Source organism: Dehalococcoidia bacterium (assembly GCA_030018455.1).
GTDB lineage: Bacteria > Chloroflexota > Dehalococcoidia > DSTF01 > JALHUB01 > JASEFU01.
In genome coordinates this window covers 225,903-268,529 of the sequence record JASEFU010000003.1, presented here as the reverse complement: position 1 = coordinate 268,529, position 42,627 = coordinate 225,903, and the positions used below count along the sequence as shown (strand labels likewise).

General features: G+C 65.7%; 43 protein-coding genes (1 of these 43 cut by a window edge). 22 read left to right on the top strand and 21 right to left on the bottom strand.

The genetic code is table 11. The features are described 5' to 3' along the window. Nucleotides 1-112 precede the first annotated feature (112 nt). The 9 genes from QME71_06510 to QME71_06470 all read right to left on the bottom strand — a co-directional run bounded on the left by QME71_06510 (nucleotide 113) and on the right by QME71_06470 (nucleotide 9,771). Nucleotides 113-847, bottom strand: coding sequence for a glycosyltransferase family 2 protein (locus tag QME71_06510; protein MDI6857950.1), 735 nt, complete (start codon nucleotides 845-847; stop codon nucleotides 113-115). Between the two features lie 15 nt (nucleotides 848-862). Beyond that, nucleotides 863-1,981, bottom strand: a complete 1,119-nt coding sequence (locus QME71_06505) for a hypothetical protein (protein MDI6857949.1) — start codon at nucleotides 1,979-1,981, stop codon at nucleotides 863-865. A gap of 2 nt (nucleotides 1,982-1,983) precedes the next feature. After that, nucleotides 1,984-3,513, bottom strand: coding sequence for a bifunctional phosphoribosylaminoimidazolecarboxamide formyltransferase/IMP cyclohydrolase (gene purH, locus QME71_06500; protein ID MDI6857948.1), 1,530 nt, complete (start codon nucleotides 3,511-3,513; stop codon nucleotides 1,984-1,986). 13 nt (nucleotides 3,514-3,526) lie between these two features. After that, nucleotides 3,527-4,276 (bottom strand): PmeII family type II restriction endonuclease, encoded by a 750-nt coding sequence (locus QME71_06495; protein MDI6857947.1) that lies wholly within the window; start codon nucleotides 4,274-4,276, stop codon nucleotides 3,527-3,529. Further along, nucleotides 4,257-5,186, bottom strand: coding sequence for a site-specific DNA-methyltransferase (locus QME71_06490; protein ID MDI6857946.1), 930 nt, complete (start codon nucleotides 5,184-5,186; stop codon nucleotides 4,257-4,259). Before QME71_06490 ends, QME71_06495 begins: the two co-directional genes overlap by 20 nt. 70 nt (nucleotides 5,187-5,256) lie before the next feature. Next, the gene (purM, locus tag QME71_06485) at nucleotides 5,257-6,303 is read right to left on the bottom strand and encodes a phosphoribosylformylglycinamidine cyclo-ligase (GenBank protein ID MDI6857945.1); all 1,047 of its coding nucleotides are present in this window, start codon (nucleotides 6,301-6,303) and stop codon (nucleotides 5,257-5,259) included. Between the two features lie 48 nt (nucleotides 6,304-6,351). Further along, nucleotides 6,352-7,809 carry an amidophosphoribosyltransferase gene (gene purF, locus QME71_06480; protein ID MDI6857944.1) on the bottom strand — a complete coding sequence of 486 codons (1,458 nt, stop codon included), beginning with the start codon at nucleotides 7,807-7,809 and terminating at the stop codon, nucleotides 6,352-6,354. 243 nt (nucleotides 7,810-8,052) lie between these two features. Beyond that, the gene (locus QME71_06475; protein MDI6857943.1) at nucleotides 8,053-9,003 is read right to left on the bottom strand and encodes a cation diffusion facilitator family transporter; all 951 of its coding nucleotides are present in this window, start codon (nucleotides 9,001-9,003) and stop codon (nucleotides 8,053-8,055) included. A 3-nt stretch (nucleotides 9,004-9,006) separates the two neighbouring features. Beyond that, nucleotides 9,007-9,771, bottom strand: coding sequence for a glycosyltransferase family 2 protein (locus tag QME71_06470; protein ID MDI6857942.1), 765 nt, complete (start codon nucleotides 9,769-9,771; stop codon nucleotides 9,007-9,009). Nucleotides 9,772-9,934: 163 nt separating this feature from the next. On the opposite strand from QME71_06470, the gene QME71_06465 reads away from it, so the two are divergent. Continuing rightward, entirely contained in the window at nucleotides 9,935-10,114 is a 180-nt protein-coding gene (locus QME71_06465) for a hypothetical protein (GenBank protein MDI6857941.1), read from the top strand. On the opposite strand, the gene QME71_06460 is transcribed toward QME71_06465, so the two are convergent. Next, complete coding sequence (locus QME71_06460) at nucleotides 10,111-10,596, bottom strand: 6-carboxytetrahydropterin synthase (protein ID MDI6857940.1); 486 nt, start codon at nucleotides 10,594-10,596, stop codon at nucleotides 10,111-10,113. The genes QME71_06465 and QME71_06460 overlap by 4 nt on opposite strands. 49 nt (nucleotides 10,597-10,645) lie before the next feature. Beyond that, nucleotides 10,646-11,872 carry an MFS transporter gene (locus tag QME71_06455; protein MDI6857939.1) on the bottom strand — a complete coding sequence of 409 codons (1,227 nt, stop codon included), beginning with the start codon at nucleotides 11,870-11,872 and terminating at the stop codon, nucleotides 10,646-10,648. A gap of 278 nt (nucleotides 11,873-12,150) precedes the next feature. Between QME71_06455 and folP the strand changes: the two genes are divergently transcribed. After that, nucleotides 12,151-12,984 carry a dihydropteroate synthase gene (folP, locus tag QME71_06450; protein MDI6857938.1) on the top strand — a complete coding sequence of 278 codons (834 nt, stop codon included), beginning with the start codon at nucleotides 12,151-12,153 and terminating at the stop codon, nucleotides 12,982-12,984. Then, the gene (gene folK, locus QME71_06445; GenBank protein MDI6857937.1) at nucleotides 12,981-13,520 is read left to right on the top strand and encodes a 2-amino-4-hydroxy-6-hydroxymethyldihydropteridine diphosphokinase; all 540 of its coding nucleotides are present in this window, start codon (nucleotides 12,981-12,983) and stop codon (nucleotides 13,518-13,520) included. Before folP ends, folK begins: the two co-directional genes overlap by 4 nt. Before the next feature lie 45 nt (nucleotides 13,521-13,565). Here the strand turns inward: folK and QME71_06440 are convergent, their stop codons facing one another. Both QME71_06440 and QME71_06435 read right to left on the bottom strand, forming a co-directional pair. After that, entirely contained in the window at nucleotides 13,566-13,796 is a 231-nt protein-coding gene (locus QME71_06440) for a hypothetical protein (protein MDI6857936.1), read from the bottom strand. Between the two features lie 59 nt (nucleotides 13,797-13,855). Beyond that, nucleotides 13,856-14,050 carry a methytransferase partner Trm112 gene (locus tag QME71_06435; GenBank protein MDI6857935.1) on the bottom strand — a complete coding sequence of 65 codons (195 nt, stop codon included), beginning with the start codon at nucleotides 14,048-14,050 and terminating at the stop codon, nucleotides 13,856-13,858. A gap of 334 nt (nucleotides 14,051-14,384) precedes the next feature. Here QME71_06435 and QME71_06430 point away from each other — a divergent pair, with 334 nt between their 5' ends. From QME71_06430 to QME71_06400, 7 genes are all read left to right on the top strand, one after another. After that, nucleotides 14,385-15,626, top strand: a complete 1,242-nt coding sequence (locus tag QME71_06430; protein MDI6857934.1) for a threonine synthase — start codon at nucleotides 14,385-14,387, stop codon at nucleotides 15,624-15,626. Between the two features lie 50 nt (nucleotides 15,627-15,676). Further along, nucleotides 15,677-15,919 (top strand): NIL domain-containing protein, encoded by a 243-nt coding sequence (locus QME71_06425; GenBank protein ID MDI6857933.1) that lies wholly within the window; start codon nucleotides 15,677-15,679, stop codon nucleotides 15,917-15,919. Nucleotides 15,920-15,995: 76 nt separating this feature from the next. Beyond that, on the top strand, nucleotides 15,996-16,271 hold the full coding sequence (locus tag QME71_06420; GenBank protein MDI6857932.1) for a MoaD/ThiS family protein: 276 nt from the start codon (nucleotides 15,996-15,998) through the stop codon (nucleotides 16,269-16,271). Nucleotides 16,272-16,347: 76 nt separating this feature from the next. Continuing rightward, on the top strand, nucleotides 16,348-17,439 hold the full coding sequence (locus tag QME71_06415; protein MDI6857931.1) for a ThiF family adenylyltransferase: 1,092 nt from the start codon (nucleotides 16,348-16,350) through the stop codon (nucleotides 17,437-17,439). Nucleotides 17,440-17,443: 4 nt separating this feature from the next. Further along, a complete protein-coding gene (locus QME71_06410) occupies nucleotides 17,444-18,349 on the top strand; it encodes a cysteine synthase family protein (protein ID MDI6857930.1) in 906 nt (301 codons plus the stop codon). A gap of 1 nt (nucleotide 18,350) precedes the next feature. Then, nucleotides 18,351-18,782, top strand: a complete 432-nt coding sequence (locus QME71_06405) for a M67 family metallopeptidase (GenBank protein ID MDI6857929.1) — start codon at nucleotides 18,351-18,353, stop codon at nucleotides 18,780-18,782. A gap of 95 nt (nucleotides 18,783-18,877) precedes the next feature. Further along, nucleotides 18,878-22,612 (top strand): GAF domain-containing protein, encoded by a 3,735-nt coding sequence (locus QME71_06400; GenBank protein ID MDI6857928.1) that lies wholly within the window; start codon nucleotides 18,878-18,880, stop codon nucleotides 22,610-22,612. Nucleotides 22,613-22,655: 43 nt separating this feature from the next. On the opposite strand, the gene QME71_06395 is transcribed toward QME71_06400, so the two are convergent. The 6 genes from QME71_06395 to QME71_06370 form a co-directional block, all read right to left on the bottom strand. After that, entirely contained in the window at nucleotides 22,656-23,501 is an 846-nt protein-coding gene (locus QME71_06395) for a patatin-like phospholipase family protein (protein MDI6857927.1), read from the bottom strand. Between the two features lie 45 nt (nucleotides 23,502-23,546). Beyond that, a complete protein-coding gene (locus QME71_06390) occupies nucleotides 23,547-24,452 on the bottom strand; it encodes a DMT family transporter (protein ID MDI6857926.1) in 906 nt (301 codons plus the stop codon). A gap of 73 nt (nucleotides 24,453-24,525) precedes the next feature. Further along, nucleotides 24,526-25,350, bottom strand: coding sequence for a prolipoprotein diacylglyceryl transferase (locus QME71_06385; protein ID MDI6857925.1), 825 nt, complete (start codon nucleotides 25,348-25,350; stop codon nucleotides 24,526-24,528). Nucleotides 25,351-25,378: 28 nt separating this feature from the next. Continuing rightward, complete coding sequence (locus tag QME71_06380) at nucleotides 25,379-26,059, bottom strand: M23 family metallopeptidase (GenBank protein MDI6857924.1); 681 nt, start codon at nucleotides 26,057-26,059, stop codon at nucleotides 25,379-25,381. Nucleotides 26,060-26,442: 383 nt separating this feature from the next. After that, nucleotides 26,443-27,306 carry a PH domain-containing protein gene (locus QME71_06375; protein ID MDI6857923.1) on the bottom strand — a complete coding sequence of 288 codons (864 nt, stop codon included), beginning with the start codon at nucleotides 27,304-27,306 and terminating at the stop codon, nucleotides 26,443-26,445. Between the two features lie 37 nt (nucleotides 27,307-27,343). Continuing rightward, complete coding sequence (locus QME71_06370) at nucleotides 27,344-28,258, bottom strand: branched-chain amino acid transaminase (GenBank protein MDI6857922.1); 915 nt, start codon at nucleotides 28,256-28,258, stop codon at nucleotides 27,344-27,346. Between the two features lie 199 nt (nucleotides 28,259-28,457). Between QME71_06370 and QME71_06365 the strand changes: the two genes are divergently transcribed. The 8 genes from QME71_06365 (at nucleotide 28,458) to QME71_06330 (ending at nucleotide 37,684) form a co-directional block, all read left to right on the top strand. Continuing rightward, a complete protein-coding gene (locus QME71_06365; protein MDI6857921.1) occupies nucleotides 28,458-29,306 on the top strand; it encodes an MBL fold metallo-hydrolase in 849 nt (282 codons plus the stop codon). 9 nt (nucleotides 29,307-29,315) lie between these two features. Next, nucleotides 29,316-30,419, top strand: coding sequence for a glycine cleavage system aminomethyltransferase GcvT (gcvT, locus tag QME71_06360; protein ID MDI6857920.1), 1,104 nt, complete (start codon nucleotides 29,316-29,318; stop codon nucleotides 30,417-30,419). 258 nt (nucleotides 30,420-30,677) lie between these two features. After that, entirely contained in the window at nucleotides 30,678-31,073 is a 396-nt protein-coding gene (gcvH, locus tag QME71_06355) for a glycine cleavage system protein GcvH (protein MDI6857919.1), read from the top strand. A gap of 6 nt (nucleotides 31,074-31,079) precedes the next feature. Then, nucleotides 31,080-32,393 carry an aminomethyl-transferring glycine dehydrogenase subunit GcvPA gene (gene gcvPA, locus QME71_06350; GenBank protein MDI6857918.1) on the top strand — a complete coding sequence of 438 codons (1,314 nt, stop codon included), beginning with the start codon at nucleotides 31,080-31,082 and terminating at the stop codon, nucleotides 32,391-32,393. After that, complete coding sequence (gene gcvPB / locus QME71_06345) at nucleotides 32,390-33,865, top strand: aminomethyl-transferring glycine dehydrogenase subunit GcvPB (GenBank protein MDI6857917.1); 1,476 nt, start codon at nucleotides 32,390-32,392, stop codon at nucleotides 33,863-33,865. Before gcvPA ends, gcvPB begins: the two co-directional genes overlap by 4 nt. 326 nt (nucleotides 33,866-34,191) lie before the next feature. Next, entirely contained in the window at nucleotides 34,192-34,935 is a 744-nt protein-coding gene (locus QME71_06340; protein ID MDI6857916.1) for a hypothetical protein, read from the top strand. Between the two features lie 133 nt (nucleotides 34,936-35,068). Further along, the gene (locus QME71_06335; protein ID MDI6857915.1) at nucleotides 35,069-36,259 is read left to right on the top strand and encodes a hypothetical protein; all 1,191 of its coding nucleotides are present in this window, start codon (nucleotides 35,069-35,071) and stop codon (nucleotides 36,257-36,259) included. Between the two features lie 219 nt (nucleotides 36,260-36,478). Next, complete coding sequence (locus tag QME71_06330; protein ID MDI6857914.1) at nucleotides 36,479-37,684, top strand: hypothetical protein; 1,206 nt, start codon at nucleotides 36,479-36,481, stop codon at nucleotides 37,682-37,684. A gap of 8 nt (nucleotides 37,685-37,692) precedes the next feature. On the opposite strand, the gene larA is transcribed toward QME71_06330, so the two are convergent. After that, nucleotides 37,693-38,961, bottom strand: coding sequence for a nickel-dependent lactate racemase (larA, locus tag QME71_06325; protein MDI6857913.1), 1,269 nt, complete (start codon nucleotides 38,959-38,961; stop codon nucleotides 37,693-37,695). Between the two features lie 186 nt (nucleotides 38,962-39,147). On the opposite strand from larA, the gene QME71_06320 reads away from it, so the two are divergent. From QME71_06320 to QME71_06305, 4 genes are read left to right on the top strand one after another with little or no spacing between them, the layout of a single operon-like run. After that, complete coding sequence (locus tag QME71_06320; protein ID MDI6857912.1) at nucleotides 39,148-39,966, top strand: glucose 1-dehydrogenase; 819 nt, start codon at nucleotides 39,148-39,150, stop codon at nucleotides 39,964-39,966. Between the two features lie 12 nt (nucleotides 39,967-39,978). Next, entirely contained in the window at nucleotides 39,979-40,755 is a 777-nt protein-coding gene (locus QME71_06315) for an SDR family oxidoreductase (protein ID MDI6857911.1), read from the top strand. A gap of 26 nt (nucleotides 40,756-40,781) precedes the next feature. Next, on the top strand, nucleotides 40,782-41,594 hold the full coding sequence (locus QME71_06310) for an alpha/beta hydrolase (GenBank protein MDI6857910.1): 813 nt from the start codon (nucleotides 40,782-40,784) through the stop codon (nucleotides 41,592-41,594). A gap of 35 nt (nucleotides 41,595-41,629) precedes the next feature. Next, entirely contained in the window at nucleotides 41,630-42,544 is a 915-nt protein-coding gene (locus QME71_06305; protein ID MDI6857909.1) for a class I SAM-dependent methyltransferase, read from the top strand. Between the two features lie 22 nt (nucleotides 42,545-42,566). Here the strand turns inward: QME71_06305 and QME71_06300 are convergent, their stop codons facing one another. Beyond that, a protein-coding gene (locus QME71_06300; GenBank protein ID MDI6857908.1) for a CoA transferase crosses the window boundary here: on the bottom strand, nucleotides 42,567-42,627 show its 3' portion. Its footprint extends 962 nt past the window's final position; only the last 61 of its 1,023 coding nucleotides appear in the window; its start codon lies off the right edge, out of view — the gene reads right to left on this strand; its stop codon occupies nucleotides 42,567-42,569.

Sequence of the window (42,627 nt, the reverse complement as noted above, 5' to 3'; positions counted from 1 at the left end):
CGGCACGGCGGGCAAGATGCCCGCCCCACGGGGAAAGCTGTGGCCGCAAGCGACTTTCGTAGTGGCCCGACTTCGCGGCGGGCAAGCCTGTCTGCCGGTAGGCGGGGCCGCCCTATTGGACGTTGGACGGTGGCGGGCGTTTGGGGATGCGCTTGCGGCGCATGCGCGCGAGGCCCTTCAGGTCCTCCATCACCGTCTTGCGGATGTTCACCCGCGTATCCGGGTCCTCCACCCAGCGGACGGGTATTTCCTTCACCCGGTAGCCGCCCTTCTGAGCCAGCAGAAGCAGCTCCGTATCGAAGAACCACTCCTCGTTCTCGATAAGCGGCACCAGCTCCTGCGCCGCTTGTCGGGAGACGGCCTTGAAGCCGCACTGCGAATCGGAGACGCGGGTGAAGAAGAGCGCGCGGATGAGGAGATTATAGCCGCGGGAGATGAACTCGCGGCGGAGCGAGCGCGTCGTCTGCGCCCCCTTCGCCAGGCGGGAGCCGGTCGCCACGTCGTACCCCTCATCGGCGATGGCGGCGACAAGCGGCGGGAAGTAAGCCAGATCAGTCGAGAGATCGACGTCCATGTACGTGAGCACGTCGGCGTCGCTGCCCAGCCAGGCGGCGCGGAGGGCGCGGCCGCGTCCCTTCTGTGGGATGTGCAGCGGCGACACGTCGGGGTACTGTTCGGCGAGGCGCTGGGCGACGGCGAGGGTGCCGTCGGTCGAAGCGTTGTCGGCGATGACGATGCGCCACCTGTGGGGCAGGTTGGCGGCGAGGAACTCGCGCAGCGTCGTCACGCTCTTCTCAAGAACGTGTTCCTCGTTGTAGACCGGGACTACGACGTCGACTCTCGCCACGCTCTGCCTCCCGGGCTAGCCGGCGCCCAGAGTATCGCGCAGCAGGCGCGCCAGCAGCAAGGGGTCGCTTGCGATGACGCTCGCCGCGTACAGCTCCATCGCCCCGATATCGCTCGTCCGGCTGTTGAGGTCGCCGCGGTCGACGAGACGGATTATGATCGGAAAGTCACTCCAGTCTTCTTCTGCCGGCGCGAGCGGCGGCATGTGGACGGCGAGGTTGAACGAGGCGACGCCCAGGCGGTCGCGGTAGCAGGCGAGCACGTCGTAAAGGACGTCGACGAGCGCGGCGTCGAGTCGCGGGGCGATGAGAAGGACCTCGTTCTCCTTCGTCGGCGCCAGGTTTGCCAGTACGCGGGCTCCCGTTTTCTCGAACGCTGCTCCTACAGCCTGGTGCGCATGATAGAGGTCGTCGAAGTACTCGGCGTTGTGCCGTTCGCGGTACGCCAGCGCCGCCCGCCGCGCGCGCTCGACGGCTGGATAGTGCATGCCGCGTCCCAGCATCACCTGGGCGTGGCCGTGGGCCAGCGAAGCGCCGGCGCGCCAGAGGCAGTTCCACATGAAGAGGAAGTACTTCGCCTCCGGCTCCGTCTCGCGCGCCTTCTGGGCCCAGCGCAGCCCCGTGTCGACGTAGTCGTGCAGCATCTCGCGGGTGAAGCTCAGGGGGTTGCGTTCCTTAAAGATGACGAGGGCGTGGAAGCCGTCGAACTTTGCGACGTTGGAGCCGGTGACGCAGAAGCGTCCCTCCACCCTGCCGAACTCATCGGCGGGCGTCATCGAGTAGGGGTCTTCGAGCGGGTCTTCTGTTGCCGGGCCGAACTCAGCATCGAGATCGATGGCAGAGGCGTTGCGGTCGACGATGTGGGGGCGGCGGGAGCGCAGCGGGTTGAAGAGGGCGCCGTGGCCGGTCACGAGGTCCGTGACGTGAACGATCGTTTGCTCCAGCGTAGCCTCGACGCTGCCGAAATAGCGCTCGATCCAGGGCCGCATCTGTTCCGGCGGGACGATGCGCCCCTTCGTGACGTCGACGCGGAATATGCGCTCGAAGCGCTCCCTCTCGCTTGCAGGAAGTCGCCGGACCGTTTCGGGCAGTCCGGCGATTCCCTGATCGATGGGCCGGTTATGAGAAGGGGGCATTTCTAGTGTTTGAAGTGCCTGACGCCCGTGAACACCATTGCCATGTTGTTGGCGTCCGCGGCGGCGATGACCTCCTTGTCGCGTATCGAGCCGCCGGGTTCCATTGCCGCGGTGATCCCGGCGGCGGCAGCGGCCTCGATGCCGTCGGGGAAGGGGAAGAAGGCGTCGGAGGCAAGCACGGCGCCCTTCGCCTTGTCGCCGGCGGCGCGCGCCGCAAGGAAGACGCTGGTGACGCGGTTGGGCTGGCCGGCGCCCATGCCGACGAGCGCCTTGTCTTTCACGAATACGATGGCGTTCGACTTGATGTGCTTGACGACCCGCCAGCCGAAGCAGAGGTCGGACATCTCCTGCGAGGTGGGCTCTCGCTTCGTGACTACCTTCAGCTCCATCTGCTCGTCGGGGAGGGCGTCGCGCTCCTGGACCAGGAGCCCGCCGACGACTCGGTGCATGTTCAACGAGTCTGCCATCTTCGGCGGCTGAGCGCGCAAAATGCGCATGTCCCGCTTCTTCTTCAGCAGCTCGAGGGCGTCCTCGTCGTAGTCGGGGGCGATCATCACCTCGTAGAACGTGTCGCCGGTCTCTCTGGCGACGGCGAGCGTCACCTTGCGGTTGATGGCGACGATGCCGCCGAACGCGGAGACGGGGTCGCCGGCGAAGGCGCGCCTGTAGGCCTCGGCGAGGTCGCGGTTGCTGGCGAGGCCGCAGGTGTTCATGTGCTTGACGATGGCGATTGTCGGCTCGTCGAAGTCGCAGGCGGCGTTCCAGGCGGCGTCGCCGTCGAGGATGTTGTTATAGGAAAGCTCCTTGCCGTGAAGCTGGACAGCGGTGGCGAGGCCGCCCGGCTGCGGGTTGCGTATGTTCTCTTCGGCGTAGAAGGCGCCCTTCTGGTGGGGGTTCTCGCCGTAGCGGGTGTCGAAGAGCTTGCGCAGGCCGATGGTCATGTCGGTGGGAAGGATATCCGCGGGGTCGCGCAGGTACTGGGCGATTGCGGTGTCGTAGAGGGCGACGTGCTGGAACGCCTTTTGCGCGAGGCGCTGCCGCTGTTCCATGGAGACGCCGCCCTTTTCGAGCATCTCGAGGACGGGCGCGTAGTCCGCGGGGTCGACGACGACGATGACGTGGGGGAAGTTCTTGGCGGCGGCGCGGAGCATCGTCGGCCCGCCGATGTCGATGTTTTCGAGCGCGTCCTGGAGGGTGACGTTGGGCTTCGTGACTGTCTGAACGAATGGGTAGAGGTTGACGCAAACGAGGTCGATAGCGGTGATGCCTTGGCGCTGCAACTCCTCGACGTGCGCCGGAACGTCGCGGCGGGCGAGGATGCCGCCGTGGACGGCGGGGTGCAGCGTCTTGACGCGGCCGTCGAGGATGGCGGGGAAGCCGGTGATGTCGGAGACGGACTTAACGGTTATGCCGGCCTTTTCGATGGCGTCGTGGGTGCCGCCGGTGGAGTAGATATCGACGCCCAGGCGCGAGAGGCCGCGTGCGAAATCAATGAGTCCTGCCTTATCGGATACACTCAGTATTGCCCTCATAGGCTGCATCCTCCTATTGTTCTTGCCGTTTCTTCTTCTTGCCAGGGCTGCGCTCTTCGCTTACAAATCGCACCAACTCCTCCCAGTCGATGCGACCATCAGGAAAACAGAAGTCTTCCATGAATTCTCTTGTGAAACGGTTAGCCAGCATGTCCCACTCCGGCTGATACTTTTCTTTGTGCAGTTTTGGCGCGTCTTTCATCAGGCGGATGAGCTTCAGATAGAAATCAGGGTCACCCGTCATCTCTGCCCAAAAGGCCTGGCCAGACCGGTCGCGGTAAACGCGCTCTGTTGTCGGCTCCGTCTTGGCGCGGCCGTAACCGTGTCCGAGCAGCGCGTCAAATTGTTTGTGTAGCTTGTAGAGCCGGTTTCTGACCTCGGAAAACTCCTGGGACTGGCGTTTCTTTTGCGATGCGTTGAAGATATTTGGACCTGACTTGACGGCGACAGCCAAGATGCGATCCATGGTCTCTACCACGAAGTCAACTCCTGCGCCGTCCGAAGTCTTGCCTCCTGCCGCAATTCTGGCAATCGGCTCGAAAAACGCATCGCCGAACATCGTCTCGTCTGAAGCCCCGACATAAGCGACGAGAACTTGCTCCACAATATCGGCGGCCTTCTCAGTACCGAGCGCCTTGAAGAGATACGGGTTCTTCCTAGCGATTATGTGTCTCAGCCGCAACCGCTGGAGCCTTTGCAGACGGCGGGTATAGAAGTCCTCAAGGCAGTGTTCGATCAGTGCTTCAAGTTCGGCTGCGTCCATTTCCTCTTCTTATGTGCGTTACGAGCTTCCGCCGCGCATTAATCGCCTCATCGGCCAGTCGGCAATATTCCTCCTTCAACTCAATTCCTACGTAGTGCCTATCCAGTTCGATGCACGCCAACGCTGTCGTCCCTGAACCGATGAACGGGTCGAGCACCACGTCCCCGGGCTCCGTAAACAGCTTAATGAACCAGGACGGCAGGGAAATAGGGAAGGCGGCGCTATGATTTCGGTTAGAGCACTCCGTCGCCAGATGGAGCACATTCGTGGGGTATACAAGCTCTTTACCGACCCAATTGGAGACATTCTTTCCGAAACCGCTTAGCACCCGGGACTCGTCCCGGATTCGGTCCGTGTCGCTAAGGTTCTGCAGCCGCTTCTCAGCCCAGTCCCCCACGGGTACCATAACGGCCTCTTGGAACATCTTGAAGCGCTTTCGCTTGGTGAAGTGGAGACACCGCTCCCACGCATCGCGGAATCGGTTGGGCCATTTGCCAGGGTAACAGTTCTTCTTGTGCCAGATGTACTCCTCTGTCCACAGCCAGCCATGCTTTCGCATTGCCAGAATGAGTTCAAGCACGTACGTTTGGCGCTCGCCGTTCGCGACGCGCTCTTTGATGTTGAGGATGAAAGACCCATCAGGCTTCAAAACGCGTCTGAGTTCGGCAGAGATGGGCAGAAACCACTCGACATATTGCTTTATAGGTACGCCGCCATATGTTTTCCGCCGGTTATCTGCATACGGAGGCGAGGTGACGATCAGGTCGATGCACTCGCCGGGGAACGTCCGCAGAACGGCGAGGCACTCGCCGTGGATGATCTGATCCAGTGGAAAGGCTGACAGGCTCTTTGTCTCAACGGCCACAGGCGTCAACGGCTGTTGTCCCGCCAATACTCTGGCTCCCACCATAACAAGCCTCCAGCAAACATTTGTTCGTTGGAAGCTATTCTCTTACACGGAACCGGATAGAGTCAAGACGTCACACAAGGATTACTCGCTCGTCTTTCGCACGGATTACCTGGCCGACGAGCATGACCTCAGGCAGGAGGCTCTTCACCTCGTCGACATCGCCCGGGGCGCAGACCAGCACCATGCCCAGCCCCATATTGAAGACGCGGTACATCTCATCCTCAGCAACATTACCATTCCGCTGGATCAGGGTAAAGATGGGCGGCACGGGCCAGCTCCCGCGGCGGAACGACGCCGCCAGCCCTTCCGGCAGGATGCGCGGCACGTTGTCGATGAGGCCGCCGCCGGTGATGTGGGCGATTCCCCGCAGATATGGCAGCAGCGGCCTCACCTCGTGGTAGTACGAGCGGTGGGGGACGAGCAGCGCCTCCCCCAGCGTCAGGCCTAGCTCGGGGTAGGTGCGGTACAGCCGCTTGCGCTCCGTTTGGAGGTCGTCGCCCGTGCCGATGCGGAAAACGCGCCGGGCAAGCGAGTAGCCGTTCGTGTGCAGGCCGTTGGATGCGATGCCGAGGATGGCGTCGCCGTCTTTTATCCCCGCGCCGTTGATGACGCGGTCGCGCTCGACCACGCCAACGATGAAGCCGACAAGGTCGAACGCGTTCGGGCGGTAGACGTCCGGCATGTCGGCCGTCTCGCCGCCGATGAGGGCGCAGCCGGCGTCGCGGCAGGCGGCCGCCATCCCGCTGATAACTGCCACCTTCTCGTCTTCACCCAGGTCGGCGGCGGCGATGTAGTCGAGGAAGAAGAGGGGCTCGGCGCCGGCGGTAAGGATGTCGTTCACGCAGTGGTTCACGAGGTCGACGCCGACGGTGTCGTAGCGGCCGATGAGGGCGGCGAGGTTAAGCTTCGTGCCCACGCCGTCGGCGCTGGCGACGAGCACGGGGTCGCGGTAGCGGGCGAAGTGGAAGAGGGCGGCGAAGGGACCGACGCCGGAAAGGACCTCCGGCCTGGCTGTGGTGCGCGCCAGCTCAGCGATGCGGGCGGCGAGCGCCTTCCCCGCGTCGATGTCTACTCCGGCCTTAGAGTAGGTCCATTTTTCTTCGCGCTCTTCTGCCAAAGGGAAGAGAGTCCTTCAGTGAACTGGGCCGTGGCGCGCCGTGCGCCGCTAGGGCGACCCGGCGGTAATCGATTCGACCCACTCGAAGTCGTGGCGGTCGCGGGCGTCGGCGGGCGGCTCGAGCGCCAGCTTGTCCATCTGCATCGGCACGTCGAGTGGGTACGAGCCGGTGAAGCATGCGAGACAGAACGTGTCGCGCGGGAGGCCTACCGACTGCACAAGACCCTCGAGGCTGAGATAGCCGAGGGAGTCGGCGTCGATGTGCTCGCGGATTTCGGGCACCGTCTTCTGGGCGGCGATAAGCTCCCAGCGGGCCGCCATGTCCACACCGAAGAAGCAGGGGTGCGTGATCGGTGGCGCCGTGATGCGCATGTGGACTTCCCGCGCGCCCGCCTTGCGCAGCATCTGCACCACCCGCGGCGTCGTCGTGCCGCGCACGATGCTGTCGTCGACGACGACGACGCGCTTGCCCTTCAGTATCTCGGGCAGCGGGTTAAACTTGAGCTGGACGCCTATCTCGCGGATCCGCTGGTCGGGCATGATGAAGGTGCGGCCGACGTAGCGGTTCTTGACCACTCCTTCAACGAAGGGGATGCCTGACTCCTGCGAGTACCCGATGGCGGCGGCGATGGCGGAGTCCGGTATGCCCATGACGACGTCGGCATCGACGGGGTACTCGCGGGCAAGCTGGGCGCCCATTTCCATCCGCACGGGATAGAGGAGCTTGTCGCGTATCGTGCTGTCGGGGCGGGCGAAGTAGATGTACTCGAAAATGCAGAATGCGCTACCCCGCTCCTGGAGGGGGTGAAAGCTGGTGACGCCGTCGCCGTTGATGACGACGGCTTCCCCGGGCTCGATCTCCCTCAGGAAGGTGGCGCCCAGGTGGTCGAACGCGCAGCTTTCGGAGGCGACGGTCCAGCCGCCGTTGAATCGTCCGAGGCATAGGGGGCGCACGCCCAGCGGGTCGCGAACGGCGACGAGCTCCTCAGGGGTGAGCATAACGAGGCAATAAGCGCCCTGGATGCGCCGCATCATATGAGCGAGGCGCTCCTTCCAGGAGTGGCCGGGAGCATAGGCGATAACGCGGGCGATGACCTCGGAATCGGTTGCGGTAGCGAAGTCATGTCCTTCGTCCTCGAGATCGGAGCGGAGCAGGTCTGCGTTGACGAGGTTGCCGTTGTGAGCGAGGGCCATCTGGCCGCGGGGGCCTTGCATGCGGAACGGCTGGGCGTTCTTCAGGCGGCTGGAGCCGGTGGTGGAGTAGCGGTTGTGGCCGATAGCGAGGTGGCCCGGAAGATGTCGGAGGTCTTCCTCGTCGAACACCTGGGAGACAAGTCCCATCTCGACGTGGAGGTGAAGGTCGTGGCCGTCGGCGGTTGCTATGCCTGCGCTTTCCTGGCCCCTATGTTGCAGCGCATAGAGTCCGTAGAAGGCGACCCTTGCGACGTCCTCGCCGGGAGCGTACACACCGAAGACGCCGCAGGACTCCCGGGGACCAGACAGCACACGAACCTCCTGCGTTAAAGCGGTCGCATCCCCGTAAGGAAAACCATAAGCATAATAGTGCCGATAGTTAGGCGGCGCAAGGCGTTTTCCCCGGCAAAGCCGCAATAAAATTCTATCATCCGCGAAGAAAGGGGGTCAATCGGAACCGTCAACGGATGGGAACGGATAAACCGATGGCGCTCGGCTGAAGCGACGCCTGGCCGCAAGCGACCTTCGTGGTGGCTTGCGCGGCACCGGGGCTGCCTAGTCGTGTTCGTGGACGCTGGTCAGGCCGCGGGGCGAGAACGTGCAGTGAAGGGCGCTGGGGTCGCACTCCTCCGTTTCCATCTGGATCGTGCTGTGCTCGATAGCGAAGCGGCTGGAGAGAAGCTCGTTCACGCCTTCGAGGAGGAGGCACCCCTGGCTTATCGACTGGTTTTCCACCAGCAGGTGGCAGCTCAGGGCATGGATGCTGGGCGTTATCGACCACACGTGGAGGTCGTGGACGCCGAGCACCCCCGGTATCGCCTTCATCTCCCGCACCAGCTCGTCGACGTCGACGTGCGCAGGCGAAGCCTCGAGGAAGATTCCGGTCGCCTCGCGGAGTATCTGCACCGCGCCGACGAGGATGATCAGACCGATGAGGATGCTGACGGCGGGGTCTACCCAGAACCAGCCGAAGGCGACGATGGCTATGGCGGCGACGAGCACGCCCATGGAACCGAGGAGGTCGCCCAGAACGTGCAGGAAGGCGCTGCGCACGTTCAGACTGCGACGGCTTTCCTCGTGCAGAAGCCACGCAACGAGGAGGTTGACGGCGCCGCCGACAAGCGCCATCGAGAGGAGGAGGTTTCCCTGCACCTCCGGCGCCGCGCCTATGCGTCTCGCCGCCTCGATGAATATGAGCACGGCCACGACGACCACCGCCACCGCGTTCACCACCGCGACCAGTATGCCGACGCGGTGGTAGCCGAACGTCATGCGTCCGCTGGCGGCCCGCGCCGACTGGCGTACCGCGATCCAGCTCAGGCCGAGGGCGAACACGTCCATCAGCACGTGGCCGGCGTCGGAGAGGAGGGCGAGGCTGTTAGCGATGAAGCCGACAATCGTCTGGGCGGCGAGTATGACGACCGTAAGGAAAAGGGCAACCTGGAGGCTTCTCGCCGCCGGCGGGATTATGGGTACGTGCTCGGGGTTCATTATCGCGCCGCGCATGCGTCAGTCCTTTCGCAGACCGCGGTGCAGGAAACGGAGACGCAGGAGGTCCCAGAACACCTTTGCCGCCGTCTTGGGGTCCGCACGCAGGGTAGAGCCCTCCACGTGCTCCCAGCGCACCGGCACCTGTTTCGTCGTCATGCCGTAGCGCCGCGCCAGGTAGAGGACTTCAGTATCGAACACCCAGCCGGAGAGGCGCTGAGCGGAGAATATCTTCTGGGCGGCCTCATGGCGGAAGCCCTTCAGGGGGCACTGCGTGTCGTCGATATCGGGCAGGAGCAGCCGTTTGCGCAGGAAGGTAAACGCGCGTCCCAGCATGCGTCTCGAAAGGGGTTGTGAGCGGCGCATGTCATAGCCGCCGGGGTGGATGCGCGTGCCGATGGCGACATCCGCTTCCCGGAGGGCGTCGACTATCTTCTCGCAGTCCTCGAGGGGGCTGGCGAGATCGACGTCGGTGAAGATGACGTACTCTCCGCCGGCCGCCAGGCAGCCGGTCTTGACAGCGGCGCCCTTCCCCTGATTGTGGTGATGCGAGAGCAGGCGCAATCGCACGCTGTCGGGCATGGCGGCGGCCCAGCTCTGCGCCGTTTCGACCGTCGAGTCCGTGCTGCCGTCGTCGACGATGATGATCTCGCAGTCCTGGCCCTTCTCCAGAAGGAACTCAGACAGCTTGCGCAGCGAGGCTCCTAGCCGGCGCTCCTCGTTGTAGGCGGGCAACACAAGAGAAAGGTAGGGTCTGCCGGTCTCCCGCGCTTCTGCCTCCGTCATCTGGTCCTTCTTGGAAGGGCACATTTCCAATCGTGCCCTTCTATTTCAATTATAGGAATCATCGGCAGAGGGAGTCCACCCGGGCAACGTTGGGAAACCAGGCGCCACGAACAGTGACAGACTTCTCGCAATCTGCCGATTATGTCTCTGGAGGGAAGAAGTGGTGACGAAAACGAAAGTGTATGTCTACACCGAGGTGTATGACGAAGGCGAATGGCTGAGGGCCTTCTTCGAAGCGGCGCGGGCCGGGAACCAGTACGTGCCGGATACCGCCACCGTCGAAAGGATCCGCGAGAAGGTGTTCCGCTCTATCGCTCAGGAGTCGGTGCCCCTCGTCGCCTAGACGCCGCTGCCCTCCCGTCCGATCAGGCTCTCGGTGAACCACGCCGCCTGTCCCGGCGACTCCTCAACTCCCACGCTTATCGCCGCCAGATTCGTCGCCTTCAGCGCCAGCAGCCGCTCCTTTATCCTTCCGCAGAGCCACTCCGCCAGCCGCTCGGCTGTGCAATTGTCGATTGGCAGCGCAACAACGTCCGAATCGGGGAGGACATAGCGCCGGCCGCCGGTGCGAATCTCCCACTCCTGCCCCTGCTTCGACACCTGAAAGACGCTGCTCGGCTGCTGTAATATGAAACGGTGGTCCAGCTCGCGGCAGGCCTCGGCGACAAGCCGCCGTATCTCTCGGAAGTCGAACACCCACGATTCCGCCGAGAGGTCGCCTTCGAGAACGGCCGTGACGCGGTAATTGTGGCCGTGCAGGGGCTCCGCCTCGCCGCCCATCACCGTCATGTGGGACGCGGCAAAACGGAGATCGTCGCCTCTCACTTCGATTCTCCGTGTTGCGTTCATCTCTCAGCGCTCCCGGGCTCTGACTTCAGCCTGCCCCCATCGTATCGACGAGAACGGCCTGCCGCAAGCGCCGCCCGCGTGACAGCCGCCACAGCGCGACCGCAAGGAGAAGCGTCACGACGGCAAAGGCGGCGAGGGCGAGAAAGACCGACGACGTGCCCCAGCGGTCGGCGAGAAAGCCGGAGAACGTCGCGGCGGTGGAGCCCAGGCCGAAGCTGGCGAAGAAGGAGAGGCCGTAGCCGCGGCCGATCGCGCTGCCGGGGACGTACTCGGCGAGGAGCACGTTGTAGACCGGCTGGCTGCTGAAGTTGAAGAAGACGAAGAAGGCGCTCGCGGCAACAAGGAAGAGGCCGCCGGTGAAGCCCATCAGCAGGAGCGCGGGCACGAGGGTGAGCGCTATGAGGGGAGCCAGCCGCTCCAGCTCGACACGGTCGGAGAGGACGCCGCCGAGGAGCTGCCCGACGCCGCCGGTCAGCAGCGCCAGCGCCGTCAGGGAGCCGGCGATGGCGGCCTCGTCGATTCCGAGAAGGCGTATGTGGACCTCCTCCTCGATGAGGGTGGGCAAGAAGGTCATGCTGCCGCGGTAGATGAAGCCGTTGAGAAGGAAGGCGGCGAAGATGAGCGCCAGCGGCAAGAGCGGCACTTCCGCTGCCTTTGTCGAAGGCGGGGACGGCTCGGACTCGCCTTGGGCGCCCCGCCGGGGCAGCGGGAGGAACCGGATGAGGAATGCGACGGCCAGCGCGAGGATCGCGAGAAAGACGTAAGACCAGCGCCACCCGGCAGTGCTCGCGAAGGCGAGGGCCATCGCCGGCGCGACGGCGATGCCGACGTTCCCCGCCACGCCGTGATAGCCCAGCACGAGGCCGCGCCGCTCCGCCGCCTGCGCTATCAGGGACAGGGCGGCGGGATGATAGAGACCGATCGCCATCCCCAGGACGGCGACGAATATCCCAAGAACGAGCGGAGAGAAGGAGAAGGCAACCAGAAGCGAGGCCGCGGCGGCGCCCAGGAAGCAGATCCGCAGGACGCGCGGCGCGCCCAGCCGGTCGACGAGCAGGCCCGAGGGCAGCGCGCCTATGCCGAACGTGAGAGCGAGGGCGTTGGCAATGAGGCCGAGGACCAGCTTGTCGATGCCGAACTCGTCGCCGATTGTCAGCAGGAGGGCGGCGTAGGTCAGCTCGATCGCGTGCACGAGGGCGTGCGCGAGGGAGGTGACGGCGATGAGCGGGGCCTGGCGGCTATCGTTTCGCAAGCGCGTCCTCGCCGGAGAGATGCCTCAGTTTACCCGCTGAACGCCTGAATTCGCACGCCGACCCCGAGGGTTGTCCTCGTGCTCCCAAAGGGGCTCGCCCCTCTGCCGGGCCTGCCTGCCGGCAGGCAGGTGGGAAGATCGACGCTGATGTTGACGGCAGCGGCAGCGGCCGCCCCTGCGTGCCGCGGTCCGTCCTAGGTGGCGGGCCTGGGACCGACTGCTGGCGCCGATGTCCGGCGGACACTATCCTTATAATGAAGACGGCGGAAGGGGGTGCTATGGAGTTGCAGCCGCTCACCATCCGCGGGCGACGCTTCGAGTGGGGTAGCCGCACCTACCTTATGGCTATCCTCAACGTCACGCCCGATTCCTTCTCCGGCGACGGCATCGCCTATGACGTCGACGCCGCGCTCGCGCAGGCGAGACGCTTCGAGGAGGAAGGTGCGGACGTCATCGACGTGGGCGGCGAGTCGACGCGGCCCGGCTACGAGGGCGTAAGCGCCGACGAGGAGATGCGGCGCGTGCTCCCCGTCGTCGAGCGCGCGTCTGCGGCCGTCGCGCTTCCCATCAGCATCGACACCACGAAAGCGGCCGTGGCGGAGGCGGCGCTCGCGGCGGGCGCTCACCTCATCAACGATGTCTCCGGGCTTCAGGCCGACCCCGCGATGGCGGGGCTGGCCGCCCGCGCCGGCGTGCCTATCGTCATAATGCACAACCAGCGCGGCAAGCCGTTCCACGACGTCATCGGCGACATACTGGACGGCTTGAACGCGGGGATCGCGGTTGCTGAGGCGGCGGGCGTGCCGCGCGAGAAGATCATCATCGACCCCGGCTTCGGCTTCGGCTGGACGGTGGAGCAAAACCTGGAGATGCTCCGCCGCCTGCGCGAATTGAAGGCGCTGGGGCTGCCGCTGCTCGCCGGCACATCCCGTAAATCGACAATCGGCGCTGTGCTCGATTTGCCCGTCGAGGAGCGGCTGCTGGGCACCGCCGCCACCGTCGCGCTATCGATTGCGAACGGCGCCGACATGGTGCGCGTCCACGACGTGCGCGAGATGGTCCAGGTCTGCCGCATGACCGACGCCGTCGTGCGGGGATGGCAAGCGCCGTGAGCGGTTACACGGACGGCGGCGTGGAGGTACATCTGGGGCTGGGCTCGAATCTGGGGAACCGGGCCGCCAACCTGCGCATGGCGCTCGCTTTCGTCGAGCCGCTGGTGCGCATCGAGGCCGTATCGTCGCTCTACCGCGCGGCTCCCGTTGGGCCGATCGCGCAGCCCGATTTCTACAACGCAGTCTGCCGCGGACGCACCGGACTCGCTCCCGGGGCCTTGCTGCGATACCTGAAGAGCGTCGAGTTCGAGATCGGGCGTCGCTCCGCGTTGCGCTGGGGGCCGCGCGTCATCGACATCGATATCCTCCTCTACGGCGACCGGGCCGTCGAGTCGTCGGAGGTCGTCGTCCCGCACCCGGGGCTGGCCGAGCGGGCATTCGTGCTTGTGCCGCTGGCGGAGATATCGCCCGATGTCGTTCACCCCCTGCTCGGACGGTCGGCGGCGAAGCTGACGGCGGCGCTGAGCGAAGAGGCGCGGGCAACGGTGCGTCTGGTGGAAGGGCGGGGCTGGGAGCGGGCGGAGCGGCAGACGTAAGAAAGGGGCGCTCAGCGGCGCCCCCTCGAATCTCTCCGGTTGCGGCTACTCTTCCTCGACTTCCTGCTCGAGTTCTTCCATCTCCGGCGTCTCCGTCTCGGTCGTAAGCATGGTCCAGCCGACCCAGATCGTGAGGAGGTTCAGGGCGGCCATGGCGCCGAGGACAGGGAGGGCGAGCGCGAGATAGCTGCGCCGCGCGATCCCCCAGAGGAAGAGCATCATTTCGATGACGGAGACCGCGATTATGAGCAGGCCGAACGTCTGCGATCTTTCCATGATTGCCGTTACCTCCGAATCTGTGGTGATGGCAGGGAGCGATTGCCGGCGGAAGGGCGTTACTGGGCCTGCGCCCGTCTCAGCTCAGGGGGCAGCAGGTTCGGGATGCTTTCGTTGATCGGGTAAGTCTCGTCGCATTTAGCGCAGTGGAGGCTGCCCTCGATAACGTCGTCGCCCTCTTCCTTCTCGATGGTAAGGGTAAGGTCGCCCTTGCACATCGGGCAGGCCAGGATATCCATTAGGTCTTTGCGCACGCTTGTGCTCTCCTTGGGAGTAGGGCTAATTGTAAATTGGCCCCGCTTCTCCTGTCAACGAGTCGAATATGCGCCGGCGTTGCATTTGGCGGGAGAAAGGTGGCCCGATGGGAGGGCGCTCCGACTCCTCAGAGCCACCGGGTTGACTTGCGGCGGGGCTTCTGATAACATCATCGCAACCGATAATAAGGTCGAGGCTCAGGGATGGCGCGTTCAGACATGATGGCGATGGCCCGGCCCGAGCAAATCGGGCCTTAGACGGATCGTCGGACAGGTGCTGGCAGCCGGCAGATTCCAGCGCCGGCTGTTTTGTTTTAAAATGGGGATCGCCGTTATGTCATACGCAAAAGCCTTACGCTGCAAGGAATGCGGTCGCGAGTACGCCCTCGACCCTATTCACGTCTGCGATTTCTGCTTCGGACCCCTCGAAGTCCACTACGACGAGGAGGCCCAGCGCAAGATCGTCACCCGCCAGCGCATCGATAGCGGCCCGCCCACCCTCTGGCGCTACCGCGATTTCCTTCCCTGCGACGCCGACCGCGCCGTCGACCTGGGCGTCGGCATGACGCCCCTGCTGCGCGCGCGCAACCTCGGCGACGCCCTCGGGCTGCGCCACCTCTACCTGAAGAACGACTGCGTGAACCCAAGCTGGTCGTTCAAGGACCGCGTCGTCGCCGTGGCCAGCACGAAGGCGCTGGAGTTCGGCTTCGATACCATGGCCTGCGCCTCGACGGGCAACCTGGCGAACGCGGTGGCGGCCCATGCCGCGCGGGCGGGGATGAAGGCGTTCGTCTTCGTGCCCGCCGACCTGGAGTCGGGGAAGCTGCTCGGCTCGGCGATATACGGCGCAACGCTGGTCGCCGTCGACGGCACCTACGACGAGGTCAACCGCCTCTGCGCGGAACTGACCGACAGGTACAACTGGGCGTTCGTGAACATCAACGTCCGCCCGTACTACTCCGAGGGGAGCAAGACGCTGGCGTATGAGGTCGTCGAGCAGTTGGGGTGGCGCGTCCCCGATCACTGCGTCGTGCCGATGGCGAGCGGATCGCTCATCACGAAGATATGGAAGGGGCTGAACGAGATGGCGGGGCTCTGGCTCGTCGATAGCGTGCAGACCAAGGTGTCGGGGGCGCAGGCGGCGGGCTGCGCGCCCATCGTCGACGCCTGGGACGCGGGCACTCTCAACATTCGCCCCGTCAAGCCCAACACAATCGTCAGGTCGCTGGCGATCGGCAATCCCGCCGACGGCTATTACGCGCTGAAGGTGATGCATGAGAGCGGCGGCTCAGCGGTGTCGGCGACCGACGACGAGGTGGTCGACGCCATCAAGCTTCTCGCCGAGAGCGAAGGGATCTTCGCGGAGACGGCGGGCGGGACGACGGTCGCCGGGCTGAAAAAGCTGGCGGAATCGGGGCACATCGCGCCCGACGAGCTTGTCGTCGCCTTTATCACCGGCGCCGGCCTGAAGACGCAGGAAGCGGTCGTTGGTAAGATTGGGGAGACGGTGCACGTTCAGCCCAGCGTCGCCTCGTTTGAGCAGGCGGTGGGCGAGCGGGAGCAGCTCGTCACGTGAGGGAAGACGGCGGCTGGACGCCTTGCTGGCACAAGGTGAGGTGATTGAACATGGCCAAGCAGCGAGTTAAGTTCACTTTCCCCCAGGAGCTGATCACTCTCCCTATCATCTACGAACTGGGGAGGTGCTTTCCGCTCGTGACCAACATACGCCGCGCCGATGTTACGGAAGACCGCGGCTGGGTCATCCTCGAGCTGGAGGGCGAACTCGACCAGATCGAGCGCGGGCTGGAATGGGTCGCCTCCAGGGGGGTGCGCGTCGATCCCGTTCAGGGCGACGTGATCGAGGGCTAGGCGAGAGCGAGGCGCCGGCCGAGCTTCCGCCGTTCTCTTGTATACTAAGAGCAGAGGTTTGGGAGGAAGGAACGACGTGAGCGTCAACGTGAGGATACCTGTCTCTCTCAGGAGACTGACGAACAACGCAGACTCCGTTATCAGCGACGGCGGCACTATCGCCGAGTGCATTCAGTCCATCGACAGGCGGTTTCCGGGGCTCAAGGAGCGCCTGTGCGACGAGACGGGAGAGCTGCGTCGCTTTGTGAATGTATACGTCAACGGCGAAGATGTCCGCTTCCTTTCCGGCCTGCAAACGGCCCTGAAGGACGGGGACGAGGTGAGCATTGTGCCCGCGGTGGCGGGCGGCTGATGCTCGTTCGGACGAACAGATCGCGCCGCGCTGCAATCAGAGCGGTCGCTTCGCGTTTAACCTAGTAGGAGGAAGCATGGCGGTGGAGGTAAGCATACCCACGCCGTTCCGCAGGCTCACAGGCGGCAGGGCCCGCGTCCAGGGCGAGGGCGAGAACGTCGCGCAGCTTCTGGACGACCTCGAGCGGAGGTACCCCGGCTTCCGGGCCTGCATCTCGGACGCGGAAGGGCGGATGCCGCGCCACATCAAGATATATCTTAACGGACAGGAGATCGGCCCCGACGATGGCCTGCACACGCCTCTCCGCGACGGCGACACGCTCGCCATCATCCCCGCGACGGCCGGCGGTAGCGATGCGGGCCCGCTGCTGACTCCTGAGCAAAGGGAGCGGTACTCCCGCCACCTCGTGCTCCCGGACTGGGGCGAGGAAGGGCAGCGGAAATTAATGGAAGCGAAGGTGCTTGTGGTGGGGGCGGGCGGACTGGGCTCGCCCGTGCTGCTCTACCTCGCGGGCGCCGGCGTCGGCACCCTGGGCATCGTCGAGTTCGACGTCGTCGATGTCTCGAATCTGCCGCGCCAGATACTGCACCACACCCACGATGTCGGGCGCTCGAAGGCGACCTCGGCGAAAGAATCGATCGCCGACAACAACCCCGACGTCAAGACCCTCATTTACGAGACGCGCCTCACCTGCGAGAACGCGCTGGAGATCATCGCCGAGTACGACATCGTCGTCTCCGCTGTCGACAGCCTCGCCGTCCGTTACCTGATAAACGACGCTTGCGTGCTGCTATCGAAGCCGATGGTGGAGGCCAGCGTCCTCGCCTATGAGGGGCAGTGCACGGTGTTCCTCCCCGGCAAGGGATGCTATCGTTGTCTCTACCCGTCGCCTCCTCCCGCCGGCGTGATGCCCAGCCCGGCGGAAGCGGGCGTGCTCAACATACTGCCAGCGGTAATGGGCCCTATCCAGGCGATGGAAACGATAAAGCTGATACTCGGGACGGGCAGGCTGCTCAACGGCCGCCTTCTCCTGTTCGATGCCCTTTCGATGGAGTTCCGCGAGGTGCGCATCAGGCGCGACCCGCTCTGCGCCGTCTGCGGGGATGCGCCCACGATCAAGGAGCTCATCGATTACGACGAGTTCTGCGCCACCGCAGCCAAGAGGTAAGAAGTTGCGTCACTGCCGTCTTGTCGAGACTATAGGCAATACCCCTTTGGTTGAGCTGCCACGCCTGTCGCCGCGACCGGGCATCCGCTTCTTCGCCAAGCTGGAAGGCGTGAACCCCAGCGGCAGCCTGAAGGACCGCATTGCGCTGAAGATGATCGAGGAGGCGGAGAAGCGCGGCGAGCTCGTCCCCGGGAAGACGATAATCGAGGCGACGAGCGGCAACACCGGCATCTCCCTGGCGATGATCGCCCGCGTCAAGGGCTATCCTGTCAAAGTGATCATGCCCGACAACGTCAGCAAAGAGCGGACGCTGGTGATGAAAGCGTTCGGAGCGGAGGTCATCCTTACCGACGGCGCGAAGTACACCGACGGGGCGCTGGAACTGCTGGAAAAGCTCACCGCCGCGGACGGGTCCTACTTCTCCACAAGCCAGTTCAGCAACCCCGACAACCCGCTCGCCCACTACGAGACGACCGGCCCCGAGATCCTTCGCGATCTGCCGGAGGTCGACGTGTTCGTGGCCGGTACCGGCACCGGCGGCACCCTCGCCGGCGTCGGCCGCTTCCTGAAGGAAAGGCGTCCCCAGGCGAAGGTGATATGCGTCGAGCCGCCACCGGGCGACCTGGTGGAGGGGCTGCACTCCCTCGAAGGCTTCTTGCCCGAGGTGTTCGACATGGACGTGGTCGACCGGCGGGTGGTGATAGATTCCTCCACTGCCTTCGCTGCGGCCCGTGAGCTTGCCGAGACCGAAGGCATATTCGCCGGACCGTCATCGGGCGCGGTGCTGGCGGCGGCGCGCATCGTCGCCGACGAGTACGAGCGGGCGGACTTCGCGCTGCTTATGGGCGACGGTGGGTGGAAGTACCTTTCTACGGGGATGTGGGCGCCGCGTTTTCCCCAGGCGAAGTAGGGTGTTCAGGCTCAAGCGAAATCACGCGCGGCAGATCATCGCCCACGCCCGCGATGAGGCCCCCAACGAGTGCTGCGGCATCCTTGCGGGCAAAGACGGGCAGGTTCTGGAGCTGTACCGCGCCGTCAACGCCGAGAACAGCCCCTATCGCTACAGCATTGACCCCGGTGAGTTGTTCCGCATCTACACGGACGTGGAGTCGAAGGGATGGCAATTCCTCGCCATCTACCACTCGCACCCCGGCAGCGAGGCCTACCCCTCACGGACCGACATTGAGCTTGCGCAGTGGCGCGGCCCCGACGGCGCGGCGCCCCTCTGGCCCGACGTCTGTTACCTGATCGTCTCCCTCGCCGACCCGGCATCGCCCGTAATCCGCGCGTTCCACATCGAAGAGGGACGCGTTGTCGAAGACAGTATCCTACTGGAAGACTGACCCCGCGAAGTTTTCCTTGCCCACATAACTCTGCCCGCTAAAGGGTTCAACCCTCCCCGCCACCTGTCGATAATCCCTACGGAAGTTGACCTGAGGTGGCAGATGCCATTTTGAGCAGCGAGCTGTCCCCCAAGCCGAAGCCCCGTCGCGGACGGCGGCCGCGGAATTCGCGTCAGGACCTCGACCAGGTCCTCTCGTCGGCGGTCAGGCTTGCCCACACCCTTCTCAAGGGCGACATTGCCGCGGTAGCGCTCGCCGATGATGAGGGCTATCTCACTGTGCGCAGCCACGTGGGCCTGTCCCCGAAGTGTGTCGCGCGGTGGCGTGTTCACCGCAGCGTAGGACTGAACGCGAGAGCCTTCGCCAGCGGAAAGCCCTTCTTTTCCTCCGACACTCTCGCGGACGAGGCAAGAGACAGCGAGACCGTGCGCAACCTCCGCCTCCGCGGCCTCATGATGATGCCTCTCAAGTTGGAGAACGAGGTCGCGGGCTGGCTTGCGGTAGGCTTCCGCCACAAGCGTGAGTTTTCTGCCCAGGACATGGAACTCGTCGGTCTGCTGGCCGACCACGTTTCGCTTTCCATTCGCGCCACCGCCGTCGTTGAACGGGAACGCCGGCAGCGGAAGCGCTCCGACGCCCTGCTTCAGGTGACGTCGGCGCCGGCGCTCAGCCTCGACGTGAAACGAGTTCTCACAAAGCTGTGTCAGCTCGTTCTCAAGATGACGGTGGCCGAGCGTTGCGCCATCTGGGTCTTCAGCGAAGAAGAGCCCACGGTGGAAACGATTGTGGCAATGGGCGGCAAGAGCCCGGTGCTGTGGGAGCGATCGCAGGAGAACTATGATATCCCGATACCGAGAATTAACGGCGTTTCGTCCAGGCGGGTGCGCAAGCCCGTAATCGAAGAGCACGCTCCGGGCTCCGTCGCGGCGGAAGAGGGATGGGTCAACCTCTTCGACGTCAAGTCCATCGCGCAGTACCCTCTCTTCTATCGCGGCAGCACGATCGGGGTGCTGATTGCTTACACGTTCAGCGATTTTGTGCGCTTTCCGCAGGAGGAGATCGACACGCTTGCCGCTGTCGCCAGGCAGGCGGCGGTGATGATCGAAAACGCTCGCCTGTATGAGCAGGAGCAGCGGCAGCGAAAGCGCGCAGAGGCCCTGCTCGAGGTCGCGAGCTCGCCTTCCCTCAGTCTCAGCGTCCGCAAAGTCCTCATCAAGCTGTGCCAGTCGGTGCTCAACTTCACCGTCGCCGAGCGGTGCAGCATCTTCCTGTTCAACGAGGAGACTCATACTCTGGACCCCGTGATGTCGGCGGGCACGGAGGACCCGGACTTATGGGAGAAGTTCCGGGCCTCGGCCGGGCTCAAGATACCGGAGATCCGCGGCATCGGGGAGGCGATCTCGGCGCAGGAGCCCGTCATCGAAGAGCACGTCCCCGGCTCAGGCATTCTTCCCGATTTCTGGATCGATACCTTTGGTCTGAAATCGCTCGCGCTCTACCCCATCATCCATCGGGAAAAGACGGTCGGGATACTGGAAGTGGACTCATTCAGCAAGTTCGTGCGCTTTCCGCGCGCCGAGATCGAGACGCTGGCGGCCATCGCCAGGCAGGCGGCGATCATCATCGAGAACGCCCGCCTGTACGAGCAGGAGCAGCAGCAACGCCAGCGGACCGAGGCGCTGCTTGACGTGCTCAGCGCCGCTGCCTCTACCCTCAGCATGAAAAAGGTGCTGATCAAGGTGTGCCAGTCGGTGCTCAAGCTGACGGTCGCCGACCGGTGCAGCATACTTCTCACGGAAGAGGACGGCGTTACGCTGCGGCCCGTCATGTCCCTCGGCATTGAAGACCCGGAGATGTGGGAGAGATTCCGCAATCCTCCTCCGGGCGAGACGTCGCCCCTTTCGCCGGAGCACCGCCGTTTGCAGGAGGCCATCACCACCTGGGAGAAGCCGATCGTGCAGGAGGATGCGGCGGCCGCCGGTCTGCTATCGCGCTGGTGGGTCGAGACTTTCAACATAAAATCGCTGGCCCACTACCCGCTCCGTGTGAAAGACCGCACGATAGGGCTGCTGACCGTCGATTCGTTCCGTCAGTACGTGCATTTCCCGAAGGAAGAAATAGAGACGCTGGCGGCTATCGCCCGGCAGGTCGCGGTCATCATCGATAACGCGCGTCTGTATGAGCAGGAGCAGCAGCAGCGCAAGCGAGCGGAGACCCTGGTGGACGTTCTGGCGGCGGCGGCAGAGGACGCGAGCCTGAAGAGAGTGCTCGTCAAGATATGCCAGGCGGTCGTGAACCTGACCGTGGGCGACCGGTGCAGCATCTTCATCGTCGACAAAGAGGGGCGAAGGCTGCAACCGATGATGTCGCTCGGCATCGAAGACGCCGAGATGTGGGAGAAGTTCCGGAGCGCTTCCCCGGCGGCCTTGCGTCCACGTGAAGAGCAGCGAAGGGCGGAGGACATAGTCACCTGGGACAAGCCGTTCGTGGCCGAGAACGCGCTGGAGACTGCCGGCCTCAACCGCTGGTGGGTGGAGACCTTCAAAATCAAGTCGCTGGTGCGCTATCCGCTGCGCGTTAAGGACAGGACCATCGGCATGATGGTGGTCGACACCGTGCACGAGCACAAGTGCTTTCCTCGGGAGGAGATCGAGACCATCGCCGCCATCGCCAAGCAGGCCGCTATCATCATCGAGAACGCGCGTTTGCACGAGCAGTTGCAGGAGCAGGCAATAACGGACGCCTTGACCGGCCTTTACAACCACCGTCATATACATGAGCGGGTGGAGGAAGAGTTCGAGCGGGCGTCACGCAACAACCGGCCGTTCGCAGTGCTGATGATGGACCTGGACAACTTCAAGTTCTTCAACGATGCGCACGGCCATCAGACGGGCGACGAGGCGCTGAGATTCGCGGGGACGCAGATCAAGAACTCGCTGCGGGCCGCGGACATCGTGGGGCGCTACGGAGGGGACGAGTTCCTTGCCATTCTGCCCGAGACGAACCGGGCGGAGGCGGAGCAGGCGGCGGAGCGCATAATCTCCTCCCTGGCGGCAAACCCCTTTCCAGTCCCCAACTCGGTGGAACGGGTGCCGATGGACGTCAGCATCGGCATCGCCTGCTATCCTGTCGACGCCACCAACAGTCACGACCTGGTCGCGCTCGCTGACGCGGCGATGTACGAGGCGAAGCGCGTCGGCGGGGCGCGCGCCCTTCCCGCCTACGCCTACACCACTGAACCCGTTTCCCCGCACAGCGCCGGCTTTGAGCTGCTGCGCAATCTCCTCAGCGCGCTCGCGTACAAGGACCCCTACACCAAGCGACACTGCGAGGACAACGTGCGTTACACAGAGCGGCTGGCCGAGTACCTGAGCCTCGAACCCTCCGAAAGGGACTCCCTCAGGAAGGCCGCTCTCCTCCACGACGTGGGGAAGATCGCCGTGCCCGACAGCACCCTCCTGAAGCCGGGGCCGCTCAACGCGGAAGAATGGCAGGTCATGCGGCAGCACGTGGAGTTCGGCGAGACGATAGTGAAAGGAATCTCCCAGATCGCCGACGCCATCGAGCCCGTGGCCACGCACCACGAGCGGTACGATGGGACAGGTTATCCGCGCGGGCTGAAAGGAGAAGAGATACCGCTCCTCGGCCGCATCCTTGCGGTGGTCGATGCTTATTCGGCGATGACCCTTGACCGGCCCTACCGGAGGGCGCTGGACCACGAGCAGGCGCTGGCGGAGCTGAAGAAGGGCGCGGGAACGCAGTTCGACCCGCACATAGTCGAAGCCTTCCTCAGCGTCATCGAGGACATGAGGCAGGCGAGGGCGGCGTAGACCGCCCACAGTCCCGTACCTCCACGTTTATCGATGTGCCCTTTTAGAAGGCTGCACCCGTCAACGCTTTGATTTCGGGCAGGGCAGCGCGGGCCGCTTCTTCGCCCCGTCTCATGCACATCTGCAGGTGGAAGGGAGAGTTGGCGCTGATCCGGATGACGTCGGGCCTGATGGTAACGTCCGCTTTGTGCTCGCTGTGCGGCGGGTTAAGGAGGGTGAACAGCAGGAACACCGCGGCGGCAAAGTTTCCGGGCCCCATGCGCCGCGCCGCGCCGCTCAATTGCCGCAGCGCCGCCCGTCCGAAGGGGCGAAGCGGGGCCGGCAGATTGATCGACTCGCCGAGAACGACGTCGATGATGCGCGCCGCCCCCATTCCCGCGGCGACATCGACGGGCGCCTGTTCCCAGAACCCGCCGTCCACCAGGTAGCGGTCGCCCCAGCGCACAGGCTGTGCCATGAGGGGCACGGCGATGCTTGCCTGCACCGCCCGGAGCAGCGGCCCGCTCCTGATGACGACGCGCCGCCGCTCGAAGAGGTCGGAGGCGACGGCGGCAAAGGGAAGGCGAAGGTCGGAGAACGTGAGGTCTTTCAGCAGGCTGTGGAACCCGCGCCCGATAAGACTGGCCGCGTCCAACCGGAGGCGGTGGGCGAAAAAGGCCAAAACGTCGCGCGGCGTGGTGGCGAGAACGTCCTCCTCCATTCGCTCGATGGGGTAGCCGGCGAGCCAGGCGGCCCCGTAGGCCGCGCCGATGCTCGCGCCCGCCACGCAGTCGATGGGCACGCCGGCCTCCTGCAACACCTTCAAGACGCCGACGTGGGCCGTGCCCTTCGTCCCGCCGGCGCCGAGGGCCAGTCCTATGCTCGGCCTACCGTTCTGTCCGGATGTCACCGCTTACCCCCTGGTCTGCGGCCGCTTGCCTGGATGAGGCGCCGCTCAAGCCACCAGCCAGATGCCGAGTATGCAGAGCAGGGTCCCGAGGATGACCAGCAGATTGATCCTCTCGTGGAGGAAGATAACGGCGAGGGGGAGAGCGAAGAGCGGCAGCGTCGAGGTCAGGATCGCCGTCTTGCCCGCGCCCGCCTCCTGCACGGCGAACACGTAGGCAATGCTACCCAGGCCGATGCCGAGTATGCCGCCGGCCGCAGTCGCCGTTAACCCACGCCATCCGTATCCGTGCGGCAAGACCCCTTTTCTTAAATAATATGCTACGGGCATCAATGCCGCCGAGGTCGCGGCGACGCGGACGCCGGCGGCGGCTACGGGCCCCAGATCTCCGGAGCCTGCCCTTAGCCAAGTGGTGGAGATGGCCCAAGCCACGGAGGCGAGGAGTATCAGGAAAAGCCCTATCTGCCAACCCGGCCGACGGTGCGCAAAGGTGGGTTGGGTCTCCAAGAATTGTCTTTCCCGGGCCGATCCTCCACGAACGAGCAGTGAGACGCCGGCCACGATCAGCGCCGTGCCCAAGAGAACTCTCCAAGTTATCTCTTCGTCGAGCCAGAAGGCGGCGATGAGGAAAGTGAGGAGCGGGTAGACGCTTATAGAGATGGGCACGGCGAGGGCGGCGCCGATGATCGCGAGGCTGGCGAAGTAGAGGCTATCGCCGACGCCCATGGCGAGGACGCCCGAGCCCACCATGGCGATGGCCGTCGCGGCGTTCATGTCTCGCACTTCGTCCATGGCGCCGGTGGCAACAACGGCGGCGATAAGGAAGAGGGCGGCGAAGGCGCTGCGGAGGGCGTTCAGCCGGATGGCGCCGAGTTTTCGTGTCTCCGCCGTGAGCATGACGGTGCTCACGGCCCACAAAGCCGCCGCTGACAGGGCAGCGACTTCGCCCGGCACTACGGGCCCCGATCCAGGCGGCGATTTCCGCTCACAGGCGGCTCCCTCTCGAATGAGCGGCAGGGCGCTAGGGCTAGGCCACGAGCTCCGGCGTGGGAGCGGGCCGCCGTCGTTGCAGCAGGAAGACTGCCGCAAGCGCCACTACGGAGACGGCTATCACCGCAAGCGCGATGAGCTGGGCCATCACGAGGCCGAGGACTATCTCCTTGTCGAGGCGGAGGAAGCTGAGCCAGAACCGCATGAACGAGTAGAGGATGGCGTAAGTGAAGAAGAGAAGCCCCTCCCGCTTGAAGACGCGGAACTTCCAGAGGCCGAGCAGCAGGAGGAGTATGAGAAGATCACCGGCCACCTCGTACGCGGTGACGAAGTGCATCGGGCCGCGGAAGAAGCTCAGACTGTTGACGTGCGTGTATTCGACGGCGAAGGGCAGGCTGCTCGGTTCGGCGTAGATGTCGCCGGCGATGACGCAACCCACGCGGCCGATGGCCTGGCCGAGGATCATGCCGAAAGCGGCGGCATCCAGTCCTCGGAAGATGGGCATCTTCTTCCACAAGCCGTATATGAGGGCGGCGCCGACGCCGAAGACGAGCGACCCGTAAAGCGAGATGCCCCCCTCGTTGATGCGGAACACGTCGAGGGGGCTGTCCGAGAAATTGCTCCAGTTCTCGGCGACGTGCAGCACGCGGGCGCCAACAATGCCGGCGGGAACGGCGATGAGGGCGATGGTGTATGCGTCGTCCTCGCTGAAGCCGGCGCGGCGGCCGAACCAGACGCCCAGCCAGACGCCGAGGCCGATGCCGAGGGCGATGAAGACGCCGTGCCACGTCAGCAGCAGGCCCCCGAGCCTGCCGATCTCGGGGTCAAGACCGATTTTGATTGTCAGCAGCAGAAGGTCCATTCCTCCCGTGTCTCCTCACCTATTCAGTTTAGGGCGCGAACGCCTTTTCGTACAAGGCGCGGCATTCCTGCGGCGAAAGCCCCTTCCCGAGATAGTCCTCCCGTACCCGTATCTCGAAATGCAGGTGCATTTCGCTCATAGGGTTGTCGATCGACTCCGGGGTCCCGGAGTTGCCCACGTATCCTATCAGGTCGCCCGCCTTGACCGACACTCCGGTTCTGATGCCGTCCGCGATCCGCCCGAGATGGGCGTAGCGGGTGACGACGCCGCCGCCGTGGTCGATCCAGACCTGGCGCCCGCGGAAAACGTCCAGCGCCTCTTCGTCGCACTGCCCCTTAGCGGCGATGCGCTCGTCGATCTCGGCCAGCTCTTCCGCCGTCAGGTCGTGGTAGTTGAGGTCGGCCCTGATCACCTTGCCTTCCTTCGCCGCCAGCACCTCCGTATCCATCCCTATGAGGACGCAGTTATCGGAATCGTAGAAATCGATCCCTTCGTGGATTCCCTGGCGGTACTCGCGGGGCGCGTTCGGCATGAGGTTGTCGCTGCTCGGCAGGCAGGCGCCGGCGATGGGGTAGCTGAAGCCGGTGAGGTCGGGCGTGGGCGAGGGAGCAATCGTAACGCCGGCGATGGTTACCCGGCTGTTGGGAGAAGAGTTATCGTCGCCGCCGCAGGAGATGAGCGCCGAAGCGAGAAAGAGCCCCGCTATCATTATCAGCAGTGGGCGTGTCAGGGTGACTCCTCCGATAGGGAAAGCGGTTGATTCTGTTCAAGGATAGCGGCGGTGGGTGGGAAAGGCAACCCAAGGAGCGTCGTCGTCCCGCTTCCGAGCGAGAGCCAATGGGAGTGCAGAGGGCGCTGCCCTCTGCCGGGCCTGCCGGCCGGCAGCCGGGGGTTTCAGGGGGTGTCCCCCTGAAAGGACTTTTCGCGGGCGGGAGGGTGGGAAGATCGGCGCTGATGTTGCGCCGCCGGCGGCCCACGCTCGTGAGTGGCCGCCTTCCGTTTCGGTCTTGCGCCGTCACTTTGCGTCGGATATTCGTCGAGCAGGGGAAGGTTCTCGAGCTAGGCGGTGTCGAGGTGCAGAGAGCCAGCAGGCTAGCTGACAGCGATGGCGGCGCCCACCAGGAACACCGCCTGCACACCCACCAGCGCCACCAGCAGCAGGTGCGAAACTATCCGCTCCCAGGCGTGGAACGCGAAGGCGAGCACGAGGTTCACCGCAAGCACGCCGAGCGCCGTCGTCGGCAGCGACAGCAGCTCGCTCTTCGAGGCGACGCGCGTCACCTCCAGCGGCGGGAACGACATCGCCAGGCTGTCCGGCAGCCCGGGATAGCGCGCGAAGACGAGGCCCAGCGTCGCCGCCCACACGGCTATCCCGGCAAGGGCAAGGCCGTGCGCAGTCCGGTCACTCCAGATGGGCTGCCCCACGAGGAAGGACCGCCGCGGCCGCTGGCGCAGGGCGATCTTGGGGCCTTCTTTCCGTCGCGCTTCCACCTCGGCGACGAACTCCTGCCGCTCCGAAAGCGAGACCGCGTACGTCTGCTGCGCCGTGACAACGTAGACCAGCTCTTCAGGGTTGCGGTGCGTCGCGTAGAAAAGGATGTCGCCGAAGCGCTCTATGTGGCTTCGTCCCACCTGGTGTCCGGGCCATGCGAGCCCCTCAAGTTTGGGAACCGCTTCCGAGTACGCCGTTTCGAGCTTCTCGATCTTATCCAGGGGGACGATCTGGCGAATGAAACCCCACTTGATCGCGAGGCCGTTGCGGTCGAGTTCGTAGCGGAGGGTGGCGCAGGCGTACGTCCAGTAAGCGAAGAGGCAGCCGAGGGCGAAGAAGACAGTCGCGAGCAGGTGACAGCCGAACGCGGAAAGCGAGACCTCCTGGGTGAGGCCGCGCGACACGAGGAGTCCCGCGAGCGCGAACGACCACAGCGCCGCCATGGCGCCGAGAGCTATCCCCACGCCTCGCCGCGGGCGGAAAGTGACCGGCGGTCTCGGGTCAGACAGGGGTGCACCAGGCGGCGTACTTTGCGTTTTCGCCACGGATAACCTCGAAATACAGCTTCTGGAGACGGTGCGTGACGTCGCCGGTCTGGCCGTTTCCGATGGGCCGGCGGTCGATGTCGACGACGGCAGTCACGTGGGCGGCGGTGCCCGTCATGAAGCACTCGTCGGCGACGTACAGCTCGCTGCGGTCGATGGGCCGCTCGATGGTCTCGATGCCCAGCTCGTCGCGGGCGAGGCGGATGACGGTGTCGCGCGTGATGCCGACGAGTATGTTATCGGAGGGCGGCGGCGTGACGAGGGCGCCGTTCATGACCAGGAATATGTTCTCGCCGCTTCCTTCCGAGACGTGGCCGTCGCGGTTGAGCAGTATCGCCTCGTCGAAGCCGTTCTCCTGCGCCTCCGTCTTGGCGAGAGCGGAGTTCACGTAGAGGCCCGTCACCTTGGCGCGCGCCGGAATGGCCATGTCGTCCACGCGCACCCACGACGACGTCATGCAGCGTATCCCCTTCTCGACGTCGAGGTAGGGGCCGAAGGGCGCCACATACATCAGGAGGTCGTCTTCGAGGTTGTGCATGCGCACGCCGATGACCTCCGAGCACTTGTAGGCGATGACGCGGAGGTATATGTCTTCGGTGTAGCCGCACATGCCGACCAGCTTGACGGCGATGTCGGACAGGTCGTCTTCGTTCCCGTCGACGGCTATCTTGAGGATGCGGCTGCTCTTGAACAGGCGGGTGAAGTGGTCGCGGAGGCGGAAAAGGAATATCTTCTCGTGGGCCTCGTTCCAGTTGCCGCGGATCCCCTCGAAGCAGCCGGTGCCGTAGTTGAAGGCGTGGGTCATCACGCCCACCTTCGCGTCGGCGAGCGGCACGAACTGCTTTCGTATGTAGGCGTAGGGTGTGGGCATACCCGTAGGCTCCTTTCGAGGGACGGTAGGTGCCATTATAGGGCGCATTCCCTGCCCCAGCAACCCCAGGCGGCGCGCACCGCAAACGGGTCCTCCCCCTGTTCCGGCTGGTTCTACCGTTGCGCGATTGACGGGGCCGCTTGGCGCCGTTTATGCTTCTCTTAGCAGACGGACCTGGAAACGCCCTCCCTTGAGCCGATTGACGAACCGATACCGCGTCGGCAACATCGACCTCATCGTCCTCTCCGACGGCTCGTTCTACCTCGACGCCGGCGCTACCTTTGGCCTCGTGCCCCGCGAGCGCTGGGAGCCGCTCGCCGGCCCCCTCGACGACCACCACCGTCTCACGCTCGGCCTCAACTGCCTGCTGTTCGAGTCGCAGGGGAAAAAGCTGCTGGTCGAAACCGGCGTCGGCGATAAGGCGGGCGGCATGCGGGAGCAGTCGTCGCCCGTCGAAGAAGGCAACTTGCTGAGCGACCTGCAGGCGAACCTGGGCGGGCCGGAGGAGATCGACGTCGTCATCAACACGCACCTGCACGCCGACCACTGCGGCTGGAACACGCGCTACGTCGACGACCGGCTCGTCCCCACCTTCCCGCGCGCCGAGTACGCGGTTCGCGAGAAGGAGTGGGAAGCGGCGACGCACCCCAACGAGCGCACGCGCGCGACGTACCTACCGGAGAACCTAGAGCCGGTGGCGGAAAGCGGCCGCCTCCGCCTGATCGACGGCGAGACGCGGATCACCGACGAGGTGACGGTGATCGCCACGCCCGGCCACAGCGAGGGGCACGGCAGCGTCGTCATCACCTCCGGCCGCGAGATGGCGATATACATCGGCGACCTCGTGCAGACGGCGGTGCAACTGGAGCGGACTGCCTGGGTCTCGGCGTTCGACGTGCTGCCGCTGATGTCGATGGAGACGAAGAAGCGGGTGGTCGAGCAGGCGATAAGGGAGAAGGCGCTGCTCATATGCGTACACCTGCCCTTTCCCGGCGTCGGACGCATGACGGCGACGCCCGACGGCAGACGGAAGTGGGCGCCCGTCTAGCAGGACGATATGGGCGACGAGAAGGACCTGCGGAAGAGCCCCCTGGAGAACCTGCACCGTCGCATGGGCGCGCGCATGACCGTCTTCGCCGGCTGGGAGATGCCGCTGCAATTCAAGGGAATCGTTGAGGAGCACCGGGCGGTCCGCTGGGCGGCCGGCATCTTCGACGTCTCCCACCTCGGGCGTCTGTTCGTGACCGGGCCGGACGCGGAATCGCTGCTGCGTCGTGCGTTTACCTTCGATGTCGCCCGCCTCGGACATGGGCGCGGCCATTACGCGCTGCTCTGCCGCGAGGACGGCGGGATCATCGACGACCTGTTCGTCTTCCGGCTGGAGGAGGGACGATATTTGGTCGCCGGTAACGCGGCGAACGCGGACCGCGATCGCGATCAGATAGCGCGGCTCGTTGAAGCGGGGATGACGGTGCGTCTCGACGACCGTCAGGCGCAGACGGTGATGCTGGCCGTGCAGGGGCCGCAGGCGAGAGGCCGGCTTTCCGAGGCGCTGGGGCGCGACCTCATAGAGCGGTTGCCCCGTCGCGGCTGCACGGAGTTCGAGCTGCTGGGGACGAAGGCGTTCGTATCGCGGAGCGGCTACACGGGCGAGGACGGCTTCGAGCTGATAACGTCGGTCACGGCTGGCCGGGCGCTGTGGGAGGGGTTGGTCGCGGGGGGTATGCAGCCGTGCGGCCTGGGCGCCCGCGACACGCTGCGGCTGGAGGCGGCGCTGCTGCTGCACGGCGCCGATATCGACACGTCGACCGATCCTTTCGAGGCGGGCCTGGAGTGGGTGGTCGACCTCGGCGGCGACAGGTGGTTCGTGGGCAAGGAGGCGCTGCTTAGGCGACGCGAACGCGGCCCCGAGCGCCGCCTCGTCTGCCTGCGGGCGGCGACGGGAGGGATCATGCGGGCGGGCCACGCGATACTGCGGGACAGCGAGGTAGTGGGCGCGCTGACGAGCGGCGGCTTCTCGCCGACGCTGGGGGTGAGCATTGGGATGGGCTACGTGCCGGTCGCGCTGTCGGAAGAAGGGACGCGACTGGATGTCGACGTGCGGGGAAAGCGGCTGGCGGCGGAGGTGGTGGGGCGGCCGTTCTACAGGCGGCCACAATAGGGGGCAGGCAATCCCGATGTGGCTCTTGGGCCGAAAGGGATTTGCGTGGTTCGATGCTCGAAGGCCCTGCACTTCGTCTTCCGTTGTCGCCTGGGGTGGCCGCTGCCGCTGCTCTCAACATGAACGTTTATCTTCCCACCCGCCCACCCACAGGCGTATTCTCAGATCCAATATCAGGGGCGCATCCCCTGAGACCCCTGCCTGAGGGGGACGATCCCCCTCGGGACTCCCCTTTTCCGGGGAGGTGAGGAGGCCGGTATGACTGAGAGTCCGAAGGACCTGAAGTACACGCGGGAGCACGAGTGGGTGCGCCTGGAGGACGGCGCCGCCGTCGTCGGCATCACCGACTACGCGCAGGAGCAATTGGGCGACCTGGTCTATTTCGACCTGCCGGAGCCGGGGACCGAGCTGCGGCAGTTCGAGAAACTGGGCGAAGCGGAGTCGGTGAAGGCGGTATCCGACCTGTTCGCGCCCCTTAGCGGTGAGGTCATCGAGGTCAACGAGAGCGCGCGCGAGTCGCCGGAGATCGTCAACAGCGACCCCTATGGCGAAGGGTGGCTCGTCAGGATGAGCGTCGCCGACTTCTCAGAGTTGGAGAAGCTGCTCACCGCTGAGGAGTACGACGCGCTCATCGCCGCGGAAAGCGAGGAGTAGGCCGGGTTGTCGCGGAACCCGTACGTCCCCAACACCGAAGAAGACCGCCGGGCGATGCTGCGGGTCATCGGCGCGCGTTCGGTCGACGAATTGTTCGACGACATTCCCGCGCAGCACCGCGACCCGCCGCTCGACCTGCCGCCGCCGCTAAGCGAAATCGAGTTGCGCCGTGAGCTCTCGACGCTTGCGGCGCGAAACCGGCCCGCGGGCGAGATGCCGTGCTTCCTCGGCGCCGGCTCGTACCGTCACTTCATCCCCGCCGTCGTCAATCACATAATCAGCCGCGGCGAGTTCGCCACTCCCTACACGCCCTATCAGCCGGAGGTAAGCCAGGGGACGCTGCAGACTATCTTCGAGTTCCAGTCGCTGGTCTGTGAGTTGACGGGCATGGAAGTAGCGAACGCAGGGATGTACGACGGCGCGAGCGCGCTGGCCGAGGCCTGCCTGATGGCGGCGTCGATCGCAGGCCGCGACCGCATCGCCCTGCTTTCGACGGCGCACCCGCATTGCCAGGACGTCGTGCGGACGTACGCCGCCGGTCGGGGGCTGGGCGTGGACGTGATGGAGCCGGAAGCGGTGGCGCTGGAAGGCGGGCACGCCTGCCTGGCCGTGCAGCAGCCGAACTTCTTCGGCTACCTCGAAGATGCGCGCTCACTCGGCGAGGCGGCGCGGGCGAACGGCTCGCTGTACGTGGTTGCCGTCGACCCCATATCGTTGGGGCTGTTCCGTCCCCCGGGCGACTACGGGGCGGATATCGTCGTGGCCGAGGGGCAGCCGCTGGGCATACCGATGAGCTTCGGCGGGCCGTATGTGGGGTTGTTCGCGACGCGAGAGCGCTACCTGCGCAGGATGCCGGGCCGCATTGTCGGGCGAACGCGCGACTCCGAAGGCCGCACGGGGTATGTGCTGACGCTACAGGCGCGCGAGCAGCACATACGGCGCGAGCGTGCGACGTCGAACATCTCGTCGAACGAGCAGCTTGCGGCGCTGGCGGTGACGGTCTACCTGTGCGCGCTCGGGCCGCAGGGTCTGCGGAGGGTGGCCGAGCACTGCTATCGGAAGTCGCAGTTTGCGGCGGCCGCGATAGCGTCGCTGCCCGGCTACTCGCTGCCCCTGAGGGGGACGTTTTTCAAGGAATTTGTCGTCCGGTGCCCGCGGCCGCCGCAAACAATCAACGCCGCCCTCCTCGAACGCGGCATCATCGGCGGCCTCGACGTCTCCCATCGTATCGAAAACGGCATGCTCCTCTGCGTCACCGAGATGAACACCCGCGGCGAGATCGACTCGCTTGTCGCGGCGCTCGAGGAGATCGGGCGATGAACGGCGCCGCAAGCATCGGAGACCGGCTCAGCTTCGATCTCAGCCGTCCGGGCCGCACCGCGGTCACGCTGCCCGAGCTCGACGTGCCGGAAGCGCCCCTGCCGCCCTCCGCGCTCCTGCGCGACAAGCTCAACCTGCCCGAGCTGTCGCAACCCGGCCTCGTCCGCTACTTCACCGACCTCTCGCACCTCAACTTCTGCGTCGATTGCATCTTCTATCCCCTCGGCAGTTGCACGATGAAGTACAACCCCAAGGTGCACGAGGAGCTGGCGGGCCTGCCGGGTTTCGCGCAGCTTCACCCGCTCCAGCCGTCGGAGACGGCGCAGGGCGCGCTCGCCCTCATGTTCGAGCTGCAACGGCTGCTGGCGGAGATCACGGGCATGGACGCCGTCTCGCTCGCGCCGGCGGCGGGCGCGCACGGCGAGCTCGCCAGCATTCTGACGATAAAGGCGTACCTGCGGAGTCGAGGCGAGTCGCGGCGGCGCGTGCTCGTGCCCGACTCCGCCCACGGGACGAACCCCGCGACGGCAGCGATGGGCGGCTTCGAGGTCGTCTCCGTAGCGTCCGATTCGCAGGGGAATACGGACGTCCCCGCGCTCGCCGCTGCCCTGGGCGACGACGTGGCGGCCGTGATGCTGACGCAGCCCAACACGCTCGGCCTCTTCGACACGAACATCCTGCAGATCGCGGCGATGGTGCATGATCGGGGCGCGCTCCTCTACTGCGACGGCGCCAACCTCAACGCCCTCCTCGGCCGCGTGAAAGTGGGCGATCTCGGCTTCGACGTCGTCCACACGAACCTGCACAAGACGTTCAGCACCCCGCACGGCGGCGGCGGCCCCGGCTCCGGCCCCATCGCCGTGAAGGCGCCGCTCGCCCCGTTCCTGCCCGCGCCCCAGGTGACGCGCCGCGACGACAACAGCTTCGTACTGACGGAGCCGGAGCGCAGCATCGGCAGGATGGGGCTGTTCCACGGCAACTTCGGCGTCATGGTCAGGGCGTACGCCTACATCCGCAGCCTTGGCGCGGAAGGCCTGCGCGAGGTGAGCGAGAGCGCTGTCATCAACGCCAACTACCTGCTGGCCCGCCTTCGCAGCGCCTACCGCCTCCCCTGCGACCGCCGCTGCCTGCACGAGGTCGTCCTTTCGGCGTCGCGGCAGAAGGCGCACGGCGTGCGCGCCCACGACATCGCCAAGCGGCTCATCGACTACGGCTCCCACCCGCCGACGATGTACTTCCCGCTGATCGTTGACGAGGCGTTGATGATCGAGCCGACGGAGACGGAGAGTAAGGAGACGCTCGACGCCTTCTGCGAGGCGATGCTGGCGATCGCGCGCGAGGCGGAAGATGAGCCGTCGCTGCTGCGCGAGGCGCCGCACAACGCCCCCCTGCGCCGTCTCGATGAGGCGACGGCAGCGCGCCGGCCCGTGCTCCGCTGGCGAAAGGACGAGACGCCGCAGGACCAGCGCTAATCTCCAGGCGCCCACCGGTCACGATTCCCTTCTCACACAGCCTGTCAATGATCGTCAGGCGCCCCGGCGGCCGGCCGGCCTCGATTCTCGGTCCGCGTGTCGCGGCGTAAGGGAACCGCAGGGAAAGCGACGGCCGGGCGTCAAGCGTCTCGCTGCGCTCTCGGCTATCAATGAGATTGACGCGCCGTCTGTAATGATTCCGGCACGTTTGCGGTCAGTCGGAGCGTGGTGTCCGTAGCTATTATTCAAGAAGAAGACTGCGAGGCGGCAGCAGGGCGACGGCTGCTCCGTGACGCAAAGACTAACGACGAGGAGGGAATTGAGGGATGAGAGCCATCGCTGGAAGCGCTTTCTTCGTGGCCCGCGCTGTCGCGCTGGTCGTCCTGTTCTTGTTGTTCGCGGTGAGTTGCGGGGGAGCGGAGGACGAGGAGTCGACACCCTCACCGACGCCGCCCGCCGGCGCGACGGCGACGGCTCCACCCGAGGCGTCGCCCACGAGCGTCTCCGGCGAGCAGCCCCAGGACGCCGAATTCCGCGCCTTCGCGGCGGACCTGGATACAGCAATAAAGACGCAGCCGGTCGATTTCCTGCGCGAGAGGATGCGGACGAGGCACATCGTCTGCCGGCAGGAGGACGTGGAGCCGCGGGGCCCCGGCGGGCCGGCCTGCGAATCGGTCGGACAGGAGTTCGACGGCTTCGAGGTGTCGGCTTGGCGCTCCGAGGGGGCGACCGTGCCCGTCGAGACGGCGGTGCGCGGCCTCGACGCCTTCTTCAGCGGAACGCTGCCTGACGAAAGCGATGCGTTCGGCGGCGGCGAGCCCCAGGTGTACGCGCTGAACGTCGGCGGCGGCCGGTACGACGCCATCGTCACCGCCATCATCGAGCGCCCCACCGACATCGCCGGCGAGGGGCCGCTTCGCGTGGCCCTCAACACGTCCTGGGCCTTCGAGGAGGGACGCTGGCTGCTGACGGGCGTCATGTACGCGTACGTTCTGGCCGACGAGCTACTAACGCCGGCGCTGGAAGCGCGGGGACTGTTCCCCAACTGGGAGCGCTTTGGCGACGGATAACGGGTTTTCGCGGCGAGAAAGAGAAATGACGAAATGGGGGCGAAAAAGCTCTACACGCTCGTTAACTAATTTCGCTTTCGAGCGTTGTAGCAGGTGCGAAATCGGGAACGGGGTTCCAGCGGGAGGCGGCGTGATGGCAGCAAGAGCGGCCTGTTTGCTGACGGCAACGCTGGTCGCGCTCGTTCTTGGCACCGGCCCGCGGCTCATCATCGCTCAGACGCCGGAGGCGGCGACTCCAACGCCCGCCCCGGAAGCGACCGCCTCCGGCCTGAGGCTCGAGCATGAGTGCTCCCCCAACGTAATGCGGCCTAACGAGTGGACGGTGGTCGAGTGTGTTACGCGCTACATCAATGAGTCGGACGAGGCGCGGCCCGCCGGTCGGGTTGAAATCGTGCCCGCCACCGCCGGCCCGGCCGTCGAGACGTTCTTCATCGAAGTGCGGCGCAACGGAGAGCTGCTGCCGGTCGCGGCCTCGCCAACATCGTTCGAGGGGGAAGGGATCCCACCTCATCAGACGGTGGAATCGAGGGCCGTGCTGCTGATGAACATGCGGGCGGAAGGGGAATCGAGGTCGGAACTGCGGGTGGTTTCGCATGAGGGTGTAGTGGCGGCATCGACCCCGCTGGTCTTCGTCGGCGACCCGTCGGCCGCCGACCCGCCGAAAGAGCTTTCGACGTTCCGGCGGTTCTGGGGCGTCGGCCGGCAGGCCATTTACGTCGTAACCCTGAAGAACACATCGGCGTCCGAGGCGACGGGTCTCCTGCTGACTGTCCGCCACGACGGCCCGGTCGCCCTGACGGAGGCCGATCCGGCAGCCAGCAGCGTCGTCCCCGCCGCCGGCCTTGCCTCCTGGGACCTCTCCTCGTTTGGCGCCCTTGCCCCTGGCGAATCGATCGACGTCTTCAGGGCGTCTTACGGGCTCAAAGCAGATGCCGATTGCGGCAGCGTAACGGCGGCGGCAGTGGTGAAGGCGACGGTGGGCGGCGTCGAGAGGGCGTACGCGGTGGCGCCGATGAACAGCGGCTGGTTTGGCGAGTGCGGCCCGCCCGACGGTACCGGCGCGGGCGGGGACGAACAGCCGGGCGAGACCGGTGAGGGCTCGGTGACGCTGCCGGCGACAGGGCAGGCGGGCGAGGGCGGCGCAGGCGGCTCGAACGCAGAGGCAACGCTGCTGGCGGCGCTCGGCATCTCGCTGCTGGCGACGGGAATGGTTGTGCGGAAGTTGCTTGCGGCCAAACGCCGCATCGGCAGGGGGACGTATCTGGCCCGCCTGGCCGGCAGGCAGGCTTGCGCGCCGGCGGCGCATGAGCAGCGCCACCGGTAACCTTCCCGGCTGCACCATGAAATTCTGCAGCCAATCGGCGCCATGGGTTAACCGGCGTTTCGGGCAGAGTCGAGCGGCGTCCGCTTATCTGTTTACTGTCCGTTGACAGATCGCCCCAGCGAGCGTAGGGAAAGCGTAAGGAATCAGCAGGCGAGCCGTCCGGCAGATGGAAACTCGGCAACGGTACACTGGCGCAAAGGACACGGGGAGATGGGACCGATGAGGACAAGACGACCGTTTCCAGCCGCTCTTCTCTGCGCCGCGTCGCTCCTTCTGCTGCTGCCCGCCCTCGGTTCCGCGAACTGCGAGAGCCCGGCCGACACCATCGCGCCACAGCCGCCGGCCGCTAGCAACCTCGGGAAGGTGGCATACGAGCTCGACGGCGTAATCTACGTGAAGGACCTGCCCGACGGCGAGCCGCGCCGAGTGACTGTTGCCACGAAGCCGCGCTGGTCGCCGTCCGGCGAATCGTTGTCGTTCGAGAGGGACGGCGCTATGTGGGAGGTGCGTGAGGACGGCTCAGGCGAGCAGCTTCTGCCGCAAGAGACGCCGTCGCCGGAAGAGGACGAGCGCGTGAGTCCGGACGGGAAGCACCGCGCGTACGTCGAGGCCGTGGCTGACGAAAGCAGCCCGTTCCGCCGCTACCACAGGCTCATGCTGGAGGACATGAGCACAGGCGAGGTCATGACGCTCCACGAGTCGAAGTACAGCGGCATCGTGCTGGAGGGCTGGACCGCGGACAGCAAGTACGTCCTCTTCTGGGACGACATCCAGTTCTCGGCGTCGCTCATGGCCGACGGCACGAACCTCATGGCGGTCCCCGTCGCCGGAGGCGAGCCGCGTCCCCTCTACCTCGGCCTGACACGGCCGGGAATGGTGTCGCCGGCGCCCGGCGGGTCGATGTTGGCGGTGACGGAGGGCGTCGGCCGCGCAAGCTGGACCGACAAGCGGATCGCGCTGGTCAACGTCGAAACCGGGGAAGTGACGCCGCTCACCGCGGCCGACAAGGCGTCGCTGGAGCCGGCCTGGTCGCCGGACGGGCACCGCATCGCCTTCGTCTCGCAGCCCGAAAACACGGCGGGGCTTGCGTCCGGCCTGATCCCCGAGCTTACGCGCGACAGGCGAATATGGGTGATGAATAGCGACGGCAGCGATCAGCGCCCCCTGACCGGCGACCCCGCGTACCGCGATGAGCGGCCGCTGTGGTCGCGCGATGGCCAGTGGCTGCTGTTCCCGCGGCTGGACGAAGACATGCGGGCTTCGTTGTGGCTCGTCCCTTCCGATGGCGGTGAGCCGCAGCGCGTCGTCGATGAGCTGGGCCCCGCCGGGATACTGGACTACTACGGCCTCATCTTCTGGGACAGCATGTACGACTGGTGGCAACCGCCCGAACCGGAGCCGCAGTCGTGCGTGCTGCGGCGCTAAGGCGGGGTCTAACGCTGCAGACGGGGGACGGTAAGCTGGCCGTGGGGTAGGGCGGCGACGCTGGGCTTACGTCCCCCGTTCTTCGCCCTCAGAAGCGATCTAACGGTCTCGGTAACGTCCTCACTGTGACGCAGGTGCGCCTGCCCCTCGATAACATCTCGCGGTAGACAGGAGTGCACGTAGATGTCGGCCTTCTCCGCGACCATGGCGATGCACTGCACGCCCCACTGTTCGTCGGCCGCGAAGCCCGGCCGCCGTATCTTCTCCATCAGAGCGGGGAATGACCGCTCGCTCGTCAGCAGGCGCGAGAAGTCGTCGTTCCCCAGCCCTTCGGCGCACTCGGCGGCGAGGACGATGGCGCCGCCCGGCCGCACGGCCTGCGCCGCCACCGACATCGCTTTCATCGACTGGTAGAGGTTGATGTCGGCGGGCCAGCCCATGTTCGTCGCCACGACGACGTCGTACAGGTGCGGGATCGTGGTCAGCGCCTGCGCGGCGGCCTGCGCTATAGCTGCATCGTGCGCAGCAGCAAGCTCTCCCGCGAAGACGCCGGTTATCTCCTTCCGCTCGTTCAGCGTCACGTTGACGATGAAAGCGGGCGCGGTGGCGAGAGCGACGCGGCGGACCTGCTCGAAGATGGGGTTGCCCTCGGCGCAGCACCAGGTCGCGCGGGGGTGCGAGAGCATGTCGACGCCGTGGTTCTTCAGGACCGTCTCGGCGCCCGCGAGGCCGGGAAGCGCCGCCTTGCCGCCGCCGGAGTAGCCGGCGAAGATGTGCGGCTCCACGAAGCCGGTGAGCACCTTTACGCCCGCCTCCAGGTACTCGCGGTTGAGCCAGAAGTCCTCGCCGTCGACTTCGATGCGGCCGAGCGTCGAGGGGTCGCGGGCATCGTGGTTGACGATGCGGTATTCGCGCACGACGTCCTCGCCCAGCATCGACGCTAGCTCCTCGCGGGTATTGGCGCGGTGCATCCCCGTTCCGTTGATGACGACAACGCGCTCGCGGGGAACGCCGGCCGCGGCAATCGTCTCAAGGACGGGTGGCAGGAGAACCCGGTTGGGCACGGGGCGGGTGATGTCGCTGATGACGATTGCGACGCTGTTATGGGGCGAGAGCAGGTCGCGCAGAGGAGGCGAGTTCAGGGGCCGTCGCAGCGCCAGGCGCACCGCCTCTTCGGGCACGGCGAGAGCGGTCGACCGGGACGGCAGGAGGACATGGGTGTCGTCGGGCAGCTCGACACCCAGCACTCCTCGGCCGTAAGGAAGATCGAGTTTCAACGTGTCCCTTTCGTGGCGGGCTTTCGGCGATGGTAATCGTACGTTGGACGCCTTCTAGAATCAACGCGTTTGTGGCGTCCCGCCCGGGTGGACCGTCTCGTCTGGCCCCGAAGAGCCGCCGGTGCTATCATCTGTCCGGCTTGAAGCGGGTTAAGCGGCGAGCCGTCTGAAAGGGGTCGGGTGCGAATGACTCTGGAAAGCCTAGCGCTGAAAGACAAGGTGGCCGTGGTGACGGGCGCCGGACGCGGGCTGGGGAAGGAAATGGCGCTGGCGCTGGCGAAAGCGGGAGCGCACATCGTGGCGGCGGCGCGCACGCAGGCCCAGATCGACGGAACGGCGCACGACGTGAACGCCCTCGGAGCGGGGCAGCGGGCGATCGCCGTGAGGACGGACGTCCGCGACCCGGAGCAGGTGGAACGCCTGGTTGCCCGCGCGCGCGAGGAGTTCGGGCGCGTGGACATCATGCTCGCCAACGCCGGCATCGGCGAGGCGAGAGGGATGGGCAAGCCGGTCTGGGAGATTTCGGACGAGGACTGGCAGGACTCGCTGGCGGTGAACCTGTCGAGCGCGTTCTACTGCGCCCGCGCGGCGGCGAAGCTCATGGTCGAGCAGGGCGGCGGCGTAATCATCAACGTGTCGTCGGGGACGGCGCTGCGCGGCTTCCCGCAGGACATGGCGTACAGCGCGGCGAAAGCGGGCGTCATCTCATTCACAAAGTCGTTGGCGCTGATGCTCGTGCGCGAGAACGTGCGCGTCAACTGCATCATCCCCGGCTTCGTGTCGCAGGCGCCGCCGGCGAACGAGCAGGAGGCGGAGGCGCGGCGACAGCGGGGCCGCTTCATTCCGGTGCAGCGCCTCGGCGAGGCGTGGGAGCTGGGGCCGCTGGCGGTCTTCCTTGCCTCCGACGCTTCGAGCTATATTACCGGCCAGGGCTTTGTTGTCGACGGCGGCGGGCTGGCGAACGCTTACGCCCCTGTCGGCTTCGTCCCCCACGTGACGCTGTAAGGAGGTCGCAGAATGGCAGTCGAAGGGTTCGACCTTTCGGGCAAGAATGCCCTGGTGATAGGTGCCGGATCGAGCGTGGGCCGGGCGATAGCGCTCGCCCTCGCCGAGGCGGGGGCGCGCGTGACCGTCGCTTCGGCGGGCGAGAGCAAGGACGACGTGGCGGCAGCCGAGGAGACGGCGCGTCAGCTTGCCGCCCGCGGGCAGAACACGACCGCAAAGCGCCTCAATCCTATCGCTCTCGACAGAGTAGAGGCGATCGTCGCTGATGCGGCGTCGGAGATGGGGAGCATCGACATCCTTGTCAACTGCTGTGACCTCTTTATGGCCAAGCCCGTTGCGGAGATAACTGCGGGCGAGTGGGACAAAGTGCTGCGGCTAAACCTCGATAGCGTCTTCTTCGCCTGCAAGGCGGTAGGGCCGCTCATGCTCAGGCAGAAGAGGGGTCGGATCATCAACGTCGCGTCCGGACTGGGCGAGCGCGGCCTGCCCAACTGCTCGGCGTACTGCGCGGCCAAGGGCGGCGTCCTCAACCTGTCGCGGGCGCTGGCGCAGGAGTGGGCGGCGCAGGGTATCACGGTGAATTGCATCGCTCCGGCGTGGATGGAGGACACGCCGGGGCTGGGCGACCCCAACCCGGAGGCGAACCGCCTCATCCGCTTCATCCCTATGCGACGCCCGGGCAAGCCGGAAGAAGTGGGCCCGCTCGCCGTCTACCTCGCGTCCGACTCCGCGGGTTACATGACCGGCCGGACCCTCTTCGTCGACGGCGGTCTGCTGGCCCACCTGTAATCGAGGCGCCGGGAGGAGTTAAGGGCGTGCCAACCGCGACGGTCAACGGCTTCGAGATGAACTACCGCGTTTCGGGCGCGGGGCCCCCGCTGGTCATGGCCCACGGGCTGCTGGGCAGCATGGCGACGATGGCCGTGCTCGGCGACGTCTCCGACCTCCTGACCGATAGCTTCACCGTCGTGAACTACGACGCCCGCGGTCACGGACTCTCCGGTCACACCACCGATCCTGCCGACTACCACTGGCGCGGCCTTGCCGCCGATATGCACGCGCTGCTCGAGCACCTGGGGGTCGAGCGCGCCTTCGTGGGCGGCGGCTCAATGGGAGCGGGCACGAGCATCGTCTTCGCCCTCGAGCACCCGGAGATGGTCCAGAAACTCGTGCTGATGCTGCCGCCTCCGCTCGACCGGCAGGAGTTCGCTGTGGCGCGAAACACGCTGGGCGGGCTGGCGACCCTGATCGAGAGCGTGGGGCTGGAGAAAGCGGTCGACATCGCCGTCCGCCTCTACGCCGAGGGCGCGCCGCAGCCGTTTCCCCCCGAGATGGCCGAGTGGATGCGGCAGTGGCTGCTGGCCCAGAACGCGGAAGGCATCGTCGCCGCCATACGAGGCGTAGTGGACGGCCCCGACCTGCCTGTCGAGCGTTTCGGCGAGATACGGGCGCCGACGCTCGTAATCGGCCAGCCGGGCGACGAGATACACCCCCTAACATCGGCGGAGCGCGTCCACAAGGCGATCGCGGGGTCGCGCCTGGTCGTCGCGCCGGACAGGATGTACTACACTCTGCACCGCGACGAGCTGGCGCGGATAATACGGGAGTTCCTCCTCGACGCGGCGTAAGCTGCCGGGCGGTCGGGTTGCGCGGGAAACTTCGCGTGGACAGCAGTGACGTTCCCCTTGCCGAGATGGGCGTTCCCCCGGACGAGTACGACGGCGGCTACTTCTTGTGGCACTGCGAGGGGAGCGGCGAGTTCCTGGCTTCGCGCGGGCAGAAGCTGAGCGCCCGCCTCCGGAAAGCGCTTGAGCTGGCACGCATCCTGCCCGGCGAACGCGTCCTCGATATCGGCTGCGGACGGGGCGAGCTGGTGGCGCACTCGGCGCTGCGGGGCGCGGACGCCGTGGGCATCGACAACTCGGCCACGGCGGTTCGGCTCGCCCGGGAAGCGCTGGCGGAGATGCCGGCCGACGTCCGTGGCCGCGCCTTCTTCGCGATCATGGATGCCCGAAGGCTGAGCTTTCCCGGCGCCTCGTTCGACACCGCTATCATGAGCGACATCGTCGAGCACCTGTACCCGCGCGTGCTGCGGCAGGCGCTAGACGAGGCGAGGCGCGTGCTCAAGCCCGGCGGGAGGCTCGTCGTTCACACCTCTCCGAATGCCCTCGTGTACAGGGTGACTTACCCGGCCTACGTCCGCCATGTTCACCAGGCCATCCGATGGCTGGCGGAACTCGCCCGCTACGAAAGCTACTTCATCGGGCCGACGTTGCCGACGGAGCGCGAGTACCCGCGGACGGACGGAGAGAAACGCTACCACGTCAACGAGCAGACAGCCGCCGGCCTCGCCCGTAGGCTGCGGGTGCGCGGCTTCCGGGTGGTGAAGACCGAGCACTGGGAGGTGCCGCACGGCATCGAGCTCTGGGCCCCGTTCATCGAGAAGGGGTCGCTGTTGCGCCACTCCATCGAGTTGATGTGCCTCGACGCCGTGCGGTATCTGCGGCCTTTTAGCTACATCCGGCCGCTGAATGCGCTGTTCGCCAATCACATCTGGATGGTGGCGAAGAAGATATGATGCGCGTTCTGGCGCGCCGCGCCTAGACTTTTCCGATAACTCCCGCCCCGGCCAGCTCCGATATCTCGGCATCTGACAGCCGC

Coding starts and splice junctions, on each gene's coding strand:
- QME71_06505 (MDI6857949.1), bottom strand. CDS start 1,981: ATGCCCCCTTCTCATAACCGGCCCATCGATCAGGGAATCGCCGGACTG.
- purH (MDI6857948.1), bottom strand. CDS start 3,513: ATGAGGGCAATACTGAGTGTATCCGATAAGGCAGGACTCATTGATTTC.
- QME71_06495 (MDI6857947.1), bottom strand. CDS start 4,276: ATGGACGCAGCCGAACTTGAAGCACTGATCGAACACTGCCTTGAGGAC.
- QME71_06490 (MDI6857946.1), bottom strand. CDS start 5,186: ATGGTGGGAGCCAGAGTATTGGCGGGACAACAGCCGTTGACGCCTGTG.
- QME71_06475 (MDI6857943.1), bottom strand. CDS start 9,003: ATGCGCGGCGCGATAATGAACCCCGAGCACGTACCCATAATCCCGCCG.
- QME71_06470 (MDI6857942.1), bottom strand. CDS start 9,771: ATGACGGAGGCAGAAGCGCGGGAGACCGGCAGACCCTACCTTTCTCTT.
- folP (MDI6857938.1), top strand. CDS start 12,151: ATGGAGTTGCAGCCGCTCACCATCCGCGGGCGACGCTTCGAGTGGGGT.
- QME71_06440 (MDI6857936.1), bottom strand. CDS start 13,796: ATGGAAAGATCGCAGACGTTCGGCCTGCTCATAATCGCGGTCTCCGTC.
- QME71_06430 (MDI6857934.1), top strand. CDS start 14,385: ATGTCATACGCAAAAGCCTTACGCTGCAAGGAATGCGGTCGCGAGTAC.
- QME71_06425 (MDI6857933.1), top strand. CDS start 15,677: ATGGCCAAGCAGCGAGTTAAGTTCACTTTCCCCCAGGAGCTGATCACT.
- QME71_06415 (MDI6857931.1), top strand. CDS start 16,348: ATGGCGGTGGAGGTAAGCATACCCACGCCGTTCCGCAGGCTCACAGGC.
- QME71_06385 (MDI6857925.1), bottom strand. CDS start 25,350: ATGGACCTTCTGCTGCTGACAATCAAAATCGGTCTTGACCCCGAGATC.
- QME71_06380 (MDI6857924.1), bottom strand. CDS start 26,059: ATGATAGCGGGGCTCTTTCTCGCTTCGGCGCTCATCTCCTGCGGCGGC.
- QME71_06370 (MDI6857922.1), bottom strand. CDS start 28,258: ATGCCCACACCCTACGCCTACATACGAAAGCAGTTCGTGCCGCTCGCC.
- gcvT (MDI6857920.1), top strand. CDS start 29,316: ATGGGCGACGAGAAGGACCTGCGGAAGAGCCCCCTGGAGAACCTGCAC.
- gcvH (MDI6857919.1), top strand. CDS start 30,678: ATGACTGAGAGTCCGAAGGACCTGAAGTACACGCGGGAGCACGAGTGG.
- gcvPB (MDI6857917.1), top strand. CDS start 32,390: ATGAACGGCGCCGCAAGCATCGGAGACCGGCTCAGCTTCGATCTCAGC.
- QME71_06340 (MDI6857916.1), top strand. CDS start 34,192: ATGAGAGCCATCGCTGGAAGCGCTTTCTTCGTGGCCCGCGCTGTCGCG.
- QME71_06335 (MDI6857915.1), top strand. CDS start 35,069: ATGGCAGCAAGAGCGGCCTGTTTGCTGACGGCAACGCTGGTCGCGCTC.
- QME71_06330 (MDI6857914.1), top strand. CDS start 36,479: ATGAGGACAAGACGACCGTTTCCAGCCGCTCTTCTCTGCGCCGCGTCG.
- QME71_06320 (MDI6857912.1), top strand. CDS start 39,148: ATGACTCTGGAAAGCCTAGCGCTGAAAGACAAGGTGGCCGTGGTGACG.
- QME71_06315 (MDI6857911.1), top strand. CDS start 39,979: ATGGCAGTCGAAGGGTTCGACCTTTCGGGCAAGAATGCCCTGGTGATA.